Origin of the sequence: Chryseobacterium viscerum (genome assembly GCF_002899945.2) — a bacterium.
Classification (GTDB): domain Bacteria; phylum Bacteroidota; class Bacteroidia; order Flavobacteriales; family Weeksellaceae; genus Chryseobacterium; species Chryseobacterium viscerum.
In genome coordinates this window covers 1-57,671 of record NZ_PPEG02000005.1, presented here as the reverse complement: position 1 = coordinate 57,671, position 57,671 = coordinate 1, and the positions used below count along the sequence as shown (strand labels likewise).

At 36.1% G+C, this 57,671-nt stretch carries 60 protein-coding genes (1 of these 60 running past the window's edge); 17 read left to right on the top strand and 43 right to left on the bottom strand.

The genetic code is table 11. The features are described from left to right. From C1634_RS12110 to C1634_RS12095, 4 genes are all read left to right on the top strand, one after another. A protein-coding gene (locus C1634_RS12110; protein WP_109738478.1) for a sensor histidine kinase crosses the window boundary here: on the top strand, positions 1-63 show its final stretch. It extends 951 nt beyond the left edge of the window; only the last 63 of its 1,014 coding nucleotides appear in the window; its start codon lies beyond the left edge, outside the window; its stop codon occupies positions 61-63. Beyond that, positions 44-802 (top strand): LytR/AlgR family response regulator transcription factor, encoded by a 759-nt coding sequence (locus C1634_RS12105; protein ID WP_103234384.1) that lies wholly within the window; start codon positions 44-46, stop codon positions 800-802. Before C1634_RS12110 ends, C1634_RS12105 begins: the two co-directional genes overlap by 20 nt. Positions 803-1,148: 346 nt before the next feature. Then, the gene (locus tag C1634_RS12100; protein ID WP_103234385.1) at positions 1,149-1,925 is read left to right on the top strand and encodes a DUF1223 domain-containing protein; all 777 of its coding nucleotides are present in this window, start codon (positions 1,149-1,151) and stop codon (positions 1,923-1,925) included. Positions 1,926-1,963: 38 nt separating this feature from the next. Continuing rightward, entirely contained in the window at positions 1,964-2,356 is a 393-nt protein-coding gene (locus C1634_RS12095; RefSeq protein ID WP_103234386.1) for a DoxX family protein, read from the top strand. A 293-nt stretch (positions 2,357-2,649) separates the two neighbouring features. On the opposite strand, the gene C1634_RS12090 is transcribed toward C1634_RS12095, so the two are convergent. From C1634_RS12090 to C1634_RS12075, 4 genes are all read right to left on the bottom strand, one after another. Beyond that, entirely contained in the window at positions 2,650-3,642 is a 993-nt protein-coding gene (locus C1634_RS12090) for an MBL fold metallo-hydrolase (RefSeq protein WP_103234387.1), read from the bottom strand. Between the two features lie 97 nt (positions 3,643-3,739). After that, positions 3,740-4,741, bottom strand: coding sequence for an aldo/keto reductase (locus C1634_RS12085; protein ID WP_103234388.1), 1,002 nt, complete (start codon positions 4,739-4,741; stop codon positions 3,740-3,742). Positions 4,742-4,827: 86 nt separating this feature from the next. After that, complete coding sequence (locus C1634_RS12080; RefSeq protein WP_109738477.1) at positions 4,828-5,733, bottom strand: helix-turn-helix domain-containing protein; 906 nt, start codon at positions 5,731-5,733, stop codon at positions 4,828-4,830. A 118-nt stretch (positions 5,734-5,851) separates the two neighbouring features. Further along, complete coding sequence (locus C1634_RS12075; protein ID WP_103234389.1) at positions 5,852-6,310, bottom strand: hypothetical protein; 459 nt, start codon at positions 6,308-6,310, stop codon at positions 5,852-5,854. Positions 6,311-6,800: 490 nt separating this feature from the next. Here C1634_RS12075 and C1634_RS12070 point away from each other — a divergent pair, with 490 nt between their 5' ends. Beyond that, complete coding sequence (locus C1634_RS12070; RefSeq protein WP_103234390.1) at positions 6,801-7,088, top strand: GNAT family N-acetyltransferase; 288 nt, start codon at positions 6,801-6,803, stop codon at positions 7,086-7,088. Here the strand turns inward: C1634_RS12070 and C1634_RS12065 are convergent, their stop codons facing one another. After that, entirely contained in the window at positions 7,089-8,186 is a 1,098-nt protein-coding gene (locus tag C1634_RS12065) for an MBL fold metallo-hydrolase (RefSeq protein ID WP_109738476.1), read from the bottom strand. Between the two features lie 172 nt (positions 8,187-8,358). Here C1634_RS12065 and C1634_RS12060 point away from each other — a divergent pair, with 172 nt between their 5' ends. Further along, on the top strand, positions 8,359-9,897 hold the full coding sequence (locus C1634_RS12060; RefSeq protein WP_103234913.1) for a S41 family peptidase: 1,539 nt from the start codon (positions 8,359-8,361) through the stop codon (positions 9,895-9,897). Between the two features lie 49 nt (positions 9,898-9,946). Here C1634_RS12060 and C1634_RS12055 read toward each other — a convergent pair whose 3' ends face one another. From C1634_RS12055 to C1634_RS12030, 6 genes are all read right to left on the bottom strand, one after another. Continuing rightward, positions 9,947-10,537 (bottom strand): hypothetical protein, encoded by a 591-nt coding sequence (locus C1634_RS12055; protein ID WP_103234914.1) that lies wholly within the window; start codon positions 10,535-10,537, stop codon positions 9,947-9,949. A 13-nt stretch (positions 10,538-10,550) separates the two neighbouring features. Beyond that, on the bottom strand, positions 10,551-11,060 hold the full coding sequence (locus C1634_RS12050) for an RNA polymerase sigma factor (protein WP_103234915.1): 510 nt from the start codon (positions 11,058-11,060) through the stop codon (positions 10,551-10,553). A 227-nt stretch (positions 11,061-11,287) separates the two neighbouring features. Further along, a complete protein-coding gene (locus tag C1634_RS12045; protein ID WP_103234916.1) occupies positions 11,288-11,647 on the bottom strand; it encodes a DUF7716 domain-containing protein in 360 nt (119 codons plus the stop codon). A 62-nt stretch (positions 11,648-11,709) separates the two neighbouring features. Further along, entirely contained in the window at positions 11,710-12,525 is an 816-nt protein-coding gene (locus C1634_RS12040) for a hypothetical protein (protein WP_103234917.1), read from the bottom strand. A gap of 10 nt (positions 12,526-12,535) precedes the next feature. Continuing rightward, on the bottom strand, positions 12,536-13,045 hold the full coding sequence (locus C1634_RS12035) for an RNA polymerase sigma factor (RefSeq protein ID WP_103234918.1): 510 nt from the start codon (positions 13,043-13,045) through the stop codon (positions 12,536-12,538). A 153-nt stretch (positions 13,046-13,198) separates the two neighbouring features. Continuing rightward, the gene (locus tag C1634_RS12030; protein WP_109738475.1) at positions 13,199-14,827 is read right to left on the bottom strand and encodes an NADP-dependent glyceraldehyde-3-phosphate dehydrogenase; all 1,629 of its coding nucleotides are present in this window, start codon (positions 14,825-14,827) and stop codon (positions 13,199-13,201) included. Positions 14,828-15,052: 225 nt separating this feature from the next. Here C1634_RS12030 and tpx point away from each other — a divergent pair, with 225 nt between their 5' ends. Beyond that, positions 15,053-15,625 (top strand): thiol peroxidase, encoded by a 573-nt coding sequence (tpx, locus tag C1634_RS12020; protein ID WP_185145129.1) that lies wholly within the window; start codon positions 15,053-15,055, stop codon positions 15,623-15,625. A 113-nt stretch (positions 15,626-15,738) separates the two neighbouring features. On the opposite strand, the gene C1634_RS12015 is transcribed toward tpx, so the two are convergent. The 8 genes from C1634_RS12015 to C1634_RS11980 form a co-directional block, all read right to left on the bottom strand. Further along, the gene (locus tag C1634_RS12015; RefSeq protein WP_103234688.1) at positions 15,739-16,497 is read right to left on the bottom strand and encodes a Rossmann-fold NAD(P)-binding domain-containing protein; all 759 of its coding nucleotides are present in this window, start codon (positions 16,495-16,497) and stop codon (positions 15,739-15,741) included. An 82-nt stretch (positions 16,498-16,579) separates the two neighbouring features. Beyond that, positions 16,580-17,146, bottom strand: a complete 567-nt coding sequence (locus C1634_RS12010) for a hypothetical protein (protein ID WP_103234687.1) — start codon at positions 17,144-17,146, stop codon at positions 16,580-16,582. A 477-nt stretch (positions 17,147-17,623) separates the two neighbouring features. Beyond that, a complete protein-coding gene (locus C1634_RS12005; protein ID WP_103234686.1) occupies positions 17,624-18,079 on the bottom strand; it encodes a hypothetical protein in 456 nt (151 codons plus the stop codon). A 13-nt stretch (positions 18,080-18,092) separates the two neighbouring features. Next, the gene (locus C1634_RS12000; RefSeq protein WP_103234685.1) at positions 18,093-18,668 is read right to left on the bottom strand and encodes a hypothetical protein; all 576 of its coding nucleotides are present in this window, start codon (positions 18,666-18,668) and stop codon (positions 18,093-18,095) included. A 27-nt stretch (positions 18,669-18,695) separates the two neighbouring features. Continuing rightward, positions 18,696-19,415 carry a TonB-dependent receptor plug domain-containing protein gene (locus C1634_RS11995; RefSeq protein WP_109738473.1) on the bottom strand — a complete coding sequence of 240 codons (720 nt, stop codon included), beginning with the start codon at positions 19,413-19,415 and terminating at the stop codon, positions 18,696-18,698. A 386-nt stretch (positions 19,416-19,801) separates the two neighbouring features. Continuing rightward, positions 19,802-20,563 (bottom strand): MBL fold metallo-hydrolase, encoded by a 762-nt coding sequence (locus tag C1634_RS11990; protein ID WP_109738472.1) that lies wholly within the window; start codon positions 20,561-20,563, stop codon positions 19,802-19,804. Positions 20,564-20,793: 230 nt separating this feature from the next. After that, positions 20,794-21,336, bottom strand: coding sequence for a Crp/Fnr family transcriptional regulator (locus C1634_RS11985; RefSeq protein WP_103234682.1), 543 nt, complete (start codon positions 21,334-21,336; stop codon positions 20,794-20,796). Between the two features lie 16 nt (positions 21,337-21,352). Further along, positions 21,353-23,338, bottom strand: a complete 1,986-nt coding sequence (locus tag C1634_RS11980) for a urocanate hydratase (RefSeq protein WP_109738471.1) — start codon at positions 23,336-23,338, stop codon at positions 21,353-21,355. Positions 23,339-23,575: 237 nt separating this feature from the next. On the opposite strand from C1634_RS11980, the gene C1634_RS11975 reads away from it, so the two are divergent. Then, positions 23,576-24,013 (top strand): endonuclease domain-containing protein, encoded by a 438-nt coding sequence (locus C1634_RS11975; RefSeq protein ID WP_109738470.1) that lies wholly within the window; start codon positions 23,576-23,578, stop codon positions 24,011-24,013. Positions 24,014-24,128: 115 nt separating this feature from the next. On the opposite strand, the gene C1634_RS11970 is transcribed toward C1634_RS11975, so the two are convergent. The 4 genes from C1634_RS11970 to C1634_RS11955 form a co-directional block, all read right to left on the bottom strand. After that, on the bottom strand, positions 24,129-24,422 hold the full coding sequence (locus tag C1634_RS11970) for a hypothetical protein (protein ID WP_103234119.1): 294 nt from the start codon (positions 24,420-24,422) through the stop codon (positions 24,129-24,131). Positions 24,423-24,471: 49 nt separating this feature from the next. Further along, positions 24,472-25,458, bottom strand: coding sequence for a 2-hydroxyacid dehydrogenase (locus C1634_RS11965; protein ID WP_103234120.1), 987 nt, complete (start codon positions 25,456-25,458; stop codon positions 24,472-24,474). Positions 25,459-25,777: 319 nt separating this feature from the next. Beyond that, on the bottom strand, positions 25,778-26,428 hold the full coding sequence (locus C1634_RS11960) for a protein-L-isoaspartate(D-aspartate) O-methyltransferase (RefSeq protein ID WP_103234121.1): 651 nt from the start codon (positions 26,426-26,428) through the stop codon (positions 25,778-25,780). A gap of 102 nt (positions 26,429-26,530) precedes the next feature. Beyond that, complete coding sequence (locus tag C1634_RS11955) at positions 26,531-27,178, bottom strand: hypothetical protein (RefSeq protein ID WP_109738469.1); 648 nt, start codon at positions 27,176-27,178, stop codon at positions 26,531-26,533. A 134-nt stretch (positions 27,179-27,312) separates the two neighbouring features. Here C1634_RS11955 and C1634_RS11950 point away from each other — a divergent pair, with 134 nt between their 5' ends. The 7 genes from C1634_RS11950 to C1634_RS11920 all read left to right on the top strand — a co-directional run bounded on the left by C1634_RS11950 (position 27,313) and on the right by C1634_RS11920 (position 33,365). Then, positions 27,313-28,275: a Gfo/Idh/MocA family protein gene (locus C1634_RS11950; protein ID WP_103234123.1), complete on the top strand. Its 963-nt coding sequence runs from the start codon at positions 27,313-27,315 to the stop codon at positions 28,273-28,275. Position 28,276: 1 nt separating this feature from the next. Then, positions 28,277-29,011, top strand: a complete 735-nt coding sequence (locus tag C1634_RS11945) for a hypothetical protein (RefSeq protein ID WP_109738468.1) — start codon at positions 28,277-28,279, stop codon at positions 29,009-29,011. A gap of 43 nt (positions 29,012-29,054) precedes the next feature. Beyond that, positions 29,055-30,785: a cellulase family glycosylhydrolase gene (locus tag C1634_RS11940; protein WP_109738467.1), complete on the top strand. Its 1,731-nt coding sequence runs from the start codon at positions 29,055-29,057 to the stop codon at positions 30,783-30,785. A 66-nt stretch (positions 30,786-30,851) separates the two neighbouring features. Further along, a complete protein-coding gene (gene bla-A / locus C1634_RS11935) occupies positions 30,852-31,730 on the top strand; it encodes a CGA/CIA family class A beta-lactamase (protein ID WP_103234126.1) in 879 nt (292 codons plus the stop codon). A 31-nt stretch (positions 31,731-31,761) separates the two neighbouring features. Next, entirely contained in the window at positions 31,762-32,172 is a 411-nt protein-coding gene (locus C1634_RS11930; RefSeq protein WP_103234127.1) for a hypothetical protein, read from the top strand. 10 nt (positions 32,173-32,182) lie between these two features. After that, positions 32,183-33,073 carry a 3-hydroxybutyryl-CoA dehydrogenase gene (locus tag C1634_RS11925; protein WP_185145131.1) on the top strand — a complete coding sequence of 297 codons (891 nt, stop codon included), beginning with the start codon at positions 32,183-32,185 and terminating at the stop codon, positions 33,071-33,073. Between the two features lie 52 nt (positions 33,074-33,125). Further along, positions 33,126-33,365, top strand: a complete 240-nt coding sequence (locus C1634_RS11920) for a hypothetical protein (protein WP_002977986.1) — start codon at positions 33,126-33,128, stop codon at positions 33,363-33,365. 49 nt (positions 33,366-33,414) lie between these two features. On the opposite strand, the gene C1634_RS11915 is transcribed toward C1634_RS11920, so the two are convergent. From C1634_RS11915 to dnaN, 6 genes are all read right to left on the bottom strand, one after another. Continuing rightward, positions 33,415-33,825 carry an META domain-containing protein gene (locus C1634_RS11915; protein ID WP_103234129.1) on the bottom strand — a complete coding sequence of 137 codons (411 nt, stop codon included), beginning with the start codon at positions 33,823-33,825 and terminating at the stop codon, positions 33,415-33,417. 578 nt (positions 33,826-34,403) lie between these two features. Further along, positions 34,404-36,806 carry a phenylalanine--tRNA ligase subunit beta gene (pheT, locus tag C1634_RS11910; RefSeq protein ID WP_109738466.1) on the bottom strand — a complete coding sequence of 801 codons (2,403 nt, stop codon included), beginning with the start codon at positions 36,804-36,806 and terminating at the stop codon, positions 34,404-34,406. 207 nt (positions 36,807-37,013) lie between these two features. Further along, positions 37,014-37,631 carry a DUF417 family protein gene (locus tag C1634_RS11905; RefSeq protein WP_103232862.1) on the bottom strand — a complete coding sequence of 206 codons (618 nt, stop codon included), beginning with the start codon at positions 37,629-37,631 and terminating at the stop codon, positions 37,014-37,016. A 63-nt stretch (positions 37,632-37,694) separates the two neighbouring features. After that, on the bottom strand, positions 37,695-38,525 hold the full coding sequence (locus C1634_RS11900; protein ID WP_103232861.1) for an AraC family transcriptional regulator: 831 nt from the start codon (positions 38,523-38,525) through the stop codon (positions 37,695-37,697). A 58-nt stretch (positions 38,526-38,583) separates the two neighbouring features. Further along, a complete protein-coding gene (locus C1634_RS11895) occupies positions 38,584-39,417 on the bottom strand; it encodes a M23 family metallopeptidase (protein WP_103232860.1) in 834 nt (277 codons plus the stop codon). A gap of 194 nt (positions 39,418-39,611) precedes the next feature. Then, complete coding sequence (gene dnaN / locus C1634_RS11890; protein ID WP_103232859.1) at positions 39,612-40,742, bottom strand: DNA polymerase III subunit beta; 1,131 nt, start codon at positions 40,740-40,742, stop codon at positions 39,612-39,614. Between the two features lie 184 nt (positions 40,743-40,926). Between dnaN and C1634_RS11885 the strand changes: the two genes are divergently transcribed. Then, positions 40,927-41,292: a diacylglycerol kinase family protein gene (locus C1634_RS11885; RefSeq protein WP_103232858.1), complete on the top strand. Its 366-nt coding sequence runs from the start codon at positions 40,927-40,929 to the stop codon at positions 41,290-41,292. A 69-nt stretch (positions 41,293-41,361) separates the two neighbouring features. After that, a complete protein-coding gene (locus C1634_RS11880) occupies positions 41,362-41,820 on the top strand; it encodes a lipocalin family protein (RefSeq protein WP_103232857.1) in 459 nt (152 codons plus the stop codon). A gap of 85 nt (positions 41,821-41,905) precedes the next feature. Here C1634_RS11880 and C1634_RS11875 read toward each other — a convergent pair whose 3' ends face one another. From C1634_RS11875 to C1634_RS11820, 14 genes are all read right to left on the bottom strand, one after another. Next, a complete protein-coding gene (locus C1634_RS11875) occupies positions 41,906-42,364 on the bottom strand; it encodes a GyrI-like domain-containing protein (RefSeq protein ID WP_103232856.1) in 459 nt (152 codons plus the stop codon). Positions 42,365-42,506: 142 nt separating this feature from the next. Continuing rightward, positions 42,507-42,839: a gamma-glutamylcyclotransferase family protein gene (locus C1634_RS11870; protein WP_103232855.1), complete on the bottom strand. Its 333-nt coding sequence runs from the start codon at positions 42,837-42,839 to the stop codon at positions 42,507-42,509. Continuing rightward, positions 42,839-43,468, bottom strand: a complete 630-nt coding sequence (locus tag C1634_RS11865) for an SGNH/GDSL hydrolase family protein (protein ID WP_109738465.1) — start codon at positions 43,466-43,468, stop codon at positions 42,839-42,841. The genes C1634_RS11870 and C1634_RS11865 overlap by 1 nt, the downstream gene beginning before the upstream one ends. 580 nt (positions 43,469-44,048) lie before the next feature. Beyond that, a complete protein-coding gene (locus tag C1634_RS11860) occupies positions 44,049-44,462 on the bottom strand; it encodes a ribonuclease inhibitor (protein ID WP_103232853.1) in 414 nt (137 codons plus the stop codon). Continuing rightward, positions 44,443-48,138, bottom strand: a complete 3,696-nt coding sequence (locus C1634_RS11855; RefSeq protein ID WP_109738464.1) for a phosphoribosylformylglycinamidine synthase — start codon at positions 48,136-48,138, stop codon at positions 44,443-44,445. The genes C1634_RS11860 and C1634_RS11855 overlap by 20 nt, the downstream gene beginning before the upstream one ends. A 227-nt stretch (positions 48,139-48,365) precedes the next feature. Then, on the bottom strand, positions 48,366-48,488 hold the full coding sequence (locus C1634_RS26415) for a hypothetical protein (protein WP_262509917.1): 123 nt from the start codon (positions 48,486-48,488) through the stop codon (positions 48,366-48,368). A gap of 26 nt (positions 48,489-48,514) precedes the next feature. Next, on the bottom strand, positions 48,515-49,939 hold the full coding sequence (locus C1634_RS11850; protein WP_109738463.1) for a serine hydrolase: 1,425 nt from the start codon (positions 49,937-49,939) through the stop codon (positions 48,515-48,517). A gap of 13 nt (positions 49,940-49,952) precedes the next feature. Further along, a complete protein-coding gene (locus tag C1634_RS11845) occupies positions 49,953-50,921 on the bottom strand; it encodes a WG repeat-containing protein (RefSeq protein WP_103232850.1) in 969 nt (322 codons plus the stop codon). A 31-nt stretch (positions 50,922-50,952) separates the two neighbouring features. After that, positions 50,953-51,933, bottom strand: a complete 981-nt coding sequence (locus C1634_RS11840) for a hypothetical protein (RefSeq protein ID WP_228410064.1) — start codon at positions 51,931-51,933, stop codon at positions 50,953-50,955. Between the two features lie 85 nt (positions 51,934-52,018). After that, positions 52,019-53,446, bottom strand: a complete 1,428-nt coding sequence (gene purB / locus C1634_RS11835; protein ID WP_109738461.1) for an adenylosuccinate lyase — start codon at positions 53,444-53,446, stop codon at positions 52,019-52,021. 410 nt (positions 53,447-53,856) lie between these two features. Then, positions 53,857-53,997, bottom strand: a complete 141-nt coding sequence (locus tag C1634_RS26005) for a bacteriocin-like protein (protein WP_165835319.1) — start codon at positions 53,995-53,997, stop codon at positions 53,857-53,859. Between the two features lie 185 nt (positions 53,998-54,182). Continuing rightward, entirely contained in the window at positions 54,183-55,928 is a 1,746-nt protein-coding gene (locus C1634_RS11830; protein WP_109738460.1) for a CocE/NonD family hydrolase, read from the bottom strand. Positions 55,929-56,056: 128 nt separating this feature from the next. Next, positions 56,057-56,482, bottom strand: coding sequence for a hypothetical protein (locus C1634_RS11825; RefSeq protein ID WP_103235163.1), 426 nt, complete (start codon positions 56,480-56,482; stop codon positions 56,057-56,059). Further along, positions 56,442-57,602, bottom strand: a complete 1,161-nt coding sequence (locus C1634_RS11820; protein WP_109738459.1) for an RHS repeat-associated core domain-containing protein — start codon at positions 57,600-57,602, stop codon at positions 56,442-56,444. The genes C1634_RS11825 and C1634_RS11820 overlap by 41 nt, the downstream gene beginning before the upstream one ends. Between the last annotated feature and the right edge of the window lie 69 nt (positions 57,603-57,671).

Below are 57,671 nucleotides of genomic sequence, written 5' to 3'. Positions count from 1 at the left end.
TATTCAGACGAAAAAAATTTTCAGATAAAACTACCATTAATCTATGAATATCATCATCATTGAAGACGAATTCAGGGCTGCCAAATCCCTTCAGAATTTAATTTTAGATTTAAAACCGGGCTCAAAGATATTGGGTGTTTATGACAGTATTGAAACAAGTATTGAAGGATTGAGTACGATCAAACCTGATCTTATTTTTATGGATATCCAGCTTTCGGACGGTCTTTCATTTGAGATTTTCAAATCGGTGGACATTACCTGCCCAGTGGTTTTTTGTACCGCCTTTGATCAATATACGCTGGACGCTTTTAAAAGCAAAGGTGTTGATTATATTTTAAAACCATTTTCCAAAGAAGACATTGCAGAAGCTCTGAGAAAGGTTGATGAATTGAAAAAATTCTTTCAGAAGAATGAACTCCCGGATCTGGAATCACTTATACAGAAGATCAATCAGCCTGCCGGAAAGAGTAATTTTCTCGTTTTTAAAAATCAGAAATATACTACAATCCCTACAGAAGATATTGCCTATTTTTATATCCATAATGAAATAACCCATCTGGTAACATTTGGCAAAGAACAGTTTTCCCTTACTCAGCCTTTGGGACAAGTTGCGGAACAGGTCTCTGACAAACAATTCTTCAGAGTCAACCGGCAATATCTGGTGAATTTTAAAGCGATTAAGGAGATGGAGCATTATTTTCAACGTAAAATATTGGTAAAACTCACTGTAGAAACTCCCGAAAAACTTCTTATCAATAAAGAGAAGACGCATAGTTTCTTTACCTGGCTGGAGGACAGATAATGAGGTAGGAAGATGGAGGATTGAAGTACCTTAAACCATTCTGAGATATAGAAGTTTTTTGAAATATATTATAACCCTGATTGATATGGTCAGGGTTATCTTTTGTTTTTATTTGATGTGCTTCAGTCTTTAAGTTCTACCCTGTTTATTTTATCTTTCAATATTAAAAAATATAAAACGTTCTTCCTTTTTGCAGTTCAGAAACTGCCAACTTCACGCTTCCAGCTTCCAGCTTAAAATCTTTCCCTTCCCAATTTCCGGATTCACCGTTTGATTTGTCCGTTTGAACCTGTTTTCTATTCTTCTGCCTTTCCAGAGTATCTACTTTTGAATCAAATTAAAAGAAATGATACTAAAAAACTTAATCACAGTAAGCGCTTTCACCGTATTATTATTTGCTACATCAGCATTTATTTATAAAGATAAAGTCCAAAAGACGACACAGCATTCAACTTCTGAAAATAATGGCTTTGCCGTTTTGGAACTTTTCACTTCAGAAGGCTGCTCCAGCTGTCCTCCGGCAGATGAGCTGATGGGAAAAATTGAAAAAGAATATAAAGATGAACCCGTTTATCTTCTCTCCTACCATGTCGATTACTGGAACCGCCTCGGATGGAAAGACCGATTCAGCACTGCTGAAAATTCACAGCGACAACAGCAGTACAGCCGTATACTGAACTCACAAGTTTATACTCCTCAACTGGTTGTCAATGGGAAAACGGAATTTGTAGGGTCTAATGAAAATTCTATCAAAGATGCAATTCAGGAAGCCTTGTTTAATCCTAAAAAAACAAACGTAGAGCTATCGGCAACTATTTCCCAGAAGGATATCAATGTACAGTATAAAACGTCTGCCACTGATCCTAAGAACATGCTTCTCATTAATCTGGTTGAAAAGCATTCTTCCACCCAGGTAGGTAAAGGTGAAAATGAAGGCCGTCATTTGCACCATTGGCAGATTGTTCACCAACAAAACCAGATCTCATTGAATAGGCAGCTGGAAGGAACAACCACTTTCAAACTTCCGGAAGGTTTCTCAGCAGACAACTGGGAGGTGATAGCCTTTATTCAGAATGTAAAAACAGGACAGATATCAGGATCAGCAAAAACTGCTTTCAAGTAAAATTCTATACAACACAATCATCATTAAAAATTACAACAATGAAAACAAAAACAACAAAAATCATTTATTGGGCAGGAGCCATTTTTATGTCATTATGGTTCGGAGCCAGCGGTTTTTTTGAACTCACAAAAAATCCGGTTGTCTGGGACATCACTCAGCAGCTCGGCTATCCACCTCATTTCATTTATATATTAGGCGTTTTCAAAATTGCAGGGGTTCTTGTTCTTCTACTACCCAATAAGCTATTAAGATTAAAAGAATGGGTATTTGCAGGAATGTTTTTCGATATCCTCTTTGCCTTCTTCTCAAAAATCGCGGTACTTGGTTTTCCATCTACAATAGATGCAATAGTTGCTTTCTCTGTACTTACAATGACTTATCTGATGTTCAGGAAACTGTATTCTTCTGAGCTTATATTTGGAGAGGCTTGATAATTATAAAACTCTAATTTTTTCTTATGTTGAAACAGATCCTCTCGTTGCCCGGGAGGATCTGTTATTTTATACGTTTTGGCTAAAGCCGGATGAATGGGTTTTGTTTATGAAAGCGGACTTTGGTCCGCTTCTATTGAATCTATAACCTATCTGATTAACCACCCCGTCAAAAATTCTTTGAATTTTTGCCACCCCTCCAAAGGAGGGGAATGCCGAGCACGTATTTAGTAATTCTGGTCAGCGTATCCCTAATCCCTATTACCTAATCTCTGCTACCTGCAACCTACTACCTAATTCATAAAACTTTCCGGGAACCATTCAAATGCACCGGATTTTGTCTTTGTAAAACCAAGACCCGGCCATGGCAAATGATAGGCAAATGCTCTGATTTTAGTATCTGCCAGTTGCTGAAGAAGCTTTTTTCTTGAAGCGGTTGCAATATCCAGATCGGTATCCCCAAAGTAACCCCACTCAGGATGTGGAAAAAGAATAACATCGGAATGAATCAAATCTGCAATGTAGATCAGCTTTTCATTTCCGGAAGATATGGTTGTCACGACTAAACCGGGGGTATGGCCTGGAGCCAGCTGAAAACTGAAATAATCATAGAAGGGATTATTAAGGTCATAGAATTTAAGCTTTGGCTGAATTGTTTTCAGAACATTCTGAATGGAGGGGATAATCTGATTAAGAAATTCAGGCTGCGTTTTCAGGGCACTGTTATTAAAATCTTTAATAGAGGCTTTCATCCAAAAGTCATGTTCAATTTTTGAAATGAAAATATTGGCGTTCGGAAAAACGAGATTCTGTTTTTTATCAACGATGCCTCCAATATGATCAGGGTGTGCATGGGAGATAAAAATATCCGTAATATCTTTTGGTGAAAATCCGGCCTTTTGGAGGCTTTTTAATAGAAATCCTGTTCTTTCATCAGCAAAAATACCCATTCCGGTATCTAACAGGATGAGTTTATTCTTTGTTTTCACCAATAGGATATTCATGGCCATATCAATATAATTCTCAGGTCTGAAATTATCTTTAAGGATTGATTTCACCTCTGAAACAGTTCCTCTGGGAGCAAATGAGTTGAGATTTTCTTCATGAATATATCCGTCTGTAAGAACAAACAGTTCCAGTTCTCCAAGCTTCAGTTTTTTAAAGCCTGAAAGATCGTCTCCTGTTTTTTCAGGCGTTTTTGGAGTTTCTGCCCATACACTTGAAAAAGGAATCACACTTAATGTTCCTGCCAATAAACCACTCTTTAATAATTCTCTTCTGTTCATAATTTAGTTTTTCATTATTATACATTCCTCATTTAGAATAATAACAAAAAACTGAGCTCCCATCATAAGCAGGAACTCAGTTTTTATATAATAGTCTTTAGTTGTTGACCAGTTTCATTGAACCTTCAGTGTATCTTTCCCCTACATTCGGGTATTTTTTGAGAATGGCATCAATGGTATCGAGATCTGACTGGGAGAGGTCTATATTGACGGCCGCAATATTTTCTTCCAGATATTTGATTCGTTTGGTACCCGGAATCGGGATGATATCGTCTCCCTGATTCAATACCCAGGCCAGGGCGAGCTGAGTTCCTTTCACTCCTTTGGAAGCCGCAAATTCATTGATTTCGTTAGCCAGTTTGGTATTATTTTCAAGATATTCCTGCTGATAACGCGGTAATGATTTTCTGAAGTCGTCATCACCAAGGTTCTGCACATCATAAATATTGGTGAAAAGACCTCTTGCAAGTGGAGAATAAGGCACTAAAGAAATTCCCAGTTCTCTGATCGTTGGTAAGATTTCTTGTTCAACATCTTTGGTAAGGATAGAATATTCTGACTGTAACGCTGTAATCGGATGAATTTTGTTTGCTTTTCTGATAGATTCTGCTGAAGCTTCAGATAATCCGATATATTTCACCTTTCCTGCTTTTACCAGCTCTGCCATTGCTCCCACTGTTTCTTCTACAGGAACATTTGGGTCTACTCTGTGAGCATAGTACAGGTCAATAGTATCTATTTTTAATCTTTGAAGGCTTAAATCTACTGCCTTTCTGATCCACTCCGGAGAACCGTCAAAATAAGTTCCGGGAGCACCATTGTGGCTTGCTTTACCATCTTTAAACCTGAATCCGAATTTGGTGGCAATAAAAATCTTATCCCTGTTCGGAACCAACACCTTAGAGATCAGTTTTTCATTTTCTCCATTGGCATACATATCTGCAGTATCCCAAAAGTTTACCCCAAGATCTAAAGCTCTGTGTAAGGTATTGATACTTTCCTGTTCATCTGTTGGCCCATAAGCAAAACTCATTCCCATGCATCCTAAACCGATTGCTGATAATTGTTCTTCTGTGTTTCCTAATTTTTTAAATTTCATGATAGGTATGATTTAATTTTATAGGACAAAATTAGAACATGCAGAGGTCAACTGCGATATAGAATTCAAACTAAGAATTATAAAATTCAAACAACATCCATTCTTAGGGCGTTGGGAGTAATTCCTGTTTGTTTTTTAAAGTAATTGGTAAAATAAGCGGGTTCCTCAAAGCCCAATCCATAGGCAATTTCAGAGATATTCCAATCTGTATGTTGCAGCAGGGCATTGGCTTCCTGAATAATCCTTCCTGTAATCTGCTGGCTGGTTGTTTTCCCAGTCATCTCTTTTACAGAACGGTTCAATGAATTTACATGAATGGAAAGACTTTGAGCATAATCGTTGGGTGTTTTTAATTTTAAGAAAGCTTCAGGACTGTCAATAGGAAATTGTCTTTCCAAAAGTTCCATAAATAAGGAAGCAACTCTTTGGGAAGCATTCTGATAAGGTTCAAAACTTTCTGCCGGCTGCATTCTCATGGTTTCATGAATCATCAGATGCAGATACGCTCTGAGCATATCATATTTATGAATATAATCTGACTGAATTTCCGTCATCATTTTCGTATAAATATCCGCAAGTGTTTTCTGTTGTTCTTCATCTATAAAGAAAACCGGAGTTCCTCCAATCTTGAAAAGCGGAGAATCCTGAAGGTTTCCCATACGGTTTCCATTATGCAGAAACTGATCTGTAAACAAGCAAAACCAGCCTTTCTGATCTTCGTCATCTGCTTCCCATGAATAAGGAATAATAGGGTTTGAAAACAATAATGCAGGGCGATCCACTTTAATCCATTTATCAGCGTAATGAAGCTTCCCTTTTCCTATGATGAGCGAAATCTTATAATAATCTCTTCTGCTGTAGGGTGTCAATGGAGAACAATATTCCCGTGAAAACACATTGAAATGCCCCATCTTGTTGACCCCAATACATTGTGATGCCAGATTGGGAGCATTTCTTTCATAAAAACCTTTGAGTGATTCGTTTGATTCCATCCTTCAAAATTATAAAATTCAAACAAATTAATCACTAAAAATAATTTTAATTGATATCATATAAAATGGCTGACAAAGATGCCAGCCATTTAAAAGTGAATATATAGTTGATGATGGTTTAATCCCAATCATCATCACGGTCATGCCCGTGTTTTTTGTTTTGTTTTTTGTAATATTTCTCTTGATTCTTATAATATTTTTCCTGTTGCTTATGGTATTTCTTATAATCCTTTTTATTTCTTCCATAAACGATCACTGGGTTTTGCCCTCTGTAATATTTCTTTTTAAAGATAATATACTTCTCTCTGCCCATGATCCTTTCCAGTTCGTTATATCGGTCGCCTCTCCATCTTCCGGGATCTACCACATATACTCTGTTCCACGAATCATAATCACGATATCTGTCATTCAATCCATACACCTGATTGGCTTGTGCTGTAGAAAGCAACAGATCGGCAACAACCCTCTGCCAGTTGACATCCGAAATACTTCTTCTGTAGTCATTATAATAATCTGACTGGGCATAGCTCATGCTGAATGTCCCAACAAGAAGCGCTGTTAATAATAACTTTTTCATTTCATTCCCCTTTAAAATTAGATATGGTGAAAGAGTCAATTAAAGTGCCAACTTTTAAACACAAATGCCAATTTTTGTTAATAAAAACTACAAACAACTGATTATCTTTGAAATATTTCTTTTATTTTCACATAATCATTGAATGTCAACTATTTTAAAATAATGATCAGAAAGTGATTAGTTTTATTAGAAACCATAGCAAAAATCATTAATTACCCAAGAATTGAATATTTAAATTTGAAGGTTTAAAATTTTGATTTTTACAGTTTGGGCTAAAGCCAATGATGATTAGATTATTCTCGTAAGCGGGCTAAAGCCCATTTCTACTGAATTTTATTATTTTAAATTTTTATTATTTATGTTATAAAATTCGTTAAGATTCTTAAAAACTATTTCTTTATATTATTTAATTTCGTAATTTTAATGGAAAGAATGTTTTTTTCAGAAAATCTTCTCAAATTATTTTTAATCAACCAAATCTTACATTATTATGGAAAATATAAAGTTTCAGGTATCTCAATATCAGGATGAATTGCAGCTACTTATTGACGGGGAAAAGGCAGGATATATGTCCATAGAGGTTGACGGAAGACTGCTTATCGTATATTATACGAAACTTGACGAAGAGCGTGAAGGAAAAGGATATGCCAAACTATTACTGGATGAGCTGGTACGTTACGCAGAAGAAAAAGATTTGCTTGTAGACCCTGAATGTGATTTTGTCCGACAACAGTTTGAAAACCACCCTGCACGATATAAAGAGATCTGGCATGCCTGATCAGCTTTCCCACCAGACAGAAAATTGCTGTTCTGACTGACTGAGATCTACAACCTCACCGATCATCGGAGTGAGGATGCTAAGTCCTTTTGCTTTTCCAAGACTTGTTATCTTTTGTAAGGGTTCATTCCAAGGGTGAAGAGCCAACGCAAATTTTGCAGCATGAACGGGAATAATATGCTTTGCATTGAGATCAATACCAGCCTGAATAACATCTTCTGGTAAGGTATGAATATATCTCCATGCTTCTCCATATTGTCCGTTTTCAAGAATAGCATAATCAAAAGGGCCATATTGGTCACCAATTGCTTTAAAATGGGTATCGTAACCGCTGTCTCCTCCTAAGAAAATTTTCTTTGTGGGCGTCTTCAGAACATAGGAACTCCAAAGAGTATCATTCTGCCTGATTCTCCTGCCGGAAAAGTGTCTGGCAGGGGTAAAAACAATTTTTATATCATTCTTAAGGGTAACTTCTGTCCCCCATTCTTCTTCAATAAGCTTATTTTCTCCAAATCCCCATCTTTCCAAATGGGCTCCCACTCCCAAAGGCAAAATGGCAGCAGCTGTTCTCTCCTTTATAGATTTTACAGTCGGGTAATCCAAATGGTCGAAATGATCGTGAGTAATCACCAGATAATCGAGATCTGGAATATCTTCAGGGGTAAAGATGTCAGAACCTTTGAATGCCTTGTTAAAGTATTTAAAAGGAGAACCATACAAACTCAATACAGGATCCACTAAAAAGGAAACACCATCAGTCTGAAAATAATAAGATGAGTGTCCCAGCCAGATAAAAACGTCTGCATTTTTATCTATAGCTTTCAAATTGGTATGAATAGAAGGAATGTCTTTCAAAGGCTTCAGCAGCGGATCTTTTTTACCCAAAAAGAAATCATAAGTCACCCTTGACATTTTGTAACCTTCTGTAATAGATGGAGTATGGCTGATATTCTGAAACTGTCCTTTTTTATAAAGTCTGGACTGCCTTATACGTTTCAGCCGCTTTCCTTTTGGTACACCTCCAAACACTTTCATATTGATCACGACAAAAAAAGTAACCGTTAAGACAACAGCACTCATAATAATCCAATAAATCATCTGCAAAAAATAAGTGTCAAATGTATCAACTTTTGCTTTTAAATGAAAACATATTCCATTTTACTCTATTTTTTAACTAATTTTATCAGGTGTTTTAGAAAATTTATTATTCATTTACATCAGGATTAATTTTAAACTTTCTATTTTAGCACCTTAAAAAAACTCAAAGAAATTGAAAAATTATTCGGTAATATTTCTTCTCGCTATACTTTCGTCTTGTGCCTCTATAAAAAAACACAACGAACAGCGGGCTTCATATATTCCACCGGAACAGCTTAAGGAGGATGTAGATTATGCGTATTCAAAATTACAGCAGATGCACCCTCAACTCTATTGGTACATTCCCAAGCAGGAATTGGACCATAAATTTGACAGCCTAAAACAGACTCTCACAGAGCCCCTCACTCCTCTTCAGTTTTATTTTAAACTTCAGCCGGTTATTGCAGGAATCCGTGAAGGCCATCTTTCATTGAGAATTCCCAGAAAGAAATTCACCAAAAAAGAATTAAAAAAGCTGGAACATCAGAAGGGAATGTTCAGCCGTTTCGAATATTATATTTCTGGAGAGCAGATGTATATTGTTCAAAACAGAGATTCTATTGATCATATACAACCCGGAACTGAAATTTTATCCATCAATAAAGTTCCCGTTTCAGAGTATATCAAGAAGTACAGAAGCCTGATCAGCAGTGATGGTGACAATACTACTTTTTATCCTTATTTTTTAAAAGACTTATTCTTTAATTTTTATACTGCTGAAAATGGCTTTCCCAGCAAAGCAACCTTTGAAACGCTTTATAAAGGAGAAAAACAGACTTATACTTTAACCCGGGAGATAAAATCTGATTCTGATCTTGAAAAGGATAAGGAAATGAAAAAAAAGACTCAGGAAAAGAAACTGAATGACTATGTAGCTTCCAGTAATTCTTATAACAGGAGCTTCAATTTTCTGGATAAAGACAGCACGATTGCTTATATAAAAGTGAAAAGTTTCTCCAGAGAGTATTCGGATGAGTTTTATAAAAAAACATTTGCCAAGATTAATGATGCAAAGTCTCCTTACCTCATCATAGATGTCAGAAATAACTACGGAGGCTCTCTCTATGAGATCAATAACCTCTATTCTTATTTGGCAGAAGTACCCTTTACCCTGATAAAACCTTCCCAGGTGACCTCAAGGGATACTCCTCTGCGCACGAATTATTTCAGAAAAAGCAATCCTTTGGAATATGCCCTTAAAAGCATAGCATACCCAAGTTACTTTTTCGCACAGGCTTTCAGCACTTATAAAAAAGATGGAAAAGTTTTCTACAAAATGAAAGCCGATAAGCCTACAAAACCTAATAAACAAGCCTTCCACGGAAAAGTTTTTGTACTGATCAATGGCGGAAGTTTCTCAGCATCTTCTATCATTACTGCCAAGATTAAAAATGATAAAAGAGCCACTCTCGTGGGGGAAGAAACGGGCGGCGCCAATGATGGAACCGTAGCAGGTTTTTATTCTTATCAAAAGCTTCCTAATTCTGAGATTAGGTTTCCTATCGGATTACTGCTTGTACAGCCTAATATCAATTTCTCAGACTCACGAAAAGGGGTTGTCCCTGATGTGATCGTTCCTGAAAGTATGCAGGATATTATTGATAAAAAAGATCCCCAGCTGGATTGGATAAAAAACGAAATCGCAAAAGAAAAGGAAAATAAAGGACAATAATTAATAAAAAATATTTCGGCGGGCTAAAAGCCCGCCGAAATATTTTTATCTATCTTTTTAATTCTTCCAAAAGACCTTCAATATGCTGGATATATCTTCCGTAATACCGGTAAAACCAATATTTTCCAGCCAGAAAGAGCAAGAATAGTCCTCCTATCACAGAGCCAATTAAGATCACTGCAATCTTCAGTTCACTCAAAGGTTTAGGCCAGGGGATAAACTCCAGGACAATAAGGATTTCACATACCATAAATGGTGCAAAACTGATATAGTATGAAAGGTAGTACTGTTTATTCAGATTCAGCTGCATGACCAGATCTTTCAGAGAATCATAGGTCTTTGGTACAGGATTACTGATTTCGTTATACAATTTAAAGAACTTGCTAAAAAAGAAAACGGTGACAATAAGCATGGAGGCAATTAAAACCGTTATATATAATTGTAATTTGAAGGGTCGGCAGAATGAGCAGACTAAAAAGGCAAAGACAAAGATTCCTATGACCCACCAGAATTCCACACGCATATTTTTACGTATTTTTTCAAGGGGAAGATTGAGCTTATTTCTTTGTTCTGTGCTTATTTCGGGAGTTTCCTCCACAATATCTTCATTCCAGGTGTTTTTCAATTCATCGATATTCATTGGATTACTGATTTTAATGTTTGTTGTTTTTTATTTGGCTTAAGATATCTTTAAGTTTAGTTTTTGCCCGGTTCATTTTCACTCTTGCATTCCCTTCAGAAATTCCCATCTGTTCTGCAATCTGCTTTCCTGAAAAATCTTCCAGATAATAGAATATAAAGGCTTTATCAATAGGATTCAACTGATGAATAGCCTTATACATTTCAACCAGGCGGTCTTCTTTACGATAGTCGTAGTCTTCCTGAACAATCATCTGGTTTGAAAAATCTTCATTGGTAATAAAGCTTCTTCTTTTTTCTGATTTAAGGAAAATAATTGCTGTATTCAAAGCAATTCTGTACAACCATGTTGAAAATTCGCTATCCCCTCTGAAGCTGTGAAATGCTTTCCAGAGCTGATACGTAATCTCCTGAAAAAGATCATCTCGATCATCTTTTTCAGTCATGTACATTTTAGAAATCTTAAATAGGATTCCTTTATGCTGTTCAATTTTACTTATAAACTCTTTTTCTTGTGAGGTCATGGCTTGTTACTCTATAGAGTTAGTTTTCGTTTAAAAAAATTGTTACAGTTTTTTACAAAAGAAATAAAAAAACTGATAGAAAATTACTGCCCGGATTCATTGTGTGTGTGTTTAATTTGTACAACTCTCTTAAAATACAATCAGTTAGTATAAAAAAGTAAAAATATTGCATAAAAAAACCTGACATTTTTTATATCAGGTTCTTTATTTAATATGTTATTCTACTGTTATTTAAAATCTAAAAAATCATCTTTTTCAAGATAGTGATTCAATGCCGTGATGAGCTGAGAGCATGTAACCTCAGCACGCTGACGGAACGCCAGATCCACAACATCCTGAATGTTCTCATCAGAACACATATACTTCAGCTTATTATGAAAAACAAAATCAGGCAGGCTTTCGCTATCATCCTCACCAATATCCAGTGGATCCCCGATAAAAATCTTCATTTCCGGCTTAAATTCATCTTTTGAAGAATATACCGCATAATTATAATCCGGATCATATGATGCCTTCCGGTCCTGTTTATTCTTTACGAGTTCCAGAAATTCTTCTATAGAATACATCTGATTTTTAATCTCATCCATCTGATATTTTTTTACAACTCAAGTTTTTAAAGATAGAACATTTGCAGAAGATAAAATAATTTCTAATTTAGTTTATTTAATGCTCTCTGCAATGATCCGAAATCAAGAAAATCCAGTTTCGCTCCTGCTATTATGATGATTAAAAGTACAACTGTCAGGAATACAATGATAAAAATATACATGGATGCAAACCATATCACAGTGTTCACGACATTTCCTTTAATTCCAAACTTGTTCATGAAAAATTTCTGTGAACGCTCAAACCATGTTCCTTTCTTCCGAGTCAAAGGTTTTACTTCAATATCATTGAGCTCATCTACAAGGCGTACTACATCATCTATATACCTTCCATACATATAATAGATCCAATATTTTATAATAAAGGCAACCAGCAACAGAGTAATCAGAAGACTTATTCCGAAGATGGCCAGATTATACTCCATGTCAAAATGAAAATTAATTTTGATCAGGGACAGAATGAATCCAAGGGGTATGTAGGAGATATAATAGGAAATGTAAATTTCTTTCGATATAAGAAGCTGTGTTTTAAGATTGAATAAATCGTAATTCGTATTGATACTGTTTTTCCGAAGCAGCTTATACAATTTCCGAAAACGGGAATAAAAATAAACGATAAAAGCGAGCGTCAGGATGGTGACAAATGCTGATATAATTTTAATATTAGAATCTATAGAAGCAAACGGAAAATTGGTCAAAAGTAATGGCAGTGTAATGACCATCAGCCAAAATTCAGTTTCCATATTGATTTTCAGCATCTGCAACGGAGAATGTATTTCTCTCTGCTTTTCCAGAGAAATTTCAGGAGACTCCTGTCCTGTATCTTTATTCCAAAGTTCTTTAAAGTTTTCTAACTCCATGTTTTATCTTTTAATTGGAACCTTCCCTTTGTCTGGTAATGATCTCTTTCAGCTTTTCTTTTGCCCTTTTCAATTTCACCCGTGTATTCACTTCGGTAATTCCCAGCTGAACAGAAATTTCCTTTCCCGAAAAGCCTTCTAAAAAGAAAAATATAAGGGCTTTATCAATGGGGCTCAACTGATGGATGGCTTCGTACATCAGTTTCATATTCATATCATCTGTATCATTATAAGGTTCCTGCCGAACGCCCAGTCCATCTATATTCTGGTTCTGTATAAAACTACGTTTTTTTTCACTTCGCAGAAAAACAATTGCTGTATTGAGCGCAGTTCTATACAACCATGTTGAGAAATCACTTCTCTTTTGAAAATCACCATATGATTTCCAAGCCTGGTAGATGATCTCCTGATAGAGGTCATTCTGATCGTCCTTATTATCCATATACATTTTAGAAATCTTGAAAACAACACCTTTGTGCTTTTCAATTTTCTCTAAAAATTCTTTTTCGGGTGAAGACATGATTTACACACTGATCCTTAAGCAATATTTACCAAAATATCACCTTATTATAACACAAAACTCTAATTTCCGGCATTAAGTTAAAAAAATCCTCAAAAAACACAGTAGTTTATTGAGGATTTTTATTTATGTTAAATACGATACCGTTTAGAATCAGAAAATATAATCGGTGCTCAAGAAGTTGGAATCATGCTCTCTGACGATGGTATTGAGTAATTCTTTGTTAGAATCCGTCAGTTTTGCAGCCACCAAAGATCGGATAGAAAATGAACGGAGTGCATCAAAAACAGAAAGCGTTCCTTCGGCACTATCTTTTCTTCCTGTAAAAGGAAAAACATCCGGTCCACGCTGTGCCTGACAATTGATATTGACACGGCTTACAAGGTTTACAAAAGGATCAATAAGTCTTGCAACCTCATGCGGATCTTCACTGAAAATACTCACCTGCATTCCGTGGGATGCATTCACCTGGTACTCTATAGGTTCTTCTATATCCTCAAACGGAACAACAGGAATCACCGGACCAAACTGCTCTTCATGATACAGCTTCATATCGCTGTTTACAGGATATACCACTGCCGGGAAAACAAAAGACTGTTCTGTATATCCTCCATCTTTATTCAAAACTGTAGCTCCTTTTTGTAAAGCATCCTCTATACATTCTTTCAGATAAGGAGGTTTATTCACTTCAGGAAGTGGGGTTACTTTCACGTCTTTCTCCCATGGCAGTCCAGGTTTAAGAGCAGATACCGCTTCACTTAGTTTCTTGGTAAATTCTGCCGCAACTTCTTTTTGTACAAAGATCAGCTTCAATGCTGTACAGCGTTGTCCGTTGAAGGAAAGTGCTCCCAGAATACATTCACTCACCGCTACATCCAGGTTTGCATTTTTGGTAACAATGGCTGCATTTTTTGCATCCAGGCTCAGAATTGCTCTTAGACGGTTCACTTTAGGGTGTAGTTTTTTCAGTCCGTTAGCTACTTTACTTGACCCGATGAAAGCCAGCACATTCACTTTTCCGCTTTCCATGATCGGAGTGATAATTTCTGATCCTTTTCCGTATAATGTATTTACAGTTCCTTTCGGGAATGCTTCTTTAAAAGCATTTAATAAAGGATAGTGAGCCAATACTCCATGTTTTGGAAGTTTGAACAGGATGGTGTTTCCCATGATCAAAGCGGGAATAAGGGTGGTGAAAATTTCATTCAGAGGATAATTGAATGGTCCCATGCTTAAGACCACTCCTAGCGGAGCTCTTCTGATCTGTGCAATAGTTCCTTCTGCCTGTTGAAAGCGGGAAGACTCTCTATCCAGGTCTTTCAGGGCATCAATGGTTTGGTTGATATAATCTACGGTACGGTCAAACTCTTTCGTAGAATCGGCCAGTGTTTTCCCGATTTCCCACATCAACAGCTTAATCACCAGATCTCTCTGCTGGATCATCAGGTATACGAATTTCTGCATGCATTTGATGCGTCCTGCCACGGACATTGTAGGCCATTCACCCAGACCGTTGTCATAAGCTTTTACACAGGCTTCAAGCACTTCCATCGCTTCATTGGGACCAATATTCGGAATGCTTCCCAAAAGCTTTCTTTCTAATCCGCTTTCTGTAGGAATGCATACCGGAGAATAGATTTCAGTGACCTCTCCGTTCCATTCTACCAACTCGCCATTTAGCAGATAGGTTTTCTGATGAATAACCGGTACTTTATATTCTTCCGGGATTTCGTTTTCATTTTTAAAAATGTGATGGAATGATGCTGTATTTTCTGAACTCATAAATCTTTCTATTTTTTTAATGTGATAAAATTGAAGCTGCCTCAAAAATCAAACAATTTGGCTTTCGTCATTCTGAATGACACTTCGAAACTGCAACGTTTAATAATATAAAGGTAGAAGTAAAATGTTTTGAAAAAAACAATCTGATCATAGATTCGATCTATTTGAATTAAAATTAATCTTAGCTCCTGAAAAAAGAATAATTTAGCTGAAAAATAAATTTTCATGTTTTCAAAATTAGTTTTCAGTACCCTGTTATTCTTCTCTGCGGTGGGCTTTGCTCAAAAATCCAAAGCAACCAATACTGTTTTAATGGGAGGAAAAGAAGTACATACTTATGCCAAATTGCCGGCCCTGAATAAGCCAGCCCCTAAATTCACCCTTACAGATGTCAATATGAATGATCAGACACTGGATTCTTACAAAGGAAGATATGTCATTCTGAATATCTTTCCAAGTGTAGACACAGGAGTTTGCTCTGCATCTGTACACCATTTCAATGAGGATGCAGGAAATCTTCCCAATACGGTAGTCCTTTGTATTTCCAAAGATTTGCCGTTTGCCCAGAAAAGGTTCTGTGGTGCGGAAGGGATCAAAAATGTGATCATGCTTTCAGATTTCCGTTCAGATTTCGGATGGAACTATGGTGTGGAAATGGTAGATTCTGCGATGAAAGGATTGCTGAGCAGAGCTGTTGTTGTGATAGATCCTTCAGGAAACATTATTTACGAAGAGCAGGTACCGGATATTTCACAGGAACCCAACTATGAGGCCGCTATTGCAGCTGTGGGAAAATAAGCTTTTGCTTTTAATATATAAAGAGCTCCGGCGATCTTCGATCGCCGGAGCTTCTATTTTACATTCTTTTTTCTTTTTAGTGATCATCAGAATCACTTAATTTCCTGAAGCATTTACAAATGGAAATACCTCGGATCCGGATATTGAAATTCAAAATTCAGATCTGAAATTAATTTTTCTGATGAAATGATTCGGCCTTCGGTCGTACGTTCTCCTGAATATGGCAGATCTTTCTGGGCATTGATGATCTCTTCTTTATTGGGATGAACAGGTGCCACCACATTATAGACTTTGGAATGAGATTTATTTTCCAGCATTTTTTCAACAACCGAACAGATATCAGCATAATGAATATGATTGACCAGCAAGTCCAGGTTTGAAATATTATAATTCTTTAAAAGTCTCTGATCACCCATTAATCCTGCCAGTCTTAAAATATTGACTTCCGGGAATCTTTTGGCTATTGCACTTTCACTGGGAACATCTTCTGCAGATCGGTCATCTTCTGTAAATTCCTGATCGATATTCGGATATACGCCAGTAGAGCTCATCAAATAGAGCTGCCCTTTATAATCTCCAAGAAATTTAAGCAGATTCTGAGCTCTCTCCTGTAATGGAATTTCAGCACCTCTTACTCCTGCAAAAGGAACGGTAATAATCACGGCATCCAATTGTGGAGCGATCTCCCATTCTCTTATTGTTTCGGATCTATCGTCTTCAAAACTAACCTGTGTAACGTGGTATCCTTTATCTGATAAATCCTGTATTTTAGACTCAGAAGTAGTGGTTGCAAAAATCTCATATTGCCCGGATAATCTCTCTGCAATATGACCGCCCAACCAGCCACAACCTATAATTCCAATTTTTTTCATTCTTCAATGTATTAATTTATTGGGTAAAAAACAACTTATTCCGAATGACAATCATCCATATTGCATGAATTTCAGCATGCTCTTATTTTTTACTTTCAATTACAATCACGCCATATTTACCTCTATCTCCATACAGTTTAGTGGCTCCTTCACCGGAAAGTATTTTTACGCTTTTCACTTTATCTCCATTTATCTTTTTCATCTTCTTTTCGTTTATTTTTTTATTATCCAGCAGGATCAACGGTTGTGTAGCCTCAATTTCTTCCTCAGTAGGCATGCCCAGCCACATGGTTTTATGTAATGTATTGTTGATGACTTCTATACCCTGGAATCCTTTTTTAAAATCTACTTTCTTTACTTCTTCATCTTTCAATTCCTGTGCTTTGGCAGTCGTTATCATTCCACTGGCAGCCAATAATCCTAGGGCTATTTTGGAGGTTAATGAGAAGCTCAGATTTCTTCCCAGCTGATCATCTGTAAACCTTCCACAAACATTTTTATCAGACTTAAAGCTCATTAAAAGTTCTTCATCCGAATAGCCTGTAAAATCGGTTACTGTTTTAGAACAAGCCCCACAGAATTTTCCTTTTTCATCGGCTGTCATTGTTTCCCAGTTTTCGTGACAGGGTTTTGGTATGGTAATTTTCATAATATTCTTTTGCTTATAAAGATGAGATTATGGTAGAAAAGGTTGGAAAGTGTTTTAAAATGTTTTGTCTTTTAACTTAAGTTGAAAAACTCAAAGGCGCAAAATGATAGTAAAGAGGTATTGCTTTAAGACGCAAAGATTTTATCTTCGATAAAATTGAACACTGTCTATTTTGATCTCTCGCAGATTGTGCAGATTAAGCAGATAATATAAAAAGATCTGTGAAATCTGTGAGATCTGCGGGAAAATAGTTTAAGAATATTAAGGTGACACACAACGCTTACAAAACATCTTGATGTTTTCCTTAACTTATCTTCACCACTTCACTCCCGTAATGGTTCAAAATAATAAAAAACAGCATATAACTGAGTTTTTTATATTATGTTTAAAAGCATAATTGAGACTCCTGTGGAGTGACAATGGAAGCGTGTTTCTGGAATTATATGAGATGATCATTGGATCTTTATATGAAGTGTTTTAATCTCCGTCTCCACCAATAGAATTAAATTCTTTTGTTGAAAAATGCAGGAACAATAAAGTAAGCAAATCATCAACAGAATCATCCACTTCTACATGAAAAACAGGTTCTTTAAACCTTCTTTTTTCTTCGCTTATCTCAATTAATACTTTTCCTTTTTCTATCAGCTGCCTAGTCTTCTTTAATTTAAAATAATGGATCCGAACTCCTTGCCCCGACTTAATAATTCTTTCTTTGGCCAAATCGGTAAAGTAAACTACTGTATTAGCATCAAAAAGTTCTATATCATTCTTTAAAAAGCCTACATTCTTAATATTGTATTTTTTTGAGTTTAAAGCTATATATTCCTCATATTGAAACAATTTCCTGGTCTCTGTTATCCTCCCGATTTCATGCTTAATGTCCGAAACCAGAACCAAGTCTTTTTTTTGATAGTGTGCGGTATATTTTTTCAAAACGGACTGCTGCTTATTTCGTCTTTTTAGTTGTTATAATAACGACCTTGTTCTTGGCTTTTTCACCATATTTTTTTAGAATCTCCGGATCTCTGATAATTTGAGTACTCTCTACCGTTTTAAAATCAAAATTCAAAGCCCTGTATTCCTTCAATGTCATCTCTTTATTGTCCAGAATAATTAAAAAATCTTCATTATCTGAAGCAACCATCCCCACTTTTATACGGAATACTTTCTTTATAGTATCTTGTTTTGTGGATGGGGCCGTAAAACCACTTGAGGTTTCAGTAGGGATTGTGGTATCTCTAGGCTTTATTTCCTGTGCATTGATAGCAGATAAACCACCACCAGCAATAAGCAAACCGGCAGCCAATTTACCGGCTATTGAAAAATTCAGATTTCTGTTCAGCTGATCTTCCCGAAATCGTCCACATATCTTTTGATCAAAGTTAAAATTACGGATCTCTTCATCAGAAAAACCTGTAAAATCATAAACGGATTTAGAGCATACAGAACAATATTTACCCTTTTCATCAGGGTCCATATATTCCCAGTTTTCGTGACAGGGCTTAGGAATCGTCAATTTCATGGTTATCTATTTTATCCTCTAAGATAGTTAAATCTTTCTTTTCTTTTTAGTCGTAATTACGACTACTCCATCTTTTGCTTTTTTGCCATACTTTGCCGTTGCAGAAGCTTCCTTCAAAACATTAACTGTTTTTACCACATTAGGATCCAGTGCTTTTACTTTCTCATAATCGCTTATTTTCCCATCTACAACATACAATGGACTATAGGGTCTTGCTCCGCTTGAAGGAGCTTTGCCAATGCGTATTGTACTTGTCTCTGGATACGCATTAGGAGAGATCTGGCTGAAAAATATTTTTGACACATCGGTAACGGCTCCTTTACCTTCCTTTTCTTTGCAGGCTAAAGCATCCATAGACACTACAGAAACTGACCCAAGTAATTTCCTATCTTTCCTGAATTCAGACAATACAACATCCTGTATTTCTTCAATTTTTAAAGTATCATTGGCTTTATTTTGCTGTGCATTCACACGTACCATTCCTCCCGTTGTCAGCATGACACCAACCGCAAATTTCACCAATAAAGTATTGATATAGGAATAATTTAAATCCCTATTAAGCTGTGACGGATTAAAATTCCCACAGATTTCCTGCGAAGCATTAGTAAAAACCTCTATAATCTCATCATCCTGTGCATTCCTGAAATCTCTCACCGTTTTGGAACAAACAGCACAGAATCTTCCTTTTTCATCAGGGGTCATTGTATTCCAGTTTTCATGACAGGGTTTGGGAATGGTAATTTTCATAGTATTCTTTTACTATAAAGATGATTTTATCATAAAAAAGGTTGGAAAGGATTTTAAAATATTTTATCATTTTAACTTAAGTTGGAAAACGCAAAGGCGCAAGGTTTTTGAGAGTTTTATGGTAAGGCGCAAGAAAATCTAAAATTTCCGACAAGTGACACATCATCAATTTTATCGGAGATAAAATCTTTGCGTCTTAAAGCAGTATCTTTTTACTATCATTTTGCGCCTTTGCGTTTTCCAACAAGCTTATCTTTTTGAACCATTAAGAATATTGAAGTGGTGAAGATAAGTTAAGAGAAACATCAAAGATATTTTTTAAGTCTGCGTTTCATCTTTATATTCTTAACAGATTCAACATTCTTAATGGTTCAGAAAAAAATTGTTTAAGATTCTACCAGCATCGCTCCATCTTTCAGAATCATATACTCCTGTCCTACTTCCTCCGAAACGCACTTCAAATCATGATCGTCAAACACCTGAGGAATATAACATTTCTCATGAGCAAACAATCCGTAATGAATGGGCACCAGCTTTTTGGCATGTAGAAGATGGGCTGCTGCAAAAGCTTCTTTCAGATTGAGGGAAGCGGGAACGGGGCTGTATTCCAATCCGATGATCTCAAAGTTAACCACTACTCCGTTTACCGGTAAGAAGGCATAGTCTATGTTTGGATTTTCTTTTCCGAGCTTCCAGAATTGGTTATGCCAGATGGTATCTCCACCATGAAATATTTTGGTAATCCCGTCATCTACGACCCAGGAGGACTGTATTTCTCCCACTCCATCCATTGCAAATACAGGTTTGAAAGTGATATTGTTTTCTGTGAAGGTTTCATTAAGATCAAGAACAATGATTTCTACATCATCTACCAATTTTCTTACAACAGACTCCAGTCCTGCATAGACGATCAGTTTTCCGTTTTTCTTTAAGCATTTTCGGATCACTCCTTTGTCAAAATGATCGAGATGCAGATGGGTAAACAGAATATAATCTGCCTGTACATGCTCTGAAAATTCTAAAAGATTCTCCACAGCATCACCCAAAACAGGTTTATAGTAAGAGAAATCTTCTACCGCATCTATTAAGATGGTTTTGTAGTGAGAAGTAAGACGAATGCCTGCCCAGTTGAGTTTTTGTATTTCCATATTCTTTTTTCAACAAAGGAAAAGACTTACGGAAGGCAAGACAATAAACAAAAGATAATAAATGAGGATGTTTTGAGGATGGAAGCTTGGGGATGGAGGATGGAAGTGATTGAGATAATAGAACAACTATTCCTTCTTTTTTATTTGAAATAATCTACCAATTATTAAACCTACAGAAGATCTGAAGACTGAGAGTAACTTCCAACTCCCCTCATCCAGCTTCTAGCTTCTTACAAAATCCTCTTTCTGATTCGGCTTAAAGAGATAGGCGTAATCCCGATATAAGAAGCCAGGTATTTCAGAGGAATATTCTGAATATAATGAGGTTTGTTCTTCAGCAGATATTCATAGAGATCCTGCGGAGTGTTTTTCAGCAGAAGCATTTCTCTCTTCATAGCAGCATTGAGTTTTCTGCTCAGATAGTAATTCTGAACGAAACGGCAGTGCGGATTTACAGCGAACATATCTTTCACCTCATCTAAGGTAATTTCCCATGCCAAGCCTCTGTTGATAGATTCGTAAACGGCATCGGAGCTTTTTTCTTCAACGGTAAAAATATCACCGGGAAAGTAGAATTCTGCACAGATCTCGGTGTCAATATCCGATGTACTGTTGATGTAATATTTACGGACAAGCCCATCTTCTACAAGATAGGCTTTGTCGTCCGGAAATATGTTTTTCTTTGAAAATTCAACCTCAGCAAACTTCTCCCATACAGGATCACTATCCTCTACGTTCAGATGTGAAAACAGTTTTTTGTTGATCGTTGCCAATGCTGAATGATATCTATTACAGTAAGTTTTCGTCTACAAGATTTGGAATCGTCACTTTCAAGTTCGGTTCTGCTTCCATGGCTCTTTTAATGGCGAAAATAGCGCCCTCGTTTCTGGCCCAGCTTCTTCTTGAGATTCCGTTGTTCACGTCCCAGAAAAGCATAGACTTTAGTCTTCTGTCGGCATCATCGCTTCCATCCAACAGCATTCCAAAACCTCCGTTGATTACTTCTCCCCAGCCAACGCCACCACCATTGTGAATGGAAACCCAGGTAGCCCCACGGAAACTGTCACCAATCACATTGTGAATCGCCATGTCTGCAGTGAATCTTGATCCGTCATAGATATTGGAAGTCTCTCTGTAAGGGGAATCTGTTCCCGAAACATCATGGTGGTCTCTCCCCAATACCACAGGTCCTATTTCACCGTTTCTAATGGCTTTGTTGAAGGCTTCTGCAATTTTCATTCTTCCTTCTGCATCTGCATAAAGGATTCTTGCCTGTGAGCCTACAACCAGTTTATTTTCCTGCGCTCCTTTGATCCACTGAATGTTATCTTTCATCTGCTGCTGAATTTCTTCAGGAGAATTTTTAACCATTTCTTCTAATACTGCACATGCAATATCATCTGTTTTCTGCAGGTCTTCCGGATTTCCACTGGAACATACCCAACGGAACGGTCCGAAACCATAATCGAAACACATAGGCCCCATAATATCCTGTACATAACTTGGATATTTGAATTCTCTTCCCAATGTAGGATTATCCGCCATTACATCAGCTCCGGCTCTGGAAGCTTCCAATAAAAAGGCGTTTCCATAATCGAAGAAATACGTTCCTTTCGCTGTATGTTTGTTGATGGCTGCAGCATGTCTTCTCAATGTTTCCTGAACTTTTTCTTTGAATAATTCAGGGTTTTCAGCCATCATGGTATTAGATTCTTCAAAACTTTGTCCTGCAGGATAATACCCTCCAGCCCAAGGATTGTGAAGTGAAGTCTGATCTGACCCGATATCGATTCTTAAATCTGCCTGATCAAATTTCTCCCAAACTTCAACAATATTTCCAAGGTAGGCCAAAGACACCGTTTCTTTATTGCCTTGTGCTTCTCTTACTCTTTTTACCAGTTCATCAAGATTTTCATAGATCTCATTCACCCACTTCTGATCGTGACGGATTTTGGTGATTTTAGGATTTACTTCGGCACATACGGTAACACAGCCCGCGATATTACCGGCTTTTGGCTGAGCACCACTCATTCCTCCTAATCCTGACGTTACAAAAAGTCCTCCTTTCGGCTCTTTTTTAATTTTTCTGAAAGCATTTAACACCGTAATCGTTGTCCCGTGAACAATCCCCTGCGGACCGATATACATATAACTTCCCGCGGTCATCTGTCCGTACTGGGTAACCCCCAATGCATTGAACTTCTCCCAGTCATCCGGTTTTGAATAGTTCGGGATCATCATTCCATTTGTCACAACTACTCTTGGTGCCTCTTTATGAGATGGGAAAAGCCCCATCGGATGTCCCGAATACATTGTCAGCGTCTGCTCATCTGTCATTTCTGAAAGATACTTCATCGTTAAAAGGTACTGTGCCCAGTTTGAGAAAACAGCTCCATTTCCACCGTATGTAATCAGTTCGTGAGGATGCTGTGCCACTGCATAATCCAGATTGTTCTGAATCATCAGCATAATCGCTTTCGCCTGCTCAGATTTTCCGGGATAGTCTGTAATAGGTCTCGCCTTCATTTCGTAATCCGGACGGAAACGGTACATATAAATCCTTCCATAATCTTCCAGTTCCTGCTTAAATTCAGGAATCAGCTCTGCGTGAAACTGAGGATCAAAATAACGTAAAGCATTCTTCAATGCCAGTTTTTTCTCTTCTTCTCCTAAAATTTCTTTACGCTTCGGAGCATGGTTGATAGTGGTCTCGTATGGTTTTGGTTGTGGCAGCTGATTAGGAATCCCCTGCTGTATCTGTTCTTGAAATGTCATATTGCTATTTAAAGGTCTATGTTGAAACAATGTTTGAAGTTTTAAAGATATTCAAATTAGAAAATATAGGCAAGGGGAAAAGCTAAATAGCGAAGGGAATACATTTGCTTTTTTACAAAAATAATGAAGATTTGATACTAAATACTATATTTGAAAAGATGTACCTCAATTCCCCTCCTCCGGAGGGGTGGATTTCAAAGTGTAAACTTTGGAAGACGGGGTGGTTAAAACACAACAATGAAAGAAATCCTCACCACCATCAACGGAATTCCGATCCGTAGGAATTTCGTTGAAAATTTACCATATAATCCTCATTTAAAGGTATTATTAATAGAAAAACGCAAAGCCCGAATTCTGGGTGAAGTAATCTTTTGGAAGAAAGTCCGTGCAAAAAAATTCCATAAAATTGATTTTGACAGACAAAGAATTATTGGAAATTATATCGTTGATTTCTATGTGAAAACTTTAGGACTTATTATTGAGATAGATGGTTCAAGTCATGATGAAAAGCAGGTTTATGATGGAATAAGGGAGGAATATCTTGAGTCATTAGGACTGCTTATTTTCAGAATTACAGATTATAATGTGAGGAATAATCTAAGTGTTGTGATGAAGAAGTTAGAGGATTTTATTGTGCTGCACTATGGAACCACCCCGTCTTCAAAAATTCTGTAAATTTTTGAATCCACCCCTCCGAGGGAGGGGAATTGCCCCTACCAAAAGAAGTCCTTATTCAACATAAAAAAACCTTACTGAAAATCAATAAGGCTGGTTTATTTTTCGTAAAAATTTAGGTTAAAACATCATCGTTTTCTTCTTCATGGTCGTCTTCATTATCGCTGAGACTCCAGTAATTGTTTTCTTCATCTTCTTCTCCTATTTCTTCCATTTCATCATCATCTTCTGTGCCGGGGATATCTAAACCTTTATCAATTTTATCCTCGTCAAAATCTTCTTCTAAAATAGGATTACCATCTCCATCAAGCGAAATGTGCTTTTCTTTCTTAAATATATCTTCATTAGGATTATAATCCATTTGTTCTAACCTCTTGTTTTGTTCATTAATATTTTTCTCTGGTGCCATGATATGTAAGGTTTTAGGTTTATATAGTCAGAACAAAAATAATTCCAAGTTATGATGAATGATCAGAATAAACGTCCGGATTTGCACAATAAGGCATTTTTTCATTTTTTGAAAAAGCAATAATATTTCCTGCAGCCAGTCTTGCCATCCCGTTACGGGCTTCAACAGTAGCAGATCCAATGTGCGGAAGAATGCAAACACTTGAAAGCCCAAGAATAGGATCATCCGATGACATCGGTTCCGGGTTGGTAACATCCAGGCCTGCTCCCCATATTTTCTTATCTACCAACGCCTGATACAGATCTTTCTGATTGTGAAAACCTCCTCTGGCCGTGTTAATAAAAATAGAGTCCGGTTTCATCTGTTCAAATAAGGAATAATTGAATACTTCTTTATGCTCAGGGGTAAAGTTGGCATGAACACTCAATACATCTGAGTTTTTGATCAGCTCTTCGAAAGAAACATAAGCCGCTCCCAGCTCTCGTTCTGCTTCTTCATTATGATTTCGGTTATGATAAATGATATTCATCCCAAAAGCTTTCTTTGATTTTTCTGCCATTTCATAGCCAATGCGTCCCAATCCGAAAATTCCCAGCGTTTTCCCGTACAGTTCCTGTCCCAAAGCATGCAAAGGATCAAATGCATTCCAGTTTCCGTCTTTTACTTTCTGGAAATTATAACTGGCTCTTCTTGCCACAGACTGCATCAGTAAAAAGGCTACATCAGAAGTGGCTCTGCTCAAAACATCAGGGGTATTCCCAATCGGAATATGCCTTTGTGTGGCTTCTTTTATTTCCACATGATCAAATCCAACAGAGTATAAAGCAATGGCTTTGACATTTGGGCAGGCATCAAAAAATTTCTTATCATATTTAAAGTCACCGCCTACGTTTAGGATGGTATCTGTATTTTTACAATAGCCCAGCCATTCTTCGTAAGAAAGGTTTTCATTTTCCGGTAATATAATTTCCAGACCTGCTTCTTCCAGCATTTTAATTCCTGTTTCGGGAATTCTTTTATTGATAAAAACTTTCATTATACTGTTATTTGATGATTATAAATAAAAAACCTCACTCGCAAAAAGTAAGGTTATTGAACTTTAATATTAAAAATTTATTTCTTTTCATCTGAATGTTTGTTCAGCATCTATATTATTTTTTTCTGATGAGGAATTTCAAGATCGAGGGGGTTTAATTCCATCAATTTTCATTCCGAAATGGAGTTAAAAAATTTTAAATTTTGGCTAAAGCCAGATGAATTTTTATTGTTGAAAAACGGACTAAAGTCCGTTCCTATTAATAAGATAAGTTTACTAAGAATTGGTGTTTGAGACCAGTTCCGTTCTATTGATAAAATTATTGATTGGTATTTCCCAACATCGGAACAAATTTATACGCTCCGAATTCTTCTTTTTCAAATTCTGTAGGACCTACTTTCGTAAACCTGAATAAAACCTGCTCATCCGTTGGTCCTAATGGAATCACCATAATTCCTCCAATGTTCAATTGTTTCAACAGTTCTGTAGGGAGTGTGGAAGCTCCGCAGGTAACGATAATTCTATCAAAAGGTGCAAAAGTAGGCAATCCGGCAAAACCATCCCCAAAGCTTTGGAATTTTGGATAGAGATGCATCTCTCTGAGTTTCTTTTTTGAAAAATCAAACAGATCTTTCTGCCTTTCCACGGTATATACATGGGCTTTCATTGCCAATAAAACTGCGGTCTGGTATCCGCACCCTGTTCCGATTTCCAAAACTTTTTCACCTGCCTTTACCTTTAGCAGCTCAGATTGTTCTGCCACCGTGGAGGGGTGGGAAATAGTCTGGTGTGCCAGAATCGGGAAAGCCCGGTCTTCATAGGCAAAATCTTCAAAAATACTTTCGATAAAAAGGTGTCTCGGAACTTCACTCATCGCCCGAAGTACATTTTCATCCGAAATTCCAATTCTGTGTCGAAGATATTCAACTAAAATCTTTCTTTTTCCTTTATGTACAAACGAATCCTGCATTTGACAAAAGTAAGAAATTAGAAATTAGATTTCAGAAATTGGAGCAAAGAATTATCCACAAAAAATAAAGCAATCAAAAAACGACTGCTTTGTTTTTATTTCTTAATTCCATCTTATCGGATAAGGTCCGTAAAAATCGCTGAAGGTATTATCAGCACATCTTTTTCTCACAAAAAAGTTATAATTCACTGTTTTACTTAACCCTACATAAATGGCTTTTTGACCTGCAATCACCAAATCTCCACTTGCAGGAGGAGCAGAACTTATTGTCAAAACGGTTTCATATGCAGAAACCCCATCATTTTCCCAGGATACTGCAGCATCAAAAATAGAAGAAGTTGCAGAAGAAGTTGTTTTTGAATACGTTGCATACCCCGGTTTTACACAAGTTGTTGTATTACCGGCCAAAACGGTAACAGGTCCCGCCCAGTTGCTCCGCCCATTGTCTATTCCGCAATTTTTTCTCACGTAAAGGTCATATTTATTATCTTTATATAGAGGGAGATTATAGGAATTCTTATAGGTGACAATGGTGGTTCCCTTTCCTAAAGAAAAACCAGGTTCCCCATACTGCACTTCATAATATCCTTCACCCTGGCTAATAATACTCCAGGAAAGCCTGTTATTCCCTTTTTCAAATATCAGATTTGTTGGAGTTCCACATTTAGCCTGCGGATCATATGGACTATCTCCTATACATCCTGCAGTACATAATCCAAAGAAGAGTACAATCGAAATGAGTCTTTTCATCGTTATTTTTTAAACCGTGAATTTACTGTAATTTCTTTAATGCCTGAATGTGTTCAAACTTAAATATCTTCAAGTGAAAAGTCATATATTTTATAAATGTACATTCACTATATTTACAAAAATTTAATACAGCTATGTTAAAAGCAGGTTTGGTAGGTGCCGGACACTTGGGAAAAATACATTTAAAACTTCTTAATCAATCAGATAGATATGAATTTGTAGGTTTCCACGATAAAGATGTTGAAAACGGAAAGAAATTAGAAGCCGAATTCGGATATAAATATTTTGAAAATTTTGATGAATTATTGGACCAGATCGACATGCTTGACATTGTCACTCCAACGATTTATCATTATGATTACGCTTTAAAAGCGATTGAAAAACGTCTTCACTTCTTTATTGAAAAACCGGTTACCCAGACTCTTGAGCAGGCAGAAGAAATTCTTCGTTTGTGCCAGGAAAATGGTATTAAGGCACAGGTAGGACATGTTGAGAGGTACAATCCGGCTTTCATTGCGACTAAGGAATACATCAGCAATCCGATGTTCATTGAAATCCATAGGCTGGCTGAGTTTAATCCTCGTGGTACAGATGTTTCTGTAGTATTGGACCTTATGATTCACGATCTGGATATTCTGTTGAGTATGGCGAAATCCAAGGTTAAAAACATCCATGCAAGCGGTGTTTGTGTGGTAAGCAAGACTCCGGATATTGCCAATGCAAGAATAGAGTTTGAAAACGGATGCGTAGCCAACCTTACTACTTCCAGAATTTCTATGAAAGCCATGAGAAAAAGCAGGTTCTTCCAGAAGGATGCCTATATTTCTGTAGATTTCCTTGAGAAAAAAGCTGAAGTTATCCGAATGAAGGATGCTCCTGAAAGCCCTACTCCATTTGATATGATCATTGAGAATGCTGATGGAGAGAAGAATCAGATCTTGTTTGAATATCCGAATATTCAGCCTAACAATGCTATTCTTGATGAATTAAATTCTTTTGCGGATGCCATTACAGGTGACAAAAATGTAGAAGTATCTCTTGAAGACGGAACTGAAGCACTAAAAATTGCTCTGCAAATTATGAAGCTTATCAGCTAACATGAACATAAAGTCTGCTCTATTTCTAGCAGCAATTACAATGCTATCTTGTAATCAGAAGAAAAGTGGTTACGAGATAGATTGTGATGATCAAAAAAAGCAGGCTCAAAATGATTTCAATTATAAAAATTATACCTGGACCATTTTCTCAGGTTTAGGCTCTGATTATCTGGGAGAAGATGAATTTATCATACTTCTGAACCAGAATCACATAAAAACCAAGCAAATTCCAATATCCTGTGTAAGATTTCCTAATGATCAGTATGAAAACTGCAGGGAAATTGAGATGAACAGGCTTATTCTAAAAAACTTCGGCAAGAAACTGATGGACTCTTTGCGTGATACTGCAAAACAACAGTTTATAAAAAGTCATCCTGATGAAGTATTTTCTTATGAAAGCTGTGATGATCTTTCACGTTATCCTAATTCCACAATGGATAATCAGTTTGAAAAAATTCAAGTTGATTATCTTGAAAAGCACCCAATCCCTAAAGAATATATTAGAAAAAGAGAAAAATATTACTCTTATACTTCTGCTACGTTTACACTCACTAAAAACGGAAAAATTAAAGATTTATCAGTAGAAAGTGAATTTCAAAACAAAAAAAACAATATATTTGAAAAACAATTCAATAAACAATTGAAAGATTTTGTTTCACATATACAATGGATTCCCGGCAAAATAAGTGGTCTGAATGTAGACTCTTATTATGATGTGACCATTCATTATGATTAATTTCTAACAATATTTCCTACTATTTTAAACCATTGAAACTACTATGAAAAGAGCCATTCTATTATCCGCAGTTTTATTGTCTCAATTTGGGACATCACAATTATTAAAGACTTCCGGACAGAAAATTGTTAATGATAAAGGTGAAAATATTCAATTGAGAGGCCTTGGCCCTGGCGGTTGGATGCTTCAGGAGGGTTATATGCTGAAAACTGCTGATTTTGCAGGGCCTCAATATAAAATTAAAGAGAAAATTGCAGAATTAATTGGTGAAGATGGAATGAATGAGTTCTACAAAGCTTATCATAAAAACGGAATCACAAAACAGGATATTGATTTTCTGGCAAAATCAGGATTCAATTCTATAAGACTTCCGATGCATTACAATCTTTATACTCTTCCGATTGAAAAAGAGGCTGTAAAAGGGAAAGATACATGGCTGGAAGAAGGTTTTAGAATGACGGATGATCTGCTTCAATGGTGTACAGATAATAAAATCTATCTGATCCTGGACCTTCATGCGGCTCCCGGCGGTCAGGGAAATGATGCTAATATCTCTGATAATGATAAGTCTAAGCCTTCGTTGTGGGAAAATGAAGAGAATCAGAGAAAAACGATAGCATTATGGAAAAAACTGGCCGAAAGATATAAAGACAATCCATGGATTGGCGGCTACGACCTGATCAACGAACCTAATATTAATTTCACGGGTAAAAACCCGAATGGTACTGATGAAATGTCTAATGCTCCACTGTGGAAGCTTCAAAAAGATATTACAGCAGCCATCAGAGAGGTGGATAAGAAACATATCATTTTCATTGAAGGAAATGGATGGGGAAATAATTATAACGGGCTGCCGGCTCTCTGGGACAATAATATGGCATTCAGTTTCCATAAATACTGGAACTATAATGATGACCAGACGTTGAAGTTTGCACTGGACCTTAGAGAAAAGCATAATATACCAATCTGGCTGGGGGAAACCGGTGAGAATTCTAATGTATGGTTTACCGAGCTGATTCAGCTTTTGGATAAGCATAATATCGGGTATGCATTCTGGCCAATGAAAAAGATTGATAATATCGCAGGAGTTACCAATGTAAAAATCACGCCTGAGTATGAAAAATTACTAGACTACTGGAAAAATGGCGGTGAAAAGCCTTCTAAGGAATATGCAAAGAAAGCTTTAATGCAGATTGCTGATAATTATAATTTCAGCAATACGGAAGTCAAAAAAGATGTGATTGATGCAATGTTCAGACAGACAACAGATGCTTCAACAAAGCCCTTCAAAAATCATCAGGTTCCGGGAAGAGTATTTGCTTCGGAATATGATTTGGGAAGAATCGGGGCCGCTTATCTGGATAAGGATTTCATTAATCTTTGGGTAAGCGATCCGGCTAAAAGGTCTGAATGGAACTTTGGACAGCAAATGAGAAATGACGGGGTAGATATCTATACATGTAACGATACCATTACCAATCAGTATTATGTAGGAAAAACGGAAACCGGAGAATGGCTTCAGTATACGGTTCAATCGAAAGGAGCCAAAAACTATACGTTTGACATCAGATATTCGGCGGCTAATGATTCTAAAATAAGAATTGAAACAGCTTCCGGAAAAGTTTTAGCCAGTGTATCATTAGCTTCCAGCGGAGGAAATGACAGCTGGAAAACAATTTCTGTAAAGAATATCAGTCTTCAGAAGGGGGAAAACAAGATCAGAATTTTCTTTGAAAATGAGGGTGTCAATCTGAATTATTTTGAAGTAAAATAGTAATAATTATCTTAAATTGCAGCTCTCTTCCGGTCTTCAGAAGAGGGCTTTTTTAATGATACCACTATGAAAAAAACAGCATTCCTTTTTCTTCTGATCTCTGCATTCTCATTTGCTCAGACTTCAATATTAGAACAAAAAATAGACTCAATTCTTAAGAACAAAAAAGCAACGGTAGGCGTTTCTGTTCTGGGCTTTGAAAATGGTTTTAAGTATGATAAAAATGCAGACAAAAAGCTGCCTATGCAAAGTGTATTTAAATTTCACATTGCCGCTGCAGTTTTGAATGCTGTAGATCAGGGAAAACTTTCTCTGGATCAGAAAATTGTATTGAACAAATCGAATTTACTGGAGAATACATGGTCGCCGCTTCGTGATAAGTATCCTGAAGGAATTGCTGGGATTCCGTTAAGTGAAGTGATTGAATACACTGTTGCGAAAAGCGATAACAATGGATGTGATATTCTTCTCAAACTATTAGGTGGAACTCAGACTGTTCAGAAATTCATGGATTCTAAAGGAGTAAAAGGTTTTCAGATCAAATATAATGAAGAAGCGATGCACAAAGACTGGAATGTTCAGTATGAAAACTACAGCACTACAAAATCAGCAGCTGATGTCCTTAAAAAATTCTATGACGGAAAATTATTATCTAAGAAATCTACAGAGTATCTGATGAAAGTAATGTGGTCTACGTCAACGGGATTAAACAAAATGGTGGAGCAACTGCCCAAAAATACTCCTGTGGCGAGAAAAACGGGAGCTTCCGGGAAAAATAAAGCAGGCTTAACAGGGGCAGAAAACGAAATAGGAATCGTTACTTTACCTAATGGCAAACATTATGCATTAGCTGTATTTGTCAGTAACTCAATGGAAACGGATGCAGTCAACTGCAGAATGATCTCTGATATTTCAAAGGAGGTTTGGCAATATTTTAATAAATAAAATTTTAAGCTTATTTTTAAGCGATTTTAACATGAAAAAAATAATAATAACAACAGCTCTATTAGCTTTTACATTCTTTTACTCACAGAAGAATCAGAATTATTTACAGATCAGCTATGGAAGTGTATGCTGTGGTCCGCCATCTGATAAACCTGTCACCAGCTTTCTGAAAGAATTCAAGAGAAAATATCAGATCAAAAGCCTGGAAATCCTGATACAAAAAGGAATGGGCCGAGAAGGTGAATATACATTATACGTGGGTACAGATTACCTGACAAAAAATCAAAAGAACAGGCTTATAAGAGGTCTTATGGCTACTGTTTCCAATCAAAACAACAACAAAGAGAAAAGCAATAAAGGAAATGTCAGTTTTGATCCGGAACTTATTGTTGCACAATCAGATATTGCAGAATCAAAAAATTTAACTATCTATAAAAAATAAAGGAAAAATGATCAAAAACATTGTAGTTATCGGAGCGGGAACCATGGGAAATGGTATTGCACATACTTTCGCACAAAGCGGTTTTAAAGTAAATCTTGTAGATGTATCTCAGGAAGCTCTGGACAGAGGTTTAAAAACCATTACTACCAATCTTGACAGAATCATTGCAAAAGGAAACCTTACAGAGGAGCAAAAAGCTGAAACACTAGGAAACATCACTACTTTTACAGCATTGAAGGATGCAGTAGGAGCTGCAGATCTTGTTGTAGAAGCTGCTACAGAAAATATGGATCTTAAACTGAAGATCTTCGGCCAGATGGATGAGCTGGCTCCTGCAGGTTGTATCCTTGCGACCAATACTTCTTCTATTTCTATCACCAAAATTGCTGCAGCCACTAAAAGAGCTGATAAAGTAATCGGTATGCACTTCATGAACCCGGTTCCGATCATGAAACTGGTAGAAATTATCAAAGGATATTCTACTTCTAAGGAGACTTTTGATGCAATTTATGAAATGAGTAAAACATTGGGTAAAGTTCCTGTAGAGGTGAATGACTATCCTGGTTTTGTGGCCAACAGAATTTTAATGCCCATGATCAATGAGTCTATCGAAACACTTTATAACGGTGTTGCCGGTGTAGAAGAAATTGACACAGTAATGAAATTGGGAATGGCACATCCGATGGGTCCGCTTCAGCTGGCAGATTTTATTGGTCTTGATGTATGTCTTGCCATCCTGAATGTAATGTATGACGGTTTCAAAAATCCTAAGTATGCACCGAACCCATTATTGGTAAACATGGTGACAGCAGGAAAACTGGGTGTAAAATCAGGTGAAGGCTTCTACGATTATTCTGAAAGCAAAAAAGCTGAAAAAGTTTCAAAAATGTTTTTGAAGTAATCTTAAATCAATAATTTTATTTATCTTTGAGTAAAGTTAAAACATTAAAAAAATGAAATTACCAAAGTTTTTATTAGCAGATAATTCGGAGTTTCCAGAAGATCTATTCGTAGTTCATACAGAATACCCAAGATTTATCTTAAACGTTGAGGAAGAAGAAGTTGAGTGGTTAGATGATCTTGAGGGTGATGATGAAGAAACTATGGCAGACGAAGCTACTAAAGTAGTAGAAGCAGCGTTCAAATGGTGCGACGAAGAATTGGCTAAGTACGACGAAGAAGAGGAAGATTAATAATACTCTAAACATAAAAAAGGAACTCAATTGAGTTCCTTTTGTTTTTTTATTCTGATTTTGTGAATTTCAATAATAAAAGATTGTCTTTATACAATTCTAAAGTATTTCCGGAAATCACATATTTGTTTGCTTTTCCCATCATATCCATAAAGTTCTGCTCTACTCCGATGTTGTTACACATCATTTTTGTAGATCCCATTTGTCCGGCTGTAAAACCACCTGTAGAAGGGTCTATGGTAGCCGTTCCGAAATAGTTGTTACATCCAGCGTTTCCTGTGATCTTTTCTCCTTCAATATTCAATGTTGGAATTTTACCTTTTACATTGTCAGCCAATGTCCATTTTGTACTGGCAAGAGCAGGCTGAGCCTTTCCTACTTTAGAGGCAGAAGGGCTTGTCATACTTCCACATGAAGCCAATACTGCAGCTGTACATATACTTAAAAAAAGATTTTTCATTTTTTTCTTTTTGAATTAATCCAAATTTACGGAAATTATATTATCTAAACGGGATGCGGTGAATTTTATTATTCTTTAACTCTTGATATTTTGACTATTTTTCCGGGATTAATTTTAATAATAAATGCATTTTAATTTATTTTAATAGGTTGGGAAACGCTAAGTCATAAATGATTTTAATAAGCATCGAATTTAAGGTGTAAGAATTTTATCTCTGATAAAATTTTAAGGTGTCTTCGTCATTCCGAAAGAATCTATATTTTAATATACTCTCGCAGATTATGCAAATTAAATGGATTTTAGATTGATTGGCATTTAGATTCCTGACGGAATGGACAAAGGCTACAGATATATTGTTTCAACCAACTTCAATACAAAAACCTTACATTTTAAACACGAATATTTTCACGAATATCACCAATAAATATTCAATAGGAACGGGCTTTAGCCCGTTTATTTAAAAAAGTAATATTCAAATGGCTTTAGCCGAAACCTATAAATACAAACTCAGTTTCAAAACAAAAAAACGGACTTCATAAAGTCCGTTTCAATTATAATGAAATATATATTTTCAAGTATTATGATCTCAACTCTGCGTTGAATTCTTTCTGGAAAGATTTGATCAAAGAATCCATTACTTCTGTAATTTCTTTTTCTTCCAGTGTTTTTTCTTCATTTAACAGCTCGAAGCTCATTGCATAAGACTTCTTACCTTCAGGAAGATTTTTACCTTCATACACATCGAATAGATTAACACTCTTAATGAATGGAGATTTATTCTTTTTAGCAGTCTGATATAAATCCTGATAGTTTACATTTTTATCGATCAGCAACGCTAAGTCTCTTCTGATTTTGTTGAATTTCGGAATGTCTTTGAATTTCAGTTCATTTTTAGAACGAAGTTCCTGAGCATATTCCAGTTCAATTTCTGCGTAGAAGCAATCCTGATCAATATCAAAATCTTTTAATAAAGCAGGAGCTACTTTTCCGATTCTTACTAAAGCTTTACCATCTGCTTCATATACCAATGCATCAGAGAATCTTTCATCAGACAGAGCAACTTCTTTATAGTCTACAGCCAGTCTTTCCAATAAAACCTTTACATAAGCTTTAAGATTATAGAAACTTACAGCAGATTTTGGCTGAAGCCAGTTTTCTGCAGCATCTCTACCGGAAACCAGTAATGCCAGTTGTTTTCTTTCTTCGTATTTATCTTTTTTGTGATAGATCTTTCCTAATTCGAAGAACTTGATGTCCTGGTTCTTTCTATTGATGTTATAAGCTGTATTCTGAAGAAGTCCTTCCAATAAAGACTTTCTCATGAATGCCAAATCTCCGCTTAAAGGATTTAAAAGTTTTACCGCATCAGTTTCATCTTTTACAGAAGTTAATGAGTTATTCATCACTTCATTGAAACCAAGACTCTGTAAACCTCTTGCCCATGTATTTTCCAGTTCATCCTGATCGTTAGCACTTAGCTTAACCGGCGTAAACGAAATTTTCTGTGGAGCATCAATTTTATTATATCCGTAGATTCTTAAAATCTCTTCTATAACATCTATTTCTCTTGTTACATCTGCTCTGTAAGCAGGAACGGAGATTTCAAAACCATTAGGAATTTCATTTAAAACCTGAATTTCCAATGCTTTTAAGATTTCCTTTACTTTTTCTCTGTGAATTTTTGTTCCTAAAATCTGCTCAATTTTAGAGAATCTCAGAATCACATAGTTATCTTCTATTTTCTTAGGATACTCTTCCAATAACTCTCCTACTAATTTCCCTTCAGCAATTTCCTGAATCATTTTAATAGCATGGGTGATCGCCGTTCTTGTAAGGTTCGGGTCTACTCCTCTTTCAAATCTGAAAGAAGCATCCGTATTCAAACTGTGGGCTTTTGCTCCTTTTCTTACCGCAATCGGATTGAAATAAGCACTTTCCAGGAATATTGTTTTTGTCGTTTCAGATACTCCGGAAGTCGCACCACCGAATACTCCAGCGATACACATTGGATTGTCTTTACCGTCTTTGATCATGATTTCAGAACCATTCAGTGTTCTTTCCACCCCATCCAAAGTAGTAAATTTTGTTCCCGGCTTTACAACTCCTACTTTCACTTTCTTATCTGCAATTTTGTCTGCATCAAATGCGTGAAGCGGCTGTCCGTACCCGTGAAGAATATAGTTGGTAATATCTACAACGTTGTTGATTGGGCTCAACCCGATCGCTTTCAGTCTGTCTTTTAACCAAGATGGAGATTCTGCTACTTTTACGTTTTCAATCACAGCACCGATATATCTTGGACACAATTCTGCATCTTCAATTTCCAGTTTGAAATCATGAGTTCCCTCATTATTCAAAGCTTCGGAAGCTACCTTATTAAACTGCGACTTTAGTTGATTTGTAGAAAGATAAGCATGCAGATCTCTGGCAACACCATAGTGAGACATTGCATCTGTTCTGTTCGGTGTTAATCCGATTTCAAAAACCTCATCATTAGTCAGCTCAAAATAGTCAGCAAAGTTTTTCCCTACTTCATATTTGGTTTCATCCAGCACCATGATTCCTCCGTGATCTTCACTAAGACCCAATTCGTCTTCTGCACAGATCATTCCCTGAGAAACCTCTCCTCTGATTTTTGCTTCTTTAATTTCAAAAAAGTTTCCGGTTTTGTCATAGATTTTAGTTCCGACAACTGCTACAGGAACAGTTTGCCCTGCTTCTACATTAGGAGCTCCGCAAACAATATTTAATACTTTTCCGTTTCCTACATCTACTGTTGTCTTCTTCAGTTTGTCAGCATTCGGATGTTTCTCGCAGGTTACTACTTTACCTACAACGATTCCTTCCAAACTGCCTCTTACACTTTCAAATTTATCTATCCCTTCAACCTCAAGACCTATATCTGTAAGGAATTCACCGATTCTTTCAGTTTTTGATTCCGTTTTTACAAAGTCCTTCAGCCAGTTGTTTGATATTTTCATTTGTTTATCTATCTACTTGTTTAATTCGTCAGATGAGTATTAGAATTTCATCTGCTCTATTTTGAAACTTTTATTTGAAATTCCACCCTGTCTTCCAGTATGATTTTTCAAGCTACAAATGTCGTGTTTTTTTGAGAAATAGAGAAATTTAGAAGCGATTTTAAGATAATAAATTTTCGTTAATAGATTCGCTTCTGATTCGTGAATTTATTGGTCAGATGGTCTCACCGCTTTCTTCAAGCTATCGGAGAATAGTACCAGGCCTCCGGCCATCATGATAATATCTTTCAAGACCAGACGTCCCGCCCCTGAGAGATAGGGAAATCCATACTGAGGTGTAGAATAATCTCCGCCCAGATTGGGTACATAGACTTCTGGAGTTGTGATCAGAAATGACAGGGTAACCAGTGACATTAAAAATGTTAAAGCCCCTCCAACGGCTCCAATTTTAGGAAACCAAATACCTAATACAACCAAAACACTGATCACGACAATCATTGTTCCCAATCCATAAGAAAATGTATAGGTTCCGTTTTCCTGATGCCAATCAATGTTTTTCTGAACGACTTTTCCTTCAGGGTTTTTATACAGAGTATATTCTGCAACAAGCTTTTTATCTTCATTAAGAACTTTGGTGCCCGCATTTTTGTAGAAGAAACTCATCAGAGGGCTGTTGGCTACAAAAGGAACAATTCCATCTGCTTCATAATGAAATGCCTTTAAGCCACCAATCCAGGCCATAACGATGAAAATTGAAATTCTTAGAAAATTGAAAAACCAGGTATCTAATTGTAATAAACGGTGATAAAGTCTGTTGTTTTGCATGTGATTTATTTTTTTTCAAAGGTATTCACATGCTCAAAGCACCGACATAGATATTTGAGGACATTACATGGACATTTTCGCCACCACAGAAATTCCCACTTCTTCTCTGTACTTTTTGGGAGAGCATCCCACCGATTTTTTGAAATATCTGCTAAAGTAGAATTCATCTGTAAACCCAAGCTCCGAAGCAATTTCCTTTACAGACCGATATGTTAAATGCAGTAGTTTTTTAGATTCCAGGATGATTCTTTCATTGATAAGCTGAGTGGGCGTTTTTGTAAATTCTTTTTTTACCGCTTTGCTTAATGTATTATTGGTGATGCTCAGTTTATCGCTGTAAAATGACAGCTCTTTCTCATTTCTAAAATGGGCTTCCAGCAGTTTCTGAAATTCAGCAGCATTTTTATTGGGTAGCTTATCCGTAGAAACCGTACTGTTTTCAATGCTGCTTTTCTGTTTACTGCCAATCGCAAGGATAAGCTGTATATACGTTTTGATGATGGATTCTGAAAAATGGTGCTTTTCAGATTCTTCTTTTCTGATATGATTAAAAAGCTCGAGAATATAATGATAGTTCTCTTCAGATAGTTCAATCCCTGGATTCATATAAATATTATTGAAGAGAAGCCCGTTGCATGCCACTTCTTCTTTATGATATTCTATACAGTAATAATCCCCGTGAAAGAAAAGTACATGGATATTTTCATCAGACTCCGACGCCAGCTTCAACTTCTGGTATGGGGAAAGAAACAGGATATTGTATCCATCATATGAATAATTGATATCATCCACATAAAAAACACCGGAACCTTTCCATAGAATAACACTATAATTTTCAGTAGTGAATTCTGAGGGAAGATCTGAGGTATGATAAGACTGTATTTTTATTTTCATGATAAAACTATTTAAACACGAATAACTCTAATCATTCACAAATGGCACTATCATCTATTTAATACTCTTTTGAATATGTTTTTTTCTCCATCAGATATTCATTCTTCGTTCCATTACCAGTTTTGAAAAGGGTTTTAATAGTTTCTCTATATTTATCATTTTCCACTCTGGGAAGATAGCATACAAAATGCAAATGAGGTCCTTTACTCCATCCTGTATTTCCACTTAATCCAATGACATCTCCCTTTTTCACCTGATCTCCAATATTTACTTTAACTCCATTTTGTTTTAAATGATAATATTGCGCAAATGTTCCATCTGAATGTAAAATAGTAATATAATTTGCTTTATCTACACAACTTCTTGTTGGGCAACCCATATTACTGGTGCTTACAAGATCAGTTACCAATCCTTCTCTGGCAGCAATCACTTCTGTTCCTTCCGGCATGGTAAAATCTAAAGAATTTTCATTCTGATGAGAGAAGGTTCCATTATATCCCTGATAGATATTAAACGATTTTCCTTTCTTGAAAGGTAAATCATAATGATAATCTTTATCATAATTCTTTAAAGTAACATCTCCAATGTACATCATATAGCCCGGAACCTTTTTTACCTTCCAGCCTTTTGTTTTATCATCAACAATAAAATATCCTACTCTATTTTTTACCGAATTGGCAGGAATTACCTGTGTTGTTTTAAAAGGTTGTGGTATTCTCATATTCTCCACTTCCGGAAATCCTGAAAACACTAAAGACATTGGATAAATCGCCTTATTATCTGCAAAAAGGCTTAAAGTATCACCTTTTTTCTCATGGTATACTTTGATATTATTCTGTGAAAATAAAGTGATGGATGGCAATAATAAAAGAAGAGCAATTATTTTTTTCATGGTTATTAAATGTATTTTTCTTATTATACTTTTACCTTGAAGCAAAAGTATACAAAAGTTCAAGAAGGGAATCATCCGCTAAAAATTTGGATGTACTCCTAATTCCTAAGTCGATGACAACTACAAGTCGGAAATCAGGATTACAAAAAAAGCCGGAAAAATTCCAGCTTTCTTTTTATGGGTATATATTAATCTTACAATCCGATTACCGGCATTGATAACATTAAGATATTTTCGTTTTCTTCAAGACCGTCAAGGGGTTCGATGATTCCTGGTCTGTTAGGTTGGGACATTTTCATGGTGATATCGTCAGATCCTAAGATTGTCAGCATTTCAGTTAAGAATTTAGAACTGAATCCAATATTGATATCTTCTCCGTTGTAGTCACAAGGAATCTGCATGTCTGCTTTGTTTGCATATTCAGTATCTTCAGCATGAAGATGAAGAATATTTCCAGAAAGCTTGAATCTTACCTGATTGGTAGATTTATTAGACATGATAGATGCTCTTTTGATCGCTCCCAACAAAAGGTTTCTGTTGATCGTCAATACATTTGGATTTTCCTTCGGAATTACCGCTGTATAGTTTGGATATTTCCCATCAATCAGTCTACAGATCCAGATATGCTTACCAAAAGTAAACTTAGCCATATTCTCATTGAAGTCGATGGTAACGTCTTCATTAGAACTTGCCAGGATATTTTTGAAAATGTTCAGAGGCTTTTTAGGCATGATGAACTCCATCGGTTCAGCATTGATAAGGTCTGCTCTTTTGTACACCACCAATCTGTGGGAGTCTGTAGAAACGAAATTGGTTTCGTTTTCTCCAAACTGGAAAAGAACTCCTGTCATTACCGGACGAAGAGAATCGTTACTTGTAGCAAATAGAGTGTTCGTCAAAGCTTCAGACAAAACTCCTGCCGGCATCGTCACGCTTTGTGAAGCGTCGAATTCTGGCAATTCCGGATAGTCATCCGCATTGTCTAATGCTACTGCGAAATTATCTTTTTCATCTAAAATCTCAAGCTGGCTACCAGTTCCTTCGGCATTGTCTTTTACAACAAATGTCAGAGGCTGTTCACCATATGTCTTGATAAAATCCTGAAAAATTTTAGCAGGAACAGCAAATTTACCTGTATCATCAGACTTTACTTCCAGAGAAGTAACAAGAGTTGTCTCGCCGTCAGATGCTGTAATGGTAACATTATTTCCGTCTAATTCAAAAAGATAGTTTTCTAAAATCGGTCTCGATTGAGAGCTTGATATTACGCCACTTACAGTTTGCAAAGCCTTCTGCAGTTCACCACTTGAAATAATAAATTTCATAGATTTATAAAATAAGTTTGTACAAATATAATAAATAGATACAACAAAGAAAAGAATAATATGGAGGAGTTTTGAACAAATATCCTTAATCTGTTTTGAGCCTTGACATTATGCTCTGATTTCCGTGAAGATTCATTTTTTTATCAAAATACAAAGTCTATCTTTGTGTGAAAAGTTAGAAATCATGCAAAAACCGCCTATCCATAAAAGTTTTCTCAATGCTTTCCGGGGTGTTTTTATGATGATAAAAACGGAAAGGAATTTCCAGATTGAACTTTTGGCATTTTTTGTCAACCTCTTCTTTATTTTCTATTTCCGACTGAATAGTACAGATGCTGCTTTGGTCCTGATTGCTTCTTTTGCAGTTCTGACTGCCGAAATTTTCAATACTGCCATTGAAAAGATCTGTGATATCATTCAACCTGATTTCGACAAAAGAATCGGGTTTATTAAAGATATTGCTGCAGGAGCTGTTATTTTGACAGCTATTGCCTCGGTGATTGTTGGAATTCTGGTGTATGGAAAATATATTTTACCATTTATATCCTAAAGCACCTGTTTTTATAGATTCAAGGTTCTTCAATGAATATTTTTTATTATGTTCGCGAAAAATTAATTTATGAAAAAGATTTTGGCGGGGGTTCTAGGTTTAGTACTTCTTTCATCATGTGGTAATGATAGTGATACTCTACCTATTGAAAATAATGGAAATTCTACTACAAGCAATATTGTGGGAACATGGAAAATACAAACCCAATATACAGTTTCCGGTACTGATAAAACGACTGTTATAAAAGAATATGCTCCTGATGACTGCAAGAAGAAAAGCACTTATGAATTCAGAAATGACGGAAAGTATTATATGACAGACTATAACAGTGTCAATTCCGGCTGTCAAAAGGCTGAAGCTACCATTAGCTACTCTTATTCTTCTGCCAATATGGAAGTTACAATAGGCAATAATACCGCAAAAGTGCTTGAACTTTCATCCAATACATTTATCTTCCTGGTTACGGATAATGAAGATCATAACAACGATGGAATTAATGATTACACAAAATATGTTTTATATAAGTAATCCATAGTAAAAATAGAAAAAGCCTGCTAACATTCATGTAGCAGGCTTTTTTATTATTGATGAGTCGATATTTTTCTTTCCGATTTTATTTCACCGCAATTAAGATATCCACTTCTGCATCTGAAGGATCTTGTGCTTTTTCTCCATAGACTTCAAAATCGGCTGTAAATACTCTTCCCAGATCCATTTCCCAGATTTTCAGCCATTCATTGATGATCAACCCTTTTGAAAGGTCTCCTTTTGTCGTAAATTTCACATAATCTCCACCGTCAAAAGAATAGCCTACCATTCCTTCAGGAATATGATCAAGATTTTCTACTTTGCATCCAAGAACCGTTGTATAGGGCTTAGTATGGTCTTTTTCATAGTCCGTATAGATAGAATAGATCGTGTTGTCTATTTTATTAGGAATCGAATTGATTATATTTTCGTTCATCATTTTCCCCCATAATACCGGGATGTCTTGTGCTGCCTGTTCATTTTCGTTGGTTGTTCTTACCGAGATCCCAATGACCTTAAAAGGTTCTATTTTCACGTTATTCATTTCCTGATTTTTTTGTAAGACAAAGATAAAGACAGATTGTGACAACGGTATGTCAGGAGTCTTTTAAGTTTTTCGCTAAAGCCCGTTTTTATTGAATTAAAAAAAAGAGTTTGGTGGGATTGCTTCGCTTTGCTCGCAATGACTATTTTCCAACATAGATAAATCCTTTTTTTCCGGATTTAAAAACGGTTTCAATTCTTTTATAATCGTCTACTTCATATTCATCTGCCTGGAAGATTTCTGCTTCTGTTACTTCAAAAAGCACTCCTTCTACCTGATCCTCATCATTCCCTGAAAACTCCAATACCGGATGGTATTTCTGCCCGCTTTTCCGTAATACTTCGGGATCTGTAATTTCGAGCATATTGAGTTTATATCCTGACAAAGTATCTTGTTCACCTTGTAAAAGACGTCCAAAAGTCTCCATTTGAACCTGCTCTTTCTGCAATGTTCCGTAAGAAAATAATTGTGGCATTATAAATATTTTTCAATGATTGGGATAGCGATTTCGGCCATCATTCCATAGCCTTTTTCATTAGGATGTACACCATCTGCGGAAAGCAGTATCTCTTTATCATCCAGAAAAGCGGAGTAAAAATCAATATATTTCAGCGAATTTTCGGCTGCCAGCTCTTTCAGGATCTGGTTGTAAACGATAACTTCTTCATTAGTTCTTAACTTGCCTGAGCTTACTACTACTCCATCTACCTTTTGAGAGAAAGGAAGAATACTTACAAGATAAATTTCATTGGAGAATTGTGCAGCATGGGTGATGGCTATCTTAATATTCTTTTTAAATTTTTCAGGATCTACAATCTGTACACCTTCTTTTATAGCAAGGTCATTAGCTCCGTAGCTTAAAAAAACGATATTCCCGTCGGGAGAATTCCTTGCGCCCATTTCGTGGGGAATCCTTTTCAGTAATCCTTCAGTAGTTTCTCCTCCTATTCCGAGATTGAACAGGATTAACTCATCTCCATTTCCTTCGTGAAATTTCTGCAGGGCATATCTTTTCAGAATATCTACCCACCCGCCAAAAACTCCGTCATATTCCCCGTAGGTAATGCTGTCCCCGAAAAACAGCCCGTAAATAATTTTCTTCATTCAACTTTTATTGTTTCCTGTTTTGTTGAAGTAAAAGTATTAAGAAAAAATTATTCAATAGTATTAAATTCTTTCAATTTACCTATTTTTTAACGCAAAGTATGAAATGTATACTGCAAACTAAAGAGAGCAAAGAGGGAATCAACAAGTTGATTTGATAAAGCTGGTATTACCCAAAATGATTTGAACCATTAAGATTTTATAAGAGGTGAAGAATTATTAAGATAACAGCTGAAGCTATTATTAATAAGAGTGCTTCATTCATCATTGATGAATCTTAATTTCACTTAAAAACTTTATTATTCTTAATGGTTAAATAATATATTTTGTTTTTTTGACGCAAAGGCTTTATTTTTAGTATGTTGATTCAAGGAAGCAAAGAAGGAATCAACAAATTGATTTGATGAAGCGGTATTAACCCAAATGATTTGAACCATTAAGATTTTATAAGAGGTGAAGAATTATTAAGATAACAGCTGAAGCTATTATTAAGCGACTTACTTTATTCATCTTAGATGAATCTTAACTTCCCTTAAAAACTTTACTCTTCTTAATGGTTTAAAATCCGCATCATTACTTATCATTCCAACCTCAGCATAATATTGGTATGTGATTCTATAATTTCTATCAGAATATCAAAAATGGTCTGCCCATTCCCTTCCGTTAATTCATCTAATTTCTGCTGAATCAATTCTATATTGAAAGGTTTTCCTTGTCTGATTTTATTTTCATAAAATCCATAGGTGGTATCAAAGCCTAGGTCCTCTTTTGATTTCTGTGATTCTTTCCAGACGATTTCAATTTCTTCTTTGTTTTCGAATACGCCAAAACCTCCGTAGAGAATATCATCAAAGCCATCCAGCGTTCCTACTTTCCAATCCGCATCTTTCATCAGAACGTTGGAGATTTCTTCGTAGAAACCTCCTAAAGATGAAAAATGACCGCCATTGATGACGATCATTTTTCTTGTATTGTTATTTGAAGTATTCAACACCGTTTTTGAATATATTGTGATAATTCGCGGTTGGTATATTTTTCATGAGACCTTCAGCAAATCTTTCCGGGTGTCCCATTCTTCCGTAGATCTTTCCACATGGGCTGGTAATTCCTTCAATTCCGAATAATGAGTTGTTCGGGTTGAATGGCATTCCGTGAGCGATGTTTCCATCAAGATCTATGTATTGAGTAGCGATCTGTCCGTTCTCATACAACTTCTTGATTTCTTCTTCTGAAGCCATGAAACGTCCTTCTCCGTGAGAAATAGGAATGGTGAAAGTCTGACCTTTCATTCCTTTTAACCAAGGGCTTTCGTCATTCAATACTTGTACAGTCACCATCTGAGAGATATGTCTTCTGATTGCGTTGTGAGCCAATGTTGGAGAGTTTTCATCAAGATCTTTGATTCTTCCGTATGGCAACAACCCTGACTTCACGAGAGCCTGGAATCCGTTACAGATCCCGATGATCATACCGTCTCTGTCTAACAATTCGTGAACTGCCTTTTTCATTTTCTCGTTTTTCAGAACGTTAACGATGAATTTTGCAGAACCATCCGGTTCGTCTCCTGCTGAGAAACCTCCTGAGAATGCCAGAATCTGAGAGGTTCTGATCTCTTCTACCCATGCATCAATGCTTTCATCCAATAATTGGTGATTGATATTGATCAAAGGCAGGCTGCTTACTACAGCTCCTTCTTTCTGGAATGCATTCAGCGTGTCATACTCACAGTTGGTTCCTGGGAATACTGGAGCAAAAACTTTCGGCTGTGCAATTCCGTGTTTTTTAATGATGATATTTCTTGGATGGATTGAGTTTGATTTTTCATCAATTTCAATCGTGATCTTTTCTTTTTCTACTGTTGGGAAAAGGTTTTCGAATGTGTTTGTATTGGCAGATACCAGATCTACAATACTGGATTCAAGATTGTTGATTTTTAAAGTTCCTGAATCTTTTACTTCTCCGATCAACTGAAGAGCAGCTGAGCTTAATTCTTCTTTTGATTCAATGATTAAGCTTCCGATATTTTTCGCCAATAAAACTGTTTCATCAGCATTGATCTCAGCGCCCAATCTGTTTCCGAAGCTCATTTTTGCTAACGCTACTGCAAGACCTCCTTCTTTCACTGTTTTCACAGAAACAATTTTACCTGCCTTGATATTTTCGAAGATGAATTCAAAAACTTCTTTTAAAGCATCATAATTCGGAAGTCCGTTTTCCTGGGCAATATGATTGAAGAAATACAGTTTATTGCCTGCATTTTTCAATTCAGGAGAGATGATATTTTCTTTATCCCCGTTGGCACATGCGAAAGAAATCAAGGTTGGCGGAACATTCAGATCCTGATACGTTCCACTCATGGAATCTTTACCTCCGATTGCTGCTAAACCAAGTTTGATCTGTGCATCATAAGCTCCTAAAAGGGATGCTAAAGGTTTACCCCATTTCTCAGGGTTTTGGCCTAATTTTTCAAAGTATTCCTGGAAGCTTAATCTGATGTTTTTGTAATCTCCACCCATGGCAACGATCTTCGCAACACTCTCCACTACAGCATAAGATGATCCTAACAGTGAGTTTTGTTTTGAAATTTCAGCATCAAATCCCCAGCTTGCCAAAGAAACAGTCTTAATGTCTTTTGCTCCCAGAATGGGTAGGGTCTGCACACTTCCTTCCATCAGAGTCTGTTGGTATTTTCCTCCTAAAGGCATCGCTACTGTAGTCGCTCCAATTGAAGAGTCAAACATTTCCAACAGCCCTTTTTGGGAAGCTACATTTTTATCTTTTAAGATGTTCAGGAAGTTTTCAGCTGTGAAAGCTTTAGTTTCTTCTTTTACTTCATCAAGGTGAGTGATTTTCACTTCCTGAGACTTGGAACATCCGTTGGTATCTAAGAAAGCTCTTGAAAGGTCTACAATTTTGTCTCCCTTCCAGAACATCTGCATTCTTCCTGAATCTGTTACTTTTGCTACTTCTACAGCAACAATGTTTTCAGCTTCACAGAATTTGATGAACTTTTCTTTATCTTTCGGATCTACAACTACCGCCATTCTTTCCTGAGATTCAGAAATAGCAAGCTCTGTTCCGTTCAATCCTTCGTATTTTAATGGCAATACATCTAAGTTCACTTCTAAAGAGTCTGCAATCTCACCGATCGCCACAGAAACTCCTCCTGCTCCGAAGTCGTTTGATTTTTTGATCAGCTTCGTTACTTCAGGATTTCTGAATAGTCTCTGAATTTTACGTTCTTCTACAGCATTTCCTTTCTGAACTTCTGAACTCATGGTATGGATAGAGGTTTCATCCTGTTCTTTTGAACTTCCGCTTGCTCCTCCAACTCCGTCACGACCTGTTGCTCCTCCTAAGATAATGATTGAATCACCGTTTTCAGGTTTCTCACGTCTTACCCAGTCTACAGGAACAGCTCCGGTAACGAAACCAACTTCCATTCTTTTCGCCTTATAGCCTTCGTCATAGATTTCAGAAACCATTGTAGTGGCAAGACCAATCTGGTTACCATAAGATGAATATCCATTGGCAGCCTGTTTTGTAATGGTTTTCTGTGGTAATTTTCCTGGTAATGTTTTGTCTACCGATTCTAAAACGTCTGCGGCACCCGTCAATCTCATGGCCTGGAATACAAAAGATCTTCCTGATAATGGATCTCTGATGGCACCTCCTAAACAAGTAGATGCTCCTCCGAAAGGTTCAATTTCTGTTGGGTGGTTGTGCGTTTCGTTTTTGAACAACAGATACCAAGGTTCTTTTTTACCGTCGTATTCTGCTTCAATCTGGATGGTACATGCGTTGATCTCATCAGAAATCACCAGGTTATCCAGGTTTCCTGTTTTATGGAAATATTTACCGCATACTGTTGCAAGATCCATTAGGGAAATTGGCTTCAGCTCGCGGCCTAAGAATTTTCTTTTTTCGATATAGTCATTGAAAATAGTTTCCAATGTGTGTTTGAACTGACCTTCAAACTGAATGTCTGACAATTCTGTTTCGAATGTCGTGTGACGGCAGTGGTCACTCCAATACGTATCTAATACTTTCAGTTCTGTTTCCGTAGGATTTCTTTCTTCAGTTTTGAAGTATTCCTGAATGAATTTCAGGTCATCTAACCCTAGTGCAAAACCATGATTGTTATAGAAGTCTTCAAGTTCTGCATCATTGAAATTGATGAAATTTTCGTGGATGATCACTTTTGATGGTGTTTCATCTGCAGGAATATTTAAGATAGTTAAGTCTTTTTCCTGAGATTCTACTTTGTTGATCAGAAGGTCTTTGATTTTAACCAGATCTGCTTCGGAAACTCCTTCAAATTCGATCAGCTTTCCACTTCTTACTTTTGATTTTTCATTTTCTGTCAGCAAAGCGATACACTGCTGTGCAGAGTCTGCTCTCTGATCATACTGGCCAGGTAAAAATTCCATTCCGAAATGAATAGCTTTTACTGGGTTTTCTGTATGTAAAATATCAGTAACAGGATCTACAAAAGTATTGTTCACCACTTTTTCAAATTCTCCGTCATTCAGATTGAAAATATCATATACATTGTATACTTTCACACTTTGAATTGCCGGAACAACTGCTTTTACTTCATCAAAAATTTTTGGACTTTCAACATCGAAAATTCCTCTTTTTTCTACGAAAATTCTTTTGTTATTAGACATTAGATGTCAGATTTTTAATATTAGATTTATTTTTCTTTTACTTTTCTGATTTCAGAGCATCCATCACAGATTATTGCTTTCTGTACTGATCCTCTTTTTGGGTGTTATCATCCACCCTTTATTATTGAGTACAAATTTACTCTTTTTACTTTCTTTTTCCTCTATCTTTTTCTTATAAAACGAATGCCAGATTATTATCTTTGGTACCGTCATTATTGGATGTATTTTTAGTATGCTTTTGATTCTTTTGCCACTTTCTGGGCAGCTGCATCTATGATTGAGAAAACCGTTTTATCCGTTTGTACATAATTTTTCACAAATGCTAACGTCAATACGAATATATTTTTCATTCAATTAACTCAGAGTGTACCTCTCTTTACAATGTTATTACTAGACTATTATTTTTAGTTCCGTCGGTATTGGAGGCATTTGGAGGAGTTGTCATCCAGCCTTCTTTATTGAATACAAATTTAAAGGAATAGCTCTTTCCTTTTTCAAATTTGGATATTGGAACTTCCAATTCAAAAGAGTTATGATCTTTCTTGGTCATTTGATATTCTTTATTTTCAGGATTCCAGTCGTTGAAACTTCCTGCTACAGCGATGGTATTGATCAGGTCAGCATTCAGATTCTTTGGATGGGTGTAAGAGAAAACAACTTGATTTCCCTTAACAGAATACCCATAGATCTGCTTCTTGTCTGACGTAGAAATCAGATTTCCCACTAAATCCGCAGCTGCATTATAAAGGGTCCCAAATGTTTCAGGTCCGTTGATATTTACAATAATACAAACCCCTATATTCAATTCAGGATATACTGTAAACCAGGTATTTGTTCCGTAAGATCCGCCATGTTTAAAGCCTACTTTTCCTTTTTCACTGATAAAATATTTATTCCAGAAATATCCACACCATGCTTCTTTACTGTTATCAATATTTCTCTGTGATTCCTGTGCTATTTTATTTTTTGAATCTAATTCTTCTCTTAAAAACTTCACCATATCTCCCATTGTAGATTTGGTTTTTGCACCGCCGGCACCCCATAAGTCGCTTTTTGAAGCGGGCATCAGACGGTAATTGATATGGTAACCATTGGCTTGTACTTCATTTTTATCGAGCTCCAGTTTGGTATGGTTCATTCCCAATTTTGAAAAAATATTCTCCTGTAAAAGGGTTTCATAGCTTTTCCCATATATATTTTCCAACATGAGTCCTGTAAGTTCCAGACTCAGATTACTATATCTGTATTTTGTTCCGGGAAGCATATCCAGTTGTACGGTTGTCAGATCTTTCTTAAAGTCTTCTTTTGTATAATTTTCATTCAGTTTATTATACAGAAAAGGAGTTTCATCCGACATATTTTTTCTTAATTCATCATCATTAGGAAGGTTTCGCGGCAATGCTGTCTGATAAGAGATCAAATTTCTCACTTTTATCGGAACGCCTTTATATTCCAGGTTCGGGTAAGACCCTTTCAGGTATTTACGTACATCGTCATCCAGGCTTACTTTTCCATCCAGAACAGCTTTTGCCAGCAACTGACCTGTCAAAAGTTTGTTTACTGAAGCGATTTCAAAATAGGTATTATCATCTGCTTTATTTCCTTTTCCTTTATCAATTTCTCCAAAGTGCCTGGTGTATACTTTACCATCTTTCAGAATCCCGATAGATACAGAGTAAGCTCCTGATTGCTGAGCAAGCTTTTCGGCATTTGCATCAATGATTGAATTGATGGTCTGATCATTTTGCGCATGACTCTTTATACATAGTAAAGCAAATACAAATAATAAAGCATTTTTCATGGTATAGGTTTTATTAGTTGATGAACTTATTGGGATTATCCGGGTGTTCCTTTTGATATTGTTCAGCCGATTCTATTTCATTTTTCAGCCATTCTCCGAAAGGAATTCTTTCTTCATTATAATCCTCTATTGCATAGAATGCTTTCCCATCTTCTGATACCAGAAATTTAAAACGCGTCAACATTCCTAAATCTTTTTTCCTGTAATCATAGGTATTTACCTGATAATACGGGAAGTTTTCTTTTGGTCTTTCCACGATTTCAAAAAGCAGATTCTTTTCATTTTCAGATAATTCATTGTAAACGTTTACATAATAAAGGTCTGCTAGCTTTTTGTTTTGCTTTTCAAAGAACTGCAGCATATTTTTCTCTTTTCCATTGTATTGAAAAGGATTTGGATAATACTTTCCATCTATTTCAACATCTTTCTCTGTTGGTTTTTCAAGTGGCTGAACGGTTTCTCCTTTGACATTCATCACTCCCCATTTGCCTCCTACAATAGATCTATGCTCATCATTTGTTTTTTCCCAATCGCAGCCGTCACAAAATGCTGCGTAACCGTAATTAAAAGGTGATGCAAAATCATGCTCTGCTTCAATGACAATCTTTCCGTTTCGGTCTGCAAATCCTACCTTACCATTTTTCACCAATCTTCTTACGCCTTCAGAGAAATAATCAGCTCCATTGTCATAGAGAAATGGGGTATAAAGAAAGTTTCCTTTTCTGTCATATACATAGCCCCAGGTGTTTTTCTGATATTTTTCTCCTTCTTTGCTGCCATCGAATAAGATGGTTTCTCCTTCTACCGGATCACCATCTTTAAGGAATGAAAAGATTTTGAACTGTGCAGGAACAATTATTTTTCCGGCTTTATCTTTTACTCCCACCAGAGAATCTTTGGATTTAAAATAATGTAAATCCTCTTTACTTTGAGAAAAATAAATGATTGGTGTTAGTATAATGGCTAAAAGTATTTTTTTCATTAAATTGGAAGTGATATCAAAGCTTAATTTACTAGTCTTTAGTGAGATCTGTTTTCTTACGCGAATTTACAATAAGATAATATTTTTTAGCAACATCATAGTCTATAGAATTGTTTAGCTTCCACTTCTGATAACCTTCGTAATCAAATTGATGATTTTCCGGCGGACTTAATAAATAGTTATACTGCTCCATTAAAAATTCGTCTGTAAAGCCGTCAGTTCGAAGTTTTGTGAAGAACGAAATCAATTTATCTACTGTGAAATTACCTTCTTTAATTAATGTGAAATTTTTTTTTGTCTTATAATCTATAAAACCGTTAATTCCCGCAATGTGAAAATCTAAAAGGATTCCCGGAATTCCTGAAGCTCTTTCATATTTATCAATATTCTCATATATCCATTTCATTTTATTTGTAGCACTACTCATGGTGATTCTTAATAATACCGTGTCACGAGCAGCAACAGGTGCATAAATAATATTCGAATATCTAGTTAAAGGATTATTTTCTACAATTTTTACCGGTTGTAATTTTTTTAAAAATTCGTCATGCATTTTATCCAGAATTAAAGTATCATTCCCTTTTTGGCTTATTTCTGAAATGAAAACCCAAAAACCAGCATCATAAACCCTTAAATTAATCAGCCTATTAAGATGGTTAAAATAGCTGCTGATTCCATGAAGCTTGAACTTTCCTTCTTTAAAGGTTACCACTCTATTTCCTTTTTCACGTTCTTTAGGAGTATATCTTCTTTCATTTAAATCTTTATAATAATGATTTAAAAGTCTTTCCTCATCAAGAAAAGCTGGAATAATTTTGAATTTAAATAATGCATCACTACTTTTATTTTCATATTCTGCAGCAAAAACGCTGTCATTTTTAGAGTTTGTAAACAATGCCGTTCTGGAAAAGTCACCCAAACTAAACGGAGCGGTCATTCCTGAAGCTATATGGCTAAAATCTACATCAGATCTGATTTTTTTATTCGGTTTTAAATCCTGAGAAAATATCATCACAGGAAATAAAAACAAAATAAAAAAGAGATAAATTTTCATAATCAACAAAATAAAAAATGCAGCCCACAAGGCTGCATATGTTTTATACTTTAAGATCAGCTTCCAATCCTATCAGGTCTTTATTCTGGTCCAAAATCGGCTGAACTTCATTCGCAATGAATTCTTCCGTCTGGATTGGTGCGAAACCAATAAAGTTCTTAGGATCTAAAACTTCTTTGAGTTTTGATTTGTCTAGTTTTAAAGAATCATCATTTAAAATTCTTTCGATAAGATCATTTTCTTTTCCTTCTTCCTTCACTTTCTTGGATGCTTCCATAGAGTGAACTCTGATCACCTCGTGAATTTCCTGACGATCCCCCCCTGCTTTTACTTCTTCCATGATGATGTATTCTGTCGCCATGAAAGGAAGTTCTTCCATAATGTGCTTGTTGATTCTGTTCGGATACACTACGATTCCGTTCATGATGTTGTTCCAGATCAATAGAATGGCATCAACAGCTAAAAATGCCTGAGGAATTGTCAATCTCTTGTTAGCAGAGTCATCTAATGTTCTTTCAAACCATTGTGTAGAAGCTACCATTGCAGAACTTGTTGTCAAAGACATTACATATTTTGCCAACGCTCCGATTCTTTCACTTCTCATTGGGTTACGCTTGTACGCCATTGCTGATGAACCGATCTGGTTTTTCTCGAATGGTTCTTCAATTTCCTTAAGGTTTTGAAGTAAACGTAAATCGTTTGTGAATTTGTGCGCAGATTGAGCAATATTTCCTAATAAAGCCACTACTTTAGCATCAATTTTTCTATCGTAAGTTTGTCCGGAAACTCCGAAAACTTTATCGAAACCGAATCTTTTTGAAAGTTCTTTATCTAAATGTTTTACTTTAGAATAGTCACCATTGAAAAGCTCAAGGAAACTGGCAGCAGTTCCTGTAGTTCCTTTCACTCCTCTGAAACGAAGGGTTTCAAGGAAGAAATCAAGTTCTTCGATGTCAAGAACCAAACTCTGTAACCAAAGTGTTGCTCTTTTCCCAACAGTCGTCAACTGAGCGGGCTGGAAGTGTGTAAATCCTAAAGTCGGAAGGTCTTTATATTGAATAGCAAAATCTGCTAAGTTCTTCATTACGTTAACCAACTTTTTCTTTAAGATTAAAAGTCCGTCACGAATTTGAATTAAGTCTGTATTGTCTCCTACAAAAGCTGAAGTTGCTCCCAAGTGGATAATTCCTTTTGCTGAAGGCGCCACATCACCATAAGCGTGAACGTGAGCCATTACATCATGACGGAATTTCTTTTCGTACTCTGCTGCTTTCTCATAATCGATATTTTCAGCATTAGCTTTTAACTCAGCGATCTGCTCGTCTGTAATTTCAAGTCCAAGGTCTTTTTCGATTTCAGCAAGAGCTATCCAAAGTTTTCTCCAATTCTGGAATTTGTTATTGTGTGAGAAATTAAATAACATTTCTTCACTGGAGTAGCGCTCTTCCAATGGATTTTTGTAGGAATTCATTCGTTCTTTTACTTTTTAGATGCACAAAAATACGATTTTTCAGTGAGAGATAAAAATCCAGCTTTTATGATTTTTCAACCATATTCCGAATCAAATAAAAGATTTGCATTTATACTTTTACCTTGAAATCGAAGATTCGACGTAGTCAAACAAAAGTATACAAAAGTTCAAGACGGGAATCATCCGCTAAAAATTTGAATGCACTCCTAAAATTTCCAAACTCGCATGGATCACATGGTACTTCTTCGGCTTTAAATTTCGTCCATGCTCAGACAGTGGAAATTTTTTAACGGATTACATTCAAATTTTCTTAACGCTCCTGATTCCTAAGTCAATGAGTGAATAGGACATAAAATAGGCTATCCCATTTCTGAGACAGCCTTTTCTTTACATTATTTTTATGAATCGAATTAATCAATAAGTCCGCATGGTGATCCTACAGAAATACATTTTTTCACAAATGAACACCAGAAGTATCCTGGCAGACACATAGGGATACCGCCTTGAACTGTTTTTAATTCTCTGTTTGAAAGTTTTCTTAGATTTTTCATAGTACTATTTTTTGTTTTTTCCTACTCTATATGCTTTTCGGATTACGCTTTAATTTGGTAACACCAATATACATATTTTTCAAATACAAATACATAACCAGCTCATTTCACACAACTTATATTGTAATAAACTTTTTAATCCTACGATTAATTAGACTTAAAAAAGCAATCAATAAATGGCCCTGTTATTCATTTAAAACCGGAATTTCCACATAACTGTCGTTATACCATTTGATCTGCAGAGGAACGGAAGCATCTTTGATGGTTTCTGTGCTCACCTCCTTCCCTGTTCCGTAATTCAATTGGGAGAACGGATTTTTATTAACATCAATTTTCACAACCAGTCTGCTTCCTTTCTGAAGTTTTTTGCTTATAAAATGGCTATTGGTAAATTCTATCCATGTTTTGTCTCCAGGCTTCAGAAGATTTCTTTTAGTAATATCTTTTGCATAGCTGGCTCTTCCGATATAATATGACAAATGGAAATACTTTCCTTCGGGAGTCAATTCATATAAAGTCACTCCCAGATCCACATCTTTTTTATTAATAGAGACATGAAGTCCTCCCACAAAGGAGCCGTTTACAATTGTTGGTTTTTCTACCGGATTGCTGGTAAAAATGAAACCTGAACTTTTATCCAGCTCATTTTTCTCTATCGGAGACGGGTAATAATCGCTGTTGCCACTCAATTTTCGATCTTTAAAATCAACTATTTGTGAAAGGAATGTATTTTTATTGGAAGTTTTGGAATCCAGAAAGTAAGTACTTCCCTTTTTTTGATGGGAAAGGTAAAATTTCAGAACCTCATTGTTCATTTTTTCAAATGAGGGAGCACTGCGCCATTCATTGGCTCCCATGACTTCATAATTGATTTTGTCTTTAAGGACTGATGGTTTCGGCCCGTTTTTCATGATATGATCAAACCATTCGTAGGTAATTTTATTGATATCAAAAAGGGCAACATCATCTACTTTGTATTCATTCACTTCTTTCTCACCTCCCTGCTGGGTTCCAAAATGCCCATATGGGCCAATGATCAGATAAAACGGAGTGCCCGGGTTATATTTCTGCAATTCTTTAAGGTAATAAAGACTAGAGTTTTGGGAGTCGTTATAATATCCGTCAAAAGCAAGCACCGGAATAGTGATCTGTTTAAAATCATCTTTATAAGGAGCCATTTTCTGCCAGTATTCATCAAAATCAGGATGAGTAATCCACTGTTGAAACCATCGGTTGGGGGTACCATCAATGCTGTCCATTTTGTTGTATGCCCCGCCTTTATCCCACCATGTAAACATCATTGACCTAAAACGCTGTCTGTCGTTTCCAGTTTCATTATCCAGATATTTGTTGTTTCCGACATAAAATGCCCATTCATAATTGGGGTTAATGAATATATTATTTTCCATAGGAAGTCCCATTCCGGGACGGTTTGCCACATACGGGACAATTGTTTTCAATGCAGGATGCATCGTTTTACAGGCCGCCCACTGGCTGAAACCATTATAGCTGCCCCCATACATTCCTATACTTCCATTGCACCATTTTTGTTTACTGATCCAATCAATAACATCATAGGTATCTGTGGCTTCAAATTCATAGGGATTAATATCATTCGGACTTAATCTTTTGCCTCGGGCGTAGGCTATAACGCCAATATACCCTTTATCAGCAGCATTCTTCAAACTTTGAAGATCCCGTCCTGTATCGCGAACATAGATTGTAAACTGAAAAACCACCGGAAGAGGCCCTTTCTCTCCTTTCTTTTTCACAATCATGGCAGAAATCATCGCTCCATCCCTGGTTTTCACCATGACGCTATCCTGAATATCATAAGAACTATCCTGATTTTTAGCAATAGTCGACATGGCTTGTTGTCCCTGAACAGAGACAATTGCACATAGAAAAAGAATGAGCAGATATTTTATCATTTTTCTTTTGTTTTCGTTGACTAAGATACTAAAACCACTGCGATTGCAGTGGTTTTGTTTTGTTTGTGGACACGAGCGAGACACTCGCGCCAGCGGGGAAAACATTACTACAAAAAACATCAACAACTTCAAAGCCAGCCAATAATATCCTCTTTTCCTTTGCCAATTGAAACTAAATATTGTACCTTATTATTTTCAATTTTAAAAAAAAATGGATTTTTTAGATTTTTGTTTTCCAAAATATAAACACCTTCAGTCATGCCATCTAAATCAGGTTTTTCACCTTTATAAGAGTTATAATCTGTAATAGTAAATTCACAGTTGTATTTCTTAAGTTCCTTTAATATCTGAATATATCCCTCTTTATAGTCATTTGGTTTGTCTTTATAGTAAGAGTTATAAAATTTTTCAGCACTTTCATTACTTAATTCATTAAAAAAAGTTGCAAAAACCGGGTTAGTATATTGCAGCTTGGATTTTGAACAGTTAAAACAGAAAAAAATAACTGCTAGACTATAAACCAATACCTTTAACTCTGTCGTTATCGCTTTCATTATTTTTGTTTTTTTGGGGTTTTGAATTACCTTCAGGGGTTTTTCCCTTACGAATATTATTATTTTGTTCTCTTAAGTCTTCTCCTAAATCTCCAGGATTATGTCCATTAAATGCTTGATATGAACTTTTAGTTTTTGGCAATTTGATTCCTCCAGCCGCCACAACATTTATAACAAAATCTGCACAGTTATTTGTATTTAAATCATATGTCGTATTTTTTTCTGAGTCAACAAAATCTAATATATCATTGAAATTTTTCTCGCTAATACTTCTTGTTTGTACAACCTCGTCTTCATGCCCTGCATTGTCTTTTATTTTTCCACTAGCACTTGACGCAAGAGGATTTACACTGGGAGGATAGGTATAAAATCCAAAAGATTTAGAATCCGTTGTCCCATCAGTGTTCTTTCTATTTAAAGTTACAAATGCATGTCCTGAGTCTCTCTTAGGTAGAATTTGATAAACATCCCTATCTCCTCCATCACCTGGCTGATCAACATGAATAACTAATTGATAATTTTTTCCTGTTTTACCATTAGTAAAAGCTTCTCTAATCTTATTAGAATCTATTGCCTCTAGACCTTCCAATTCTCTGTGGGATACAACCTTGTTTTCAGAGAAATTATAATGGGACTGATAAGCGTACTTTTCACTTAATGGATCAACATTGAAGAACCTTCCCATCGCTGCATCATAATTCCGCCATTTATAAGAACTCCATCCTGTTTCTGTTTGCTTTTCCTGCCCTTGGGAAGAATACTTATAATTTGGAGATATCGAAAGAGAAGTTCCTAAATAATCTCCAAATTCAAGTCCAAAAGGATAATAATGGGTCGTTCTGTCTATCTTGAGGTTGCCAGAAGCATCTTTATAATAGGCTAATCTGATATTTCCTACTTGATCGGTATAATTGTAAATATACTTATTTTGAACGAAATCATAATATCCTTCTGAAGTAGCTACGAACTGTAATATCTGATCGTTATACTGAAAGCCATCCAGATAGTCTGTAGTATTGGTGGTTTCTATTTTTGCTTTGCCGGATCCGAGATCATTCAGGAGGTAAACTTCCCTGTTTTTCAGACCAATTAAAATTATTAAATTTAGTTTGTTAAACATTATGAAAAAGAGCAAATTTTCAGAACATCAGATTATCAATATTCTGAAAGAATATGAATCTGGGAAAGC

What these genes read in the sequence shown, in the direction of transcription:
- dnaN (WP_103232859.1), bottom strand. Translation starts at nt 40,742, where the DNA reads ATGAAATTTATTATTTCAAGTGGTGAACTGCAGAAGGCTTTGCAAACT.
- C1634_RS11990 (WP_109738472.1), bottom strand. Translation starts at nt 20,563, where the DNA reads ATGGAAATACAAAAACTCAACTGGGCAGGCATTCGTCTTACTTCTCAC.
- C1634_RS11960 (WP_103234121.1), bottom strand. Translation starts at nt 26,428, where the DNA reads ATGCAGGATTCGTTTGTACATAAAGGAAAAAGAAAGATTTTAGTTGAA.
- C1634_RS11950 (WP_103234123.1), top strand. Translation starts at nt 27,313, where the DNA reads ATGTTAAAAGCAGGTTTGGTAGGTGCCGGACACTTGGGAAAAATACAT.
- C1634_RS12065 (WP_109738476.1), bottom strand. Translation starts at nt 8,186, where the DNA reads ATGATTTATTGGATTATTATGAGTGCTGTTGTCTTAACGGTTACTTTT.
- C1634_RS26005 (WP_165835319.1), bottom strand. Translation starts at nt 53,997, where the DNA reads ATGAAAAATCTAAGAAAACTTTCAAACAGAGAATTAAAAACAGTTCAA.
- C1634_RS11895 (WP_103232860.1), bottom strand. Translation starts at nt 39,417, where the DNA reads ATGAAAAAAATAATTGCTCTTCTTTTATTATTGCCATCCATCACTTTA.
- C1634_RS12050 (WP_103234915.1), bottom strand. Translation starts at nt 11,060, where the DNA reads ATGACCTCACAAGAAAAAGAGTTTATAAGTAAAATTGAACAGCATAAA.
- C1634_RS11980 (WP_109738471.1), bottom strand. Translation starts at nt 23,338, where the DNA reads ATGACATTTCAAGAACAGATACAGCAGGGGATTCCTAATCAGCTGCCA.
- C1634_RS12070 (WP_103234390.1), top strand. Translation starts at nt 6,801, where the DNA reads ATGGAAAATATAAAGTTTCAGGTATCTCAATATCAGGATGAATTGCAG.
- C1634_RS12010 (WP_103234687.1), bottom strand. Translation starts at nt 17,146, where the DNA reads ATGAAAATTACCATACCAAAACCCTGTCACGAAAACTGGGAAACAATG.
- C1634_RS12040 (WP_103234917.1), bottom strand. Translation starts at nt 12,525, where the DNA reads ATGGAGTTAGAAAACTTTAAAGAACTTTGGAATAAAGATACAGGACAG.
- bla-A (WP_103234126.1), top strand. Translation starts at nt 30,852, where the DNA reads ATGAAAAAAACAGCATTCCTTTTTCTTCTGATCTCTGCATTCTCATTT.
- C1634_RS11975 (WP_109738470.1), top strand. Translation starts at nt 23,576, where the DNA reads ATGAAAGAAATCCTCACCACCATCAACGGAATTCCGATCCGTAGGAAT.
- C1634_RS11820 (WP_109738459.1), bottom strand. Translation starts at nt 57,602, where the DNA reads ATGTTTAACAAACTAAATTTAATAATTTTAATTGGTCTGAAAAACAGG.
- C1634_RS11880 (WP_103232857.1), top strand. Translation starts at nt 41,362, where the DNA reads ATGAAAAAGATTTTGGCGGGGGTTCTAGGTTTAGTACTTCTTTCATCA.
- C1634_RS11830 (WP_109738460.1), bottom strand. Translation starts at nt 55,928, where the DNA reads ATGATAAAATATCTGCTCATTCTTTTTCTATGTGCAATTGTCTCTGTT.
- C1634_RS12085 (WP_103234388.1), bottom strand. Translation starts at nt 4,741, where the DNA reads ATGAAATTTAAAAAATTAGGAAACACAGAAGAACAATTATCAGCAATC.
- purB (WP_109738461.1), bottom strand. Translation starts at nt 53,446, where the DNA reads ATGAATTCCTACAAAAATCCATTGGAAGAGCGCTACTCCAGTGAAGAA.
- C1634_RS11840 (WP_228410064.1), bottom strand. Translation starts at nt 51,933, where the DNA reads ATGATATTTTCTCAGGATTTAAAACCGAATAAAAAAATCAGATCTGAT.
- C1634_RS12015 (WP_103234688.1), bottom strand. Translation starts at nt 16,497, where the DNA reads ATGAAAAAAATTGGAATTATAGGTTGTGGCTGGTTGGGCGGTCATATT.
- C1634_RS11865 (WP_109738465.1), bottom strand. Translation starts at nt 43,468, where the DNA reads ATGAAGAAAATTATTTACGGGCTGTTTTTCGGGGACAGCATTACCTAC.
- C1634_RS11915 (WP_103234129.1), bottom strand. Translation starts at nt 33,825, where the DNA reads ATGAAAAATCTTTTTTTAAGTATATGTACAGCTGCAGTATTGGCTTCA.
- C1634_RS11920 (WP_002977986.1), top strand. Translation starts at nt 33,126, where the DNA reads ATGAAATTACCAAAGTTTTTATTAGCAGATAATTCGGAGTTTCCAGAA.
- pheT (WP_109738466.1), bottom strand. Translation starts at nt 36,806, where the DNA reads ATGAAAATATCAAACAACTGGCTGAAGGACTTTGTAAAAACGGAATCA.
- C1634_RS11970 (WP_103234119.1), bottom strand. Translation starts at nt 24,422, where the DNA reads ATGGCACCAGAGAAAAATATTAATGAACAAAACAAGAGGTTAGAACAA.
- C1634_RS12095 (WP_103234386.1), top strand. Translation starts at nt 1,964, where the DNA reads ATGAAAACAAAAACAACAAAAATCATTTATTGGGCAGGAGCCATTTTT.
- C1634_RS11995 (WP_109738473.1), bottom strand. Translation starts at nt 19,415, where the DNA reads ATGAAAATTACCATTCCCAAACCCTGTCATGAAAACTGGAATACAATG.
- C1634_RS11850 (WP_109738463.1), bottom strand. Translation starts at nt 49,939, where the DNA reads ATGAAAAATGCTTTATTATTTGTATTTGCTTTACTATGTATAAAGAGT.
- C1634_RS11930 (WP_103234127.1), top strand. Translation starts at nt 31,762, where the DNA reads ATGAAAAAAATAATAATAACAACAGCTCTATTAGCTTTTACATTCTTT.
- C1634_RS11945 (WP_109738468.1), top strand. Translation starts at nt 28,277, where the DNA reads ATGAACATAAAGTCTGCTCTATTTCTAGCAGCAATTACAATGCTATCT.
- C1634_RS12100 (WP_103234385.1), top strand. Translation starts at nt 1,149, where the DNA reads ATGATACTAAAAAACTTAATCACAGTAAGCGCTTTCACCGTATTATTA.
- C1634_RS12045 (WP_103234916.1), bottom strand. Translation starts at nt 11,647, where the DNA reads ATGGATGAGATTAAAAATCAGATGTATTCTATAGAAGAATTTCTGGAA.
- tpx (WP_185145129.1), top strand. Translation starts at nt 15,053, where the DNA reads ATGTTTTCAAAATTAGTTTTCAGTACCCTGTTATTCTTCTCTGCGGTG.
- C1634_RS11940 (WP_109738467.1), top strand. Translation starts at nt 29,055, where the DNA reads ATGAAAAGAGCCATTCTATTATCCGCAGTTTTATTGTCTCAATTTGGG.
- C1634_RS12105 (WP_103234384.1), top strand. Translation starts at nt 44, where the DNA reads ATGAATATCATCATCATTGAAGACGAATTCAGGGCTGCCAAATCCCTT.
- C1634_RS12090 (WP_103234387.1), bottom strand. Translation starts at nt 3,642, where the DNA reads ATGAACAGAAGAGAATTATTAAAGAGTGGTTTATTGGCAGGAACATTA.
- C1634_RS12030 (WP_109738475.1), bottom strand. Translation starts at nt 14,827, where the DNA reads ATGAGTTCAGAAAATACAGCATCATTCCATCACATTTTTAAAAATGAA.
- C1634_RS11845 (WP_103232850.1), bottom strand. Translation starts at nt 50,921, where the DNA reads ATGAAAAAAATACTTTTAGCCATTATACTAACACCAATCATTTATTTT.
- C1634_RS11885 (WP_103232858.1), top strand. Translation starts at nt 40,927, where the DNA reads ATGCAAAAACCGCCTATCCATAAAAGTTTTCTCAATGCTTTCCGGGGT.
- C1634_RS11825 (WP_103235163.1), bottom strand. Translation starts at nt 56,482, where the DNA reads ATGAAAGCGATAACGACAGAGTTAAAGGTATTGGTTTATAGTCTAGCA.
- C1634_RS11965 (WP_103234120.1), bottom strand. Translation starts at nt 25,458, where the DNA reads ATGAAAGTTTTTATCAATAAAAGAATTCCCGAAACAGGAATTAAAATG.
- C1634_RS11855 (WP_109738464.1), bottom strand. Translation starts at nt 48,138, where the DNA reads ATGTCTAATAACAAAAGAATTTTCGTAGAAAAAAGAGGAATTTTCGAT.
- C1634_RS12000 (WP_103234685.1), bottom strand. Translation starts at nt 18,668, where the DNA reads ATGAAATTGACGATTCCTAAGCCCTGTCACGAAAACTGGGAATATATG.
- C1634_RS26415 (WP_262509917.1), bottom strand. Translation starts at nt 48,488, where the DNA reads ATGAAAAATATATTCGTATTGACGTTAGCATTTGTGAAAAATTATGTA.
- C1634_RS12080 (WP_109738477.1), bottom strand. Translation starts at nt 5,733, where the DNA reads ATGGAATCAAACGAATCACTCAAAGGTTTTTATGAAAGAAATGCTCCC.
- C1634_RS11875 (WP_103232856.1), bottom strand. Translation starts at nt 42,364, where the DNA reads ATGAATAACGTGAAAATAGAACCTTTTAAGGTCATTGGGATCTCGGTA.
- C1634_RS11905 (WP_103232862.1), bottom strand. Translation starts at nt 37,631, where the DNA reads ATGCAAAACAACAGACTTTATCACCGTTTATTACAATTAGATACCTGG.
- C1634_RS12055 (WP_103234914.1), bottom strand. Translation starts at nt 10,537, where the DNA reads ATGAATATCGATGAATTGAAAAACACCTGGAATGAAGATATTGTGGAG.
- C1634_RS12075 (WP_103234389.1), bottom strand. Translation starts at nt 6,310, where the DNA reads ATGAAAAAGTTATTATTAACAGCGCTTCTTGTTGGGACATTCAGCATG.
- C1634_RS12035 (WP_103234918.1), bottom strand. Translation starts at nt 13,045, where the DNA reads ATGTCTTCACCCGAAAAAGAATTTTTAGAGAAAATTGAAAAGCACAAA.
- C1634_RS11870 (WP_103232855.1), bottom strand. Translation starts at nt 42,839, where the DNA reads ATGCCACAATTATTTTCTTACGGAACATTGCAGAAAGAGCAGGTTCAA.
- C1634_RS11955 (WP_109738469.1), bottom strand. Translation starts at nt 27,178, where the DNA reads ATGAAAAGACTCATTTCGATTGTACTCTTCTTTGGATTATGTACTGCA.
- C1634_RS11900 (WP_103232861.1), bottom strand. Translation starts at nt 38,525, where the DNA reads ATGAAAATAAAAATACAGTCTTATCATACCTCAGATCTTCCCTCAGAA.